50 protein-coding genes and 1 pseudogene (2 of these 51 cut by a window edge) are annotated in these 55,301 nt (G+C 68.5%); 29 read left to right on the plus strand and 22 right to left on the minus strand.

The features are described from left to right. The 4 genes from PcP3B5_RS24645 to PcP3B5_RS24660 all read left to right on the plus strand — a co-directional run. Positions 1–1,131, plus strand: the 3' portion of a protein-coding gene (locus PcP3B5_RS24645) for an MBOAT family O-acyltransferase (RefSeq protein ID WP_061562647.1). 432 nt of this gene lie to the left of the window's left edge; 1,131 of the gene's 1,563 nt are visible here — the last part of the coding sequence; its start codon lies beyond the left edge, outside the window; the stop codon is at positions 1,129–1,131. A gap of 13 nt (positions 1,132–1,144) precedes the next feature. Continuing rightward, entirely contained in the window at positions 1,145–2,335 is a 1,191-nt protein-coding gene (locus tag PcP3B5_RS24650) for an alginate O-acetyltransferase (RefSeq protein ID WP_009616080.1), read from the plus strand. Positions 2,336–2,393: 58 nt separating this feature from the next. Further along, positions 2,394–3,041: an alginate O-acetyltransferase AlgF gene (gene algF / locus PcP3B5_RS24655; RefSeq protein ID WP_009616079.1), complete on the plus strand. Its 648-nt coding sequence runs from the start codon at positions 2,394–2,396 to the stop codon at positions 3,039–3,041. 336 nt (positions 3,042–3,377) lie between these two features. Continuing rightward, positions 3,378–4,823, plus strand: coding sequence for a mannose-1-phosphate guanylyltransferase/mannose-6-phosphate isomerase (locus PcP3B5_RS24660; protein ID WP_061562648.1), 1,446 nt, complete (start codon positions 3,378–3,380; stop codon positions 4,821–4,823). Positions 4,824–5,084: 261 nt separating this feature from the next. On the opposite strand, the gene codA is transcribed toward PcP3B5_RS24660, so the two are convergent. Beyond that, a complete protein-coding gene (gene codA / locus PcP3B5_RS24665; RefSeq protein WP_061562649.1) occupies positions 5,085–6,326 on the minus strand; it encodes a cytosine deaminase in 1,242 nt (413 codons plus the stop codon). A gap of 61 nt (positions 6,327–6,387) precedes the next feature. Next, on the minus strand, positions 6,388–7,647 hold the full coding sequence (codB, locus tag PcP3B5_RS24670; protein WP_009616076.1) for a cytosine permease: 1,260 nt from the start codon (positions 7,645–7,647) through the stop codon (positions 6,388–6,390). A 312-nt stretch (positions 7,648–7,959) separates the two neighbouring features. On the opposite strand from codB, the gene PcP3B5_RS24675 reads away from it, so the two are divergent. The 6 genes from PcP3B5_RS24675 (at position 7,960) to PcP3B5_RS24700 (ending at position 11,705) form a co-directional block, all read left to right on the plus strand. After that, the gene (locus PcP3B5_RS24675) at positions 7,960–8,424 is read left to right on the plus strand and encodes a hypothetical protein (RefSeq protein WP_009616075.1); all 465 of its coding nucleotides are present in this window, start codon (positions 7,960–7,962) and stop codon (positions 8,422–8,424) included. A gap of 71 nt (positions 8,425–8,495) precedes the next feature. Beyond that, positions 8,496–9,326, plus strand: a complete 831-nt coding sequence (locus tag PcP3B5_RS24680) for an SDR family oxidoreductase (protein WP_061562650.1) — start codon at positions 8,496–8,498, stop codon at positions 9,324–9,326. Positions 9,327–9,328: 2 nt separating this feature from the next. Beyond that, entirely contained in the window at positions 9,329–9,706 is a 378-nt protein-coding gene (locus tag PcP3B5_RS24685; protein ID WP_009616073.1) for a hypothetical protein, read from the plus strand. Positions 9,707–9,803: 97 nt separating this feature from the next. Beyond that, on the plus strand, positions 9,804–10,475 hold the full coding sequence (locus PcP3B5_RS24690; RefSeq protein WP_061562651.1) for a tyrosine-protein phosphatase: 672 nt from the start codon (positions 9,804–9,806) through the stop codon (positions 10,473–10,475). Between the two features lie 62 nt (positions 10,476–10,537). Continuing rightward, entirely contained in the window at positions 10,538–11,425 is an 888-nt protein-coding gene (locus tag PcP3B5_RS24695; RefSeq protein WP_061562652.1) for a TIGR01459 family HAD-type hydrolase, read from the plus strand. Between the two features lie 31 nt (positions 11,426–11,456). Further along, a complete protein-coding gene (locus PcP3B5_RS24700; RefSeq protein ID WP_061562653.1) occupies positions 11,457–11,705 on the plus strand; it encodes a hypothetical protein in 249 nt (82 codons plus the stop codon). A 279-nt stretch (positions 11,706–11,984) separates the two neighbouring features. On the opposite strand, the gene PcP3B5_RS24705 is transcribed toward PcP3B5_RS24700, so the two are convergent. The 4 genes from PcP3B5_RS24705 to PcP3B5_RS24720 form a co-directional block, all read right to left on the minus strand. Then, positions 11,985–13,118 (minus strand): ABC transporter permease, encoded by a 1,134-nt coding sequence (locus tag PcP3B5_RS24705; RefSeq protein WP_043312643.1) that lies wholly within the window; start codon positions 13,116–13,118, stop codon positions 11,985–11,987. Positions 13,119–13,127: 9 nt separating this feature from the next. After that, entirely contained in the window at positions 13,128–14,300 is a 1,173-nt protein-coding gene (locus PcP3B5_RS24710) for an ABC transporter permease (protein ID WP_024128467.1), read from the minus strand. Further along, complete coding sequence (locus PcP3B5_RS24715; protein WP_061562654.1) at positions 14,282–15,253, minus strand: HlyD family secretion protein; 972 nt, start codon at positions 15,251–15,253, stop codon at positions 14,282–14,284. The genes PcP3B5_RS24710 and PcP3B5_RS24715 overlap by 19 nt, the downstream gene beginning before the upstream one ends. 86 nt (positions 15,254–15,339) lie before the next feature. Then, positions 15,340–15,813, minus strand: coding sequence for a phosphate-starvation-inducible protein PsiE (locus PcP3B5_RS24720; RefSeq protein WP_009616066.1), 474 nt, complete (start codon positions 15,811–15,813; stop codon positions 15,340–15,342). A 168-nt stretch (positions 15,814–15,981) separates the two neighbouring features. Here PcP3B5_RS24720 and PcP3B5_RS24725 point away from each other — a divergent pair, with 168 nt between their 5' ends. Both PcP3B5_RS24725 and PcP3B5_RS24730 read left to right on the plus strand, forming a co-directional pair. Next, positions 15,982–16,260 (plus strand): DUF3509 domain-containing protein, encoded by a 279-nt coding sequence (locus tag PcP3B5_RS24725; RefSeq protein WP_024128466.1) that lies wholly within the window; start codon positions 15,982–15,984, stop codon positions 16,258–16,260. A gap of 239 nt (positions 16,261–16,499) precedes the next feature. After that, positions 16,500–16,757: a YebG family protein gene (locus tag PcP3B5_RS24730; RefSeq protein WP_009616064.1), complete on the plus strand. Its 258-nt coding sequence runs from the start codon at positions 16,500–16,502 to the stop codon at positions 16,755–16,757. Between the two features lie 280 nt (positions 16,758–17,037). Here PcP3B5_RS24730 and PcP3B5_RS24735 read toward each other — a convergent pair whose 3' ends face one another. Then, positions 17,038–18,066, minus strand: coding sequence for a Glu/Leu/Phe/Val dehydrogenase family protein (locus PcP3B5_RS24735; RefSeq protein ID WP_009616063.1), 1,029 nt, complete (start codon positions 18,064–18,066; stop codon positions 17,038–17,040). Between the two features lie 173 nt (positions 18,067–18,239). On the opposite strand from PcP3B5_RS24735, the gene PcP3B5_RS24740 reads away from it, so the two are divergent. The 3 genes from PcP3B5_RS24740 to PcP3B5_RS24750 all read left to right on the plus strand — a co-directional run bounded on the left by PcP3B5_RS24740 (position 18,240) and on the right by PcP3B5_RS24750 (position 19,948). Continuing rightward, the gene (locus PcP3B5_RS24740; protein ID WP_061562655.1) at positions 18,240–19,049 is read left to right on the plus strand and encodes a SirB1 family protein; all 810 of its coding nucleotides are present in this window, start codon (positions 18,240–18,242) and stop codon (positions 19,047–19,049) included. 67 nt (positions 19,050–19,116) lie between these two features. Then, a complete protein-coding gene (locus tag PcP3B5_RS24745; RefSeq protein ID WP_043273381.1) occupies positions 19,117–19,407 on the plus strand; it encodes a hypothetical protein in 291 nt (96 codons plus the stop codon). Between the two features lie 4 nt (positions 19,408–19,411). Beyond that, positions 19,412–19,948: a helix-turn-helix transcriptional regulator gene (locus PcP3B5_RS24750; protein ID WP_043273136.1), complete on the plus strand. Its 537-nt coding sequence runs from the start codon at positions 19,412–19,414 to the stop codon at positions 19,946–19,948. A 253-nt stretch (positions 19,949–20,201) separates the two neighbouring features. Here PcP3B5_RS24750 and PcP3B5_RS24755 read toward each other — a convergent pair whose 3' ends face one another. The 3 genes from PcP3B5_RS24755 to PcP3B5_RS24765 all read right to left on the minus strand — a co-directional run bounded on the left by PcP3B5_RS24755 (position 20,202) and on the right by PcP3B5_RS24765 (position 26,028). Beyond that, positions 20,202–22,721, minus strand: coding sequence for a LuxR C-terminal-related transcriptional regulator (locus PcP3B5_RS24755; RefSeq protein ID WP_061562656.1), 2,520 nt, complete (start codon positions 22,719–22,721; stop codon positions 20,202–20,204). A gap of 155 nt (positions 22,722–22,876) precedes the next feature. Then, on the minus strand, positions 22,877–24,247 hold the full coding sequence (locus PcP3B5_RS24760) for a DUF1329 domain-containing protein (protein WP_061562657.1): 1,371 nt from the start codon (positions 24,245–24,247) through the stop codon (positions 22,877–22,879). Between the two features lie 23 nt (positions 24,248–24,270). Beyond that, on the minus strand, positions 24,271–26,028 hold the full coding sequence (locus PcP3B5_RS24765; RefSeq protein WP_061562658.1) for a DUF1302 domain-containing protein: 1,758 nt from the start codon (positions 26,026–26,028) through the stop codon (positions 24,271–24,273). 228 nt (positions 26,029–26,256) lie between these two features. Between PcP3B5_RS24765 and PcP3B5_RS24770 the strand changes: the two genes are divergently transcribed. From PcP3B5_RS24770 to PcP3B5_RS24780, 3 genes are all read left to right on the plus strand, one after another. Continuing rightward, a complete protein-coding gene (locus tag PcP3B5_RS24770) occupies positions 26,257–27,063 on the plus strand; it encodes an AraC family transcriptional regulator (RefSeq protein WP_061562659.1) in 807 nt (268 codons plus the stop codon). Positions 27,064–27,349: 286 nt separating this feature from the next. Next, the gene (locus tag PcP3B5_RS24775) at positions 27,350–28,771 is read left to right on the plus strand and encodes an NAD(P)/FAD-dependent oxidoreductase (protein WP_061562660.1); all 1,422 of its coding nucleotides are present in this window, start codon (positions 27,350–27,352) and stop codon (positions 28,769–28,771) included. A 42-nt stretch (positions 28,772–28,813) separates the two neighbouring features. Next, entirely contained in the window at positions 28,814–29,158 is a 345-nt protein-coding gene (locus PcP3B5_RS24780) for a cupin domain-containing protein (protein ID WP_061562661.1), read from the plus strand. A 423-nt stretch (positions 29,159–29,581) separates the two neighbouring features. Here PcP3B5_RS24780 and PcP3B5_RS24785 read toward each other — a convergent pair whose 3' ends face one another. The 6 genes from PcP3B5_RS24785 to PcP3B5_RS24810 form a co-directional block, all read right to left on the minus strand. Further along, on the minus strand, positions 29,582–30,349 hold the full coding sequence (locus tag PcP3B5_RS24785) for a crotonase/enoyl-CoA hydratase family protein (RefSeq protein ID WP_043273383.1): 768 nt from the start codon (positions 30,347–30,349) through the stop codon (positions 29,582–29,584). Positions 30,350–30,464: 115 nt separating this feature from the next. Further along, positions 30,465–31,376 carry an SDR family oxidoreductase gene (locus PcP3B5_RS24790; RefSeq protein WP_009616054.1) on the minus strand — a complete coding sequence of 304 codons (912 nt, stop codon included), beginning with the start codon at positions 31,374–31,376 and terminating at the stop codon, positions 30,465–30,467. A gap of 121 nt (positions 31,377–31,497) precedes the next feature. Next, positions 31,498–32,394 (minus strand): alpha/beta fold hydrolase, encoded by an 897-nt coding sequence (locus tag PcP3B5_RS24795; RefSeq protein ID WP_061562662.1) that lies wholly within the window; start codon positions 32,392–32,394, stop codon positions 31,498–31,500. Then, the gene (locus tag PcP3B5_RS24800) at positions 32,394–33,170 is read right to left on the minus strand and encodes a class II aldolase/adducin family protein (protein ID WP_061562663.1); all 777 of its coding nucleotides are present in this window, start codon (positions 33,168–33,170) and stop codon (positions 32,394–32,396) included. The genes PcP3B5_RS24795 and PcP3B5_RS24800 overlap by 1 nt, the downstream gene beginning before the upstream one ends. A 207-nt stretch (positions 33,171–33,377) precedes the next feature. Then, a complete protein-coding gene (locus PcP3B5_RS24805) occupies positions 33,378–34,064 on the minus strand; it encodes an LrgB family protein (protein ID WP_061562664.1) in 687 nt (228 codons plus the stop codon). Next, positions 34,051–34,428 (minus strand): CidA/LrgA family protein, encoded by a 378-nt coding sequence (locus PcP3B5_RS24810; RefSeq protein WP_009616050.1) that lies wholly within the window; start codon positions 34,426–34,428, stop codon positions 34,051–34,053. Before PcP3B5_RS24810 ends, PcP3B5_RS24805 begins: the two co-directional genes overlap by 14 nt. 98 nt (positions 34,429–34,526) lie before the next feature. On the opposite strand from PcP3B5_RS24810, the gene PcP3B5_RS24815 reads away from it, so the two are divergent. Continuing rightward, positions 34,527–35,417 carry a LysR family transcriptional regulator gene (locus PcP3B5_RS24815; RefSeq protein WP_061562665.1) on the plus strand — a complete coding sequence of 297 codons (891 nt, stop codon included), beginning with the start codon at positions 34,527–34,529 and terminating at the stop codon, positions 35,415–35,417. A gap of 255 nt (positions 35,418–35,672) precedes the next feature. Here the strand turns inward: PcP3B5_RS24815 and PcP3B5_RS24820 are convergent, their stop codons facing one another. Next, entirely contained in the window at positions 35,673–36,125 is a 453-nt protein-coding gene (locus tag PcP3B5_RS24820; RefSeq protein ID WP_009616048.1) for a flavodoxin, read from the minus strand. A gap of 148 nt (positions 36,126–36,273) precedes the next feature. Between PcP3B5_RS24820 and folM the strand changes: the two genes are divergently transcribed. From folM to PcP3B5_RS24845, 5 genes are all read left to right on the plus strand, one after another. Then, complete coding sequence (gene folM / locus PcP3B5_RS24825) at positions 36,274–36,984, plus strand: dihydromonapterin reductase (protein WP_061562666.1); 711 nt, start codon at positions 36,274–36,276, stop codon at positions 36,982–36,984. A gap of 29 nt (positions 36,985–37,013) precedes the next feature. Next, positions 37,014–37,574: a GTP cyclohydrolase I FolE gene (gene folE, locus PcP3B5_RS24830; RefSeq protein WP_009616046.1), complete on the plus strand. Its 561-nt coding sequence runs from the start codon at positions 37,014–37,016 to the stop codon at positions 37,572–37,574. A gap of 2 nt (positions 37,575–37,576) precedes the next feature. Further along, positions 37,577–37,948 carry a dihydroneopterin triphosphate 2'-epimerase gene (gene folX, locus PcP3B5_RS24835; RefSeq protein WP_009616045.1) on the plus strand — a complete coding sequence of 124 codons (372 nt, stop codon included), beginning with the start codon at positions 37,577–37,579 and terminating at the stop codon, positions 37,946–37,948. A gap of 118 nt (positions 37,949–38,066) precedes the next feature. Next, entirely contained in the window at positions 38,067–38,390 is a 324-nt protein-coding gene (locus tag PcP3B5_RS24840; RefSeq protein ID WP_009616044.1) for a DUF1244 domain-containing protein, read from the plus strand. Positions 38,391–38,403: 13 nt separating this feature from the next. After that, positions 38,404–38,742 (plus strand): HopJ type III effector protein, encoded by a 339-nt coding sequence (locus tag PcP3B5_RS24845; RefSeq protein WP_009616043.1) that lies wholly within the window; start codon positions 38,404–38,406, stop codon positions 38,740–38,742. A gap of 982 nt (positions 38,743–39,724) precedes the next feature. Here the strand turns inward: PcP3B5_RS24845 and trxB are convergent. Further along, on the minus strand, positions 39,725–40,672 hold the full coding sequence (gene trxB, locus PcP3B5_RS24850) for a thioredoxin-disulfide reductase (protein WP_061562667.1): 948 nt from the start codon (positions 40,670–40,672) through the stop codon (positions 39,725–39,727). A gap of 375 nt (positions 40,673–41,047) precedes the next feature. On the opposite strand from trxB, the gene PcP3B5_RS24855 reads away from it, so the two are divergent. Together PcP3B5_RS24855 and cysZ are read left to right on the plus strand one after the other, a co-directional pair. Beyond that, positions 41,048–42,988, plus strand: coding sequence for a sensor domain-containing diguanylate cyclase (locus tag PcP3B5_RS24855; RefSeq protein ID WP_061563336.1), 1,941 nt, complete (start codon positions 41,048–41,050; stop codon positions 42,986–42,988). An 86-nt stretch (positions 42,989–43,074) separates the two neighbouring features. After that, a complete protein-coding gene (gene cysZ / locus PcP3B5_RS24860) occupies positions 43,075–43,815 on the plus strand; it encodes a sulfate transporter CysZ (RefSeq protein ID WP_043312688.1) in 741 nt (246 codons plus the stop codon). A 297-nt stretch (positions 43,816–44,112) separates the two neighbouring features. On the opposite strand, the gene PcP3B5_RS24865 is transcribed toward cysZ, so the two are convergent. Beyond that, positions 44,113–44,697, minus strand: coding sequence for a hypothetical protein (locus PcP3B5_RS24865; protein ID WP_061562668.1), 585 nt, complete (start codon positions 44,695–44,697; stop codon positions 44,113–44,115). Positions 44,698–44,871: 174 nt separating this feature from the next. Between PcP3B5_RS24865 and PcP3B5_RS31150 the strand changes: the two are divergent. Then, a pseudogene (locus tag PcP3B5_RS31150) lies at positions 44,872–45,065 on the plus strand (EI24 domain-containing protein); the annotation flags it as partial. A 74-nt stretch (positions 45,066–45,139) separates the two neighbouring features. Here PcP3B5_RS31150 and PcP3B5_RS24870 read toward each other — a convergent pair. Further along, complete coding sequence (locus tag PcP3B5_RS24870; protein ID WP_160336944.1) at positions 45,140–48,301, minus strand: autotransporter family protein; 3,162 nt, start codon at positions 48,299–48,301, stop codon at positions 45,140–45,142. Positions 48,302–48,863: 562 nt separating this feature from the next. Between PcP3B5_RS24870 and PcP3B5_RS24875 the strand changes: the two genes are divergently transcribed. Further along, positions 48,864–51,467, plus strand: a complete 2,604-nt coding sequence (locus tag PcP3B5_RS24875; RefSeq protein WP_061562670.1) for an autotransporter outer membrane beta-barrel domain-containing protein — start codon at positions 48,864–48,866, stop codon at positions 51,465–51,467. A 39-nt stretch (positions 51,468–51,506) separates the two neighbouring features. On the opposite strand, the gene PcP3B5_RS24880 is transcribed toward PcP3B5_RS24875, so the two are convergent. Continuing rightward, positions 51,507–53,201: an acid phosphatase gene (locus PcP3B5_RS24880; protein ID WP_061562671.1), complete on the minus strand. Its 1,695-nt coding sequence runs from the start codon at positions 53,199–53,201 to the stop codon at positions 51,507–51,509. Between the two features lie 175 nt (positions 53,202–53,376). On the opposite strand from PcP3B5_RS24880, the gene PcP3B5_RS24885 reads away from it, so the two are divergent. Further along, complete coding sequence (locus PcP3B5_RS24885) at positions 53,377–54,579, plus strand: glycosyltransferase family 4 protein (protein ID WP_043273158.1); 1,203 nt, start codon at positions 53,377–53,379, stop codon at positions 54,577–54,579. Here PcP3B5_RS24885 and PcP3B5_RS24890 read toward each other — a convergent pair whose 3' ends face one another. Next, a protein-coding gene (locus tag PcP3B5_RS24890; RefSeq protein ID WP_061562672.1) for a DegV family protein crosses the window boundary here: on the minus strand, positions 54,580–55,301 show its 3' portion. Its footprint extends 238 nt past the window's final position; only the last 722 of its 960 coding nucleotides appear in the window; its start codon lies beyond the right edge, outside the window — the gene reads right to left on this strand; the stop codon is at positions 54,580–54,582.

Consider the following 55,301-nt stretch of genomic DNA (forward strand, 5'->3'; position numbering starts at 1 on the left):
ACCCCGGCCACGCGCAACCTCATCGACTTCGCGGCCTTCGTGGCGATCTTCCCGCACCTGATCGCCGGCCCCGTGCTGCGCTTCAAGGACCTGGTGGACCAGTTCAACCACCGCACCCACACCCTCGACAAGTTCTCCGAAGGCTGCACCCGCTTCATGCAGGGCTTCGTCAAGAAGGTGTTCATCGCCGACACCCTGGCGGCCCTGGCCGACCACTGCTTCGCCCTGCAGGACCCGACCACCGGCGACGCCTGGCTGGGCGCCCTGGCCTACACCGCGCAGCTGTACTTCGACTTCTCCGGCTACAGCGACATGGCCATCGGCCTGGGCCTGATGATGGGCTTCCGCTTCATGGAGAATTTCAACCAGCCCTACATCAGCCAGTCCATCACCGAGTTCTGGCGGCGCTGGCACATCAGCCTGTCCACCTGGCTGCGCGACTACCTGTACATCAGCCTGGGCGGCAACCGCGGCACTACCTTCCAGACCTACCGCAACCTGATCCTGACCATGCTCCTGGGCGGCCTGTGGCACGGCGCCAACGTCACCTACATCATCTGGGGCGCCTGGCACGGCGTATGGCTGGCCATCGAGCGCGCCCTGGGCGTGAACGCCGCGCCGCGGGTGCTCAACCCGCTGAAATGGGCCTTCACTTTCCTGCTGGTGATCGTCGGCTGGGTGATCTTCCGCGCCGAGAACCTGCACGTGGCCTGGCGCATGTACGAAGCCATGTTCAGCTTCGGCGACTGGAGCCTGTCCGAGCAGAGCCGCGCCAGCCTCACCGGCCTGCAGGTGGGCACCCTGGTGGTGGCCTACGTGGTGCTGGCCGTCTTCGGCCTGCGCCAGTTCTACAACCAGCCGCTGCAGAGCAAGGCGCCCAAGGCCGCGGCCAAGACCGACGAAGTCGCCGCCGACGGCCCGGCCAGCGCCCAGCCGCGCAGCCCGCAGGACGCCGAGAACGACCCGGCGGCCATCGCCTACTCGCGCAGCGGCGCGGCGGTGTACCGCCCGCACTGGCTCACCCAGCTGCCCGTGCTGGCCACCCGCGTGGCCCTGCTGGCGCTGTTCGCCGCCTCGGTGCTGAAGCTCTCGGCGCAGAGCTACTCGCCCTTCCTCTACTTCCAGTTCTGAGCGAGGCCGGACCATGCAACCGACTCCTTACGTTTCCAAGATCAGCAAACCCCTGCAATACGCCTACGTCGCCGCCTTCGGCGGGATACTGCTGGGCCTGGCCGGCTGGTCGCTGAAGGCCTTCCCCAGCTTCGCCGCCGCCGAGGGCACCACGGTGCTCAACGGCAAGCTGGCCCACGCCTTCGAAGGCCACTACGACGACCAGTTCCCCATCAAGCGCCTGGGCACCAACCTCTGGGCCGCGCTGGACTATGCCCTGTTCGACGAAGGCCGCCCCGGCGTGGTGATCGGCAAGGACGGCTGGCTGTACACCGACGAAGAATTCAAGCCGGCGCCCAGCCAGACCCAGCTGGACGACAACTGGGCCCTGGTGCGCGGCGTGCAGCAGGAGCTGGAGCGCCGCGGCGTGAAGCTGGTGCTGGCGATCATCCCGGCCAAGGCGCGCATCTACCCCGAGTACATCGGCAAGGAACAGCCGGCGCAGCTGCACGTCGGCCTCTACGACGAGTTCCTGCAGCGCGCGCGCCAGGCCGGCATGGCCGCGCCCAAGCTGCTGGACACCCTGGAGCAGGCCAAGAACAACGGCCAGGTGTTCCTGCGCACCGACACCCACTGGACGCCGCTGGGCGCCGAGGCCGTGGCCCAGCGCCTGGCCCAGAGCATCCGCGAGGGGCAGAACCTCGACCTGCCGCAGCAGACCTTCATCACCGACGCCAGCAAGGCCACGCCGCACAAGGGCGACCTGCTGACCTTCCTGCCCCTGGACCCGCTGTTCAGCGAACTGCTGCCGGCGCCGGACCAGTTGCAGGCGCGCCAGACCCACCCGGCCGAGGACAACGCCGCGGCCGGCGGCGACCTGTTCGGCGACAGCGCCGAGCCGCAGGTGGCCCTGGTGGGAACCAGCTACAGCGCCAACCCGCACTGGAACTTCGCCGGCGCCCTCAAGCAGGCGCTGTCCACCGACCTGATCAACTACGCCAAGGAAGGCAAGGGCCCCCTCGAACCCATGCTCGAACTGCTCAAGGACCCGGGCTTCCAGCAGAAGCCGCCGCGCCTGCTGGTGTGGGAATTCCCCGAACGCTACCTGCCGATGCACAGCGACCTCAGCCAGTTCGATGCCGACTGGCTGGCCCAGCTGCGCGCGGCCGGCAACCGTGACGAACGCCTGGCGGCCAACCCGCCGGGCCTGACCGCGGCGCACTGAGCGCCACGCCAAGGGCGCCAGCGCGCCCCATGAAAAAGTGAAGACGGAGGTACACCCCATGACTCGTTCCAAGACCCTCGGCTGGAAATCCCCCGCCCTGGCACTGGCCCTGGGCCTGGCCGCCTTCGGCGCCCACGCCGGCGAAGCCGCGCTCTACGGCCCGCAGGCGCCCAAGGGTTCGGCCTTCGTGCGGGCCTACAACGCCGGCAACAGCGAACTCTCGGTGAGCGTCGGCAACGCCCAACTCAACGACGTATCGCCCCTGGGCTCCAGCGACTTCAAGTTCCTCCCGCCGGGCAACTACACCGCCAAGGTCGGCAGCCAGAGCCTGCCGGTGAAACTCGACCCGGACGCCTACTACACCCTGGTCAGCCAGCCCGGCGGCCAGCCCAGGCTGGTGCCCGAGCCGCCCTTCAAGAACAAGCAGAAGGCCCTGGTGCGGGTGCAGAACCTCAGCGGCCAGGCGCTGACCCTGAAGACCGCCGACGGCAAGACCGAAGTGGTCGGCAACGTCGCCCCGCAAAGCCACGGCGACCGCGAGATCAACCCGGTGAAGGTGAACCTGGCGCTGTTCGAGGGCGGCAAGAAGGTCAGCGACCTCAAGCCCGTCACCCTGGAACGCGGCGAGGTGGTGTGCCTGTACGTCACCGGCGAGGGCGGCAAGCTGTCGCCGGTGTGGGTCAAGCGGCCGGTGAAGGCGGATTGAGGCTCACTTCATGACACCCCGGCGCGAAGCCCTAGCCCTCTCCCCCCGCCCTCTCCCTGAAGGGAGAGGGAGCTATCCGTGCAAGCGGAAAGCTCCGCGCAAGCCGGCGAGCGAGGTGGCGCCCCTTCACGCCGAACAGCCCCCTCTCCCTTCAGGGAGAGGGCTGGGGAGAGGGGCTCTTGTCTCCCCCCACACAAAATCACCAGAACGAACACCACAACAAGAACAGAAAAAATCAGCGAGCTGCCAAGACGGCCCGCACGGAGAGGTCACCCGAAACGGTAACGGCGCCCGGCGCCCTACAGAACGCATGAACGCTTTAAGGAGAAACCCCACATGATTCCCGTCATTCTTTCCGGTGGTAGCGGCTCGCGACTCTGGCCCCTTTCCCGCAAGCTGTATCCCAAGCAGTTCCTGGCCCTGGCCGGCGAGCACACGCTGTTCCAGCAGACCCTCGAGCGCCTGGCCTTCGAAGGCATGGAGCCGCCGCTGGTGGTGAGCAACAAGGAACACCGCTTCATCCTCCAGGAACAGCTGGAACAACTGAAACTCAAGACCCAGGGCATCCTGCTCGAACCCTTCGGCCGCAACACCGCCCCGGCCGTGGCCATCGCCGCCATGAAGCTGGTCGCCGAGGGCCGCGACGAACTGCTGCTGGTGCTGCCGGCCGACCACGTGCTGGAAGACCCGCGCGCCTTCCAGCGCGCCCTGGCCCTGGCCACCGTGGCTGCCGAGAAGGGCGAGATGGTGCTCTTCGGCGTGCCCGCCAGCCGCCCGGAAACCGGCTACGGCTACATCCGCGCCGGCGCCGACGACAAGCTGCCCGGTGGCGTCGCGCGGGTCGAGCGCTTCATCGAGAAGCCCGACGAGGTCCGCGCCCGCCAGTTCGTCGAGGAAGGCGGGCACTACTGGAACAGCGGCATGTTCCTGTTCCGCGCCAGCCGCTTCCTGGAAGAACTCAAGCGCCACGACGCCGACATCTACGACACCTGCCTGCTGGCCCTGGAACGCAGCCAGCACGAAGGCGACCTGATCAACATCGACCCGGCCACCTTCGAGTGCTGCCCGGACAACTCCATCGACTACGCGGTGATGGAAAAGACCCAGCGCGCCTGCGTGGTGCCCCTGGCCGCCGGCTGGAACGACGTCGGCAGCTGGTCGTCGATCTGGGAAGTGCACGACAAGGACGCCAACGGCAACGTCACCAAGGGCGACGTGCTGGTGCACGACAGCCGCAACTGCCTGGTGCACGGCAACGGCAAGCTGGTCTCGGTGGTCGGCCTGGACGACATCGTCGTGGTGGAAACCAAGGACGCCATGATGATCGCCCACCGCGACCGCGTGCAGGACGTGAAGAAGGTGGTCAACGAACTGGACGCCGCCGGCCGCAGCGAAACCCAGAACCACTGCGCCGTGTACCGCCCCTGGGGCAGCTACGACTCGGTGGACATGGGCGGCCGCTTCCAGGTCAAGCACATCACCGTCAAGCCCGGCGCGCAGCTCTCGCTGCAGATGCACCACCACCGCGCCGAGCACTGGATCGTGGTCAGCGGCACCGCCCAGGTGACCTGCGACGACAAGGTGTTCCTGCTCACCGAGAACCAGTCCACCTACATCCCCATCGCCTCGGTGCACCGCCTGGCCAACCCCGGCAAGATCCCGCTGGAGATCATCGAAGTGCAGTCCGGCAGCTACCTGGGCGAAGACGACATCGAACGTCTGGAGGATGTCTACGGTCGAACCGAAGAGAACGGCATCCGCGCGCAGGTAGCCGCTCGCTAGTTGAAGGACGGCGTCTCCCCCATCGATGCCAATCGCCCCCAGGCCTTGTGCCTGGGGGTTTTTCTTTGTGCGCGGGGCCCCCCGGAGGGTATAACGCCAACGGTTCCCGGGAAGCACGGTCGTAGGAGCGGACCTTGTCCGCGATAGCCGGGCGTATCGGCGCGGATCGCGGATAAGATCCTACGCCGCCCCACCCGCGCCATTCCCCTGTAGGAGCGCGCCCTGCGCGCGAATCGCGGGCAGGGCCCGCGCCTACAGGCATCAGCCTTCGAGCAGTTCCACGCTCTCCGGCGCGCGGCGCATCAGTACACGGCCGTGGCGGATGGAATACAGCGCCTTGGTCTGCTGGCGCACCGCTTCGTAGTCGCTGTCCACGCCCAGCACCAGCAGGTTGGCCGGGCGGCCGGCGGCGATGCCGTAGCGCTCGCCCAGGTTCAGCGCGCGGGCGCTGTTGTCGGTGACCAGGTCGAGGCTGCGCTGCAGGTCTTCGAAGCCCATCATGTGGCAGATGTGCAGGCCGGCGTCGAGCACGCGCAGGATGTTGCCGTTGCCCAGCGGGTACCACGGGTCCTTGATCGAATCCTGGCCGAAGCACACGTTCATCCCGGCGCGGTCGATCTCCGCCACGCGGGTCACGCCGCGGCGTTTCGGGAAACTGTCGAAGCGGCCCTGCAGGTGGATGCTCTCGGTCGGGCAGGAGACGAAGCTGATGCCCGAACGCTTGAGCAGGCGGAACAGCTTCGAGCAATAGGCATTGTCGTAGGAACCCATGGCCGTGGTATGGCTGGCAGTCACCCGCGCCCCCATGCCACGCACCCGCGCCTCTTCGGCCAGCACTTCGAGGAAGCGCGAATTGGGATCGTCGGTCTCGTCGCAGTGCACGTCCACCAGGCAGCCGCTGCGCTCGGCCAGGTCCATGAGGAACTTGATCGAACTGACGCCCTGCTCGCGGGTGTTCTCGAAATGCGGGATGCCGCCGACCACGTCCGCGCCCAGGCGGATCGCCTCTTCCATCAGCCCGCGGCCGCCGTCGTAGGACTCGATGCCCTCCTGCGGGAAGGCGACGATCTGCAGGTCCACCAGGTGCTTCGCCTCCTCCTTCACTTCCAGCATCGCCTTGAGCGCGGCCAGCGTGGGATCGGTGACGTCCACGTGGGTGCGCACGTGCTGGATGCCGTGGGCGGCCAGCATGCGGATGGTGGTGTGGGCGCGGGCCTTGGTGTCTTCGTGCGTGATGGTTTCCTTGCGCTGCGCCCAGCGCTCGATGCCCTCGAACAGGGTGCCGCTCATGTTCCACTGCGGCTCGCCGGCGGTGAGGGTGGCGTCGAGGTGGATATGCGGCTCCACCAGCGGCGCGATCACCAGTTGCCCGGCGGCGTCGAGGTCATCGCCGGTGGCGGCTACGCTGGCCGCCTGGGGCAGCACCTCGGCGATGCGCTCGCCCGCGCAGCGGATGGTGAACAGGCCTTCCTGCTTGCGCAGCTTGGCATTGACGATCTTCATTGGGTTGGCTCCTCAGGCTGGGCGCTGCGCGGATGCCGAATGCGCAGCGCCATGAATGGGTTCAGGCGCGCGGCTCCGCCACGCCGGCGCGGGCGCGGGCGATCTCGCCGAGCACGATGTAGCAGGCCGCCGAGGCGCCGATGCCCACCAGCGGGGCTATCCACGGCGAGGCATAGGCCAGCGCCGCGCCCACGGCGTAGGACAGCAGCCCGGCGACATTGAACGCCGGGATGTGCGGGCCGACCAGCGCCGGGTAGTTGCCGCGGTGGCGGTGCCAGAAGTCGGCCATGATCACCCCGCCCAGCGGCGGGATGATCGAGCCCAGCAGCACCAGGAAGGGAATCAGCCACTCGTACATGCCGCCGATGGCCAGGACGATGCCCACGCCCGCGGCGAGCAGCGTCATGCTGCGCCGGCGTTCGCTGCGCACCAGGTGGCAGGCGGCGGCGGAGACGTTGTAGATGGTCGGACCCTGGATGGTCCACAGGTTCAGGCAGAGCATGATCACCGCGGCGAACGACAGGCCCTGCAGGACCATAACTTCGACGATGTCGGCGTTCTGGTAGACGATGGCGCACCAGGCCCCGGCGACGATCATCAGGCCGTTGCCGACGAGGAAGCTGATGACGCTGGCGGCCACGGCGATGCGCCCGCTGCGCGCCATGCGCGTCCAGTTGGTGGCCTGGGTGGCGCCGCTGGCGAAGGTGCCGAAGACCATGGTCACGGCGGCCGAGAAGGTCATGCCGGTGCTCGGCTGCACCGCCAGCAGCCCGGCCCAGCCGCCGGCCTGGCGGGTGGCGATGACCATGGAGGCCACCAGCAGCACGAACATCAGCGGCACCGACACCCGCGACAGCAGGTCCAGGCCCTTGAAGCCGATGATCGCGGTGATGCTGAAGCCCAGGCCGAACAGCACCATCAGCGGGATGGTCAGCCAGCCCGGCAGGGCCAGCATCTTCACCAGCACGATGGCCACGGTGGCGGTGCCCCAGGCGTACCAGCCCAGCTCGGCGAAACCGAGGAGGAAGTCCGACAGCTTGCTGCCGCGCTCGCCGAAGCAGAAGCGCCCCATGAGCACGGTGTTCAGCCCGCTGCGCGAGGCGATCAGCCCCAGGGCGGCGGCGTAGACGGCCAGCAGCGTGTTGCCGACGACGGCGACCCAGAGCATGTCGACGAAGTCGAAGGCCATGCCGATCTTGCCGCCGGCGAACATGGTGCCGGTGAAGAAGGTGAAGCTGAACAGGACCATGGCGATGGGCAGCAGCCCTTTGCGCCCTTCCCTGGGCGTGGCGCTCAGGGGGAATTCACTGGGGGAACTCATGGATGTCTCCGCGAGGTGGGTTGGATGTCTGTCGGCCTGGAGCAAGGAGCGGGCCGGAAAAGCCGACGGGAAACGACGCGGAAACCTTTGAGCATGACGAACATCGATGAATGTTCAGAATGCACACTTCCCAGGGGAAATATGCCGCCGCGTGCCTGCTCAAATGTGCATTATGCGGATTCCGCAGATGCAGCGCAGCGTCCGACGCACCAGATTCGCGCACAATCTTGACCCAGGTCGTGGCCATCCGTCGAAGTCGTTGCAGAAGCGACGGATTTGCTAGGCTGCTGCCCCAAGCCCATCCCGGCATCCATGTTCTTCGGCATCCTCCTCATCGTCACCTGGATCATCCTGCTGCTGCGCTACCCCGCCCGCGCGCTGCCGATCTCGGCCGCGGCCCTGGTCGGCCTGGGCCTGGTGGTGGCCCTGGCGATCTGGCAGGACAGCCTCGACCAGCGCCGCCTGGAGCGCCTGGAACTGCGCATCCGCTACGCGCCGACGCTGTGCCCGGCCGACCGCCCGCTGCGCGTCGACCTGAAGAACGGCAGCGACGCGCCGCTGCTGGAACTGCGCTGGAAGGTCGCCGCCTACCGCCCCGGCGACACCACCGACCTCGCCGAGAACCTCTACGAGGCGCCGCGCTACCGCGGCCCCGGCGCGCTGCTCGGCGGCGACGCCTGGAGCGACTGCCTGCCGCTGCCGGCGCTGCGCCCGGGCTACCGCGCCAGCACCCTGGAGTTCCGCGCCGAGCGCATCGAAGGGCGCTTCGGCGACTGAGTTCACCCGCGCGGCGCAATCGGCTAGGGTAGGCGCCGAACACCCACGCGCCCACGCCAAGGAAAGCCGCCATGCCCCAACCCGTCGCCCTCATCACCGGCTGCTCCAGCGGCATCGGCCGCGCCCTGGCCGAGGCCTTCCAGGGCGCCGGCTACAGTGTCTGGGCCACGGCCCGGCGCGACGAAGACGTGGCCGCCCTGGGCCAGGCCGGTTTCCGCGGCGTGCGACTGGACGTCGACGACGGCGCCGCCATCGCCCGCCTGGCCGAGCAGCTGCAGCGCGAGGCCGGCGGCCTGGACGTGCTGGTCAACAACGCCGGCTACGGCGCCATGGGCCCGCTGCTGGACGGCGGCGCCGAAGCCCTGCGCCGGCAGTTCGAGACCAACGTCTTCGCCGTGGTCGAGCTGACCCGTGCCTGCTTCGGGCTGCTGCGCGAACGCCGTGGGCTGGTGGTGAACATCGGCAGCGTCTCCGGCGTGCTGGTCACCCCCTTCGCCGGCGCCTACTGCGCCTCCAAGGCCGCGCTGCACGCGCTCAACGAGGCGCTGCGCCTGGAACTGGCGCCCTTCGGCATCGGGGTGCTGGAGGTGCAGCCCGGCGCCATCGCCTCCAGCTTCGGCGCCAACGCCGGGCGCACCTGGCAGGAACTGGTGGACGACCGCTCGCCCTGGTGGCCGCTGCGCGAGTTCATCCGCGCCCGCGCCGGCGCCTCCCAGGACAAACCCACCCCGGCCGCCGAACTGGCCCGCCAGTTGCTCGCCGCCGTGCAGCGCCAGCCTCGCCCGCGCCTGCTGCGCGTCGGCCACGGCAGCCGCGCCCTGCCGCTGCTGGCCCGCTGGCTGCCCACCGGCCTGCTGGACAAGGCCCTGAAGAAACGCTTCGGCCTGGACGGGAGCCTCTAGCCATGCCCATTCGCACCCGCTACTACGCCCTCGCCGGCATCCTCGTCGCCATGGTCCTCAACGTGCTGCTGCGCACCCTGCTGCGCTACGGCCTGGTGCCGGTGAACCTGCTGGTGGCGCTGGCCATCGGCGCCGGCATGGCGTTCTTCTTCGCCCGCCGCGTGGGGCGCCTGCCCAGCGTCGGCGAGCGCTGGCGCCTGCTCGGCTTCTACGCCGCCGGCCTGGCCCTGCTGTACCTGGCGCTGGTGGCCCTGGCCGCCTGGCGCAACCCGCCGAGCCACGCCGCGCTGCTGCTGTACCTGGTGAACTACCTGGTCTACCCGCTGGCCGCCTGGTGGTTCTTCCGCCCGCCGGTGCAGGCGCGCTTCCTGCCCCGCTGATCGCCGCGGGGCGTCTTCACGCTTTTTTCACAATCTTTTCATCCGGGCTTTATCGCCCGCCGCCTACTGTCTGCGCTCCGCCAGCCAGGAGGCCCCCATGCGCCCCGCCCTGCCCTTTTCCTTCCTGCGCCATTGTCTGCTCGCCCTCGCCCTGGTCACCGCAGCGGCCCATGCCGACGAGCGCCCCGCCGCATGGGCGCAGCCGGTGGACAAGTCGTTCAACCTCTATCGCATGTCGCCCAGCCTCTACCGCAGCGCCCTGCCCGACGGCCAGGACCTGGCGCTGCTGCAGCAGCTCGGCGTACACACGGTGCTGAGCTTCATCAAGGACGACGACAAGGCCTGGACCGGCGCCGCACCGCTGCAGATCCTCAGCTTCCCGATCCACGCCGACCGCGTCGACGACGCCGACGTCATCCGCGTGCTCAACCTGCTGCAGGCCGCCCAGCAACAGGGCCCAGTGCTGATGCACTGCAAGCACGGCAGCGACCGCACCGGGCTGTTCTCCGCCATGTACCGCACGGTGGTCCAGGGCTGGAGCAAGGAAGACGCGCTCAAGGAAATGCGCGAGGGCGGCTTCGGCAGCGCCGACGACATGGCCGACGCCATCCACTACGTGCAGAACGCCGACGTCGACGCCATCCGCCAGGCCATGGCCGAGGGGCGCTGCAGCCCCAGCCCGTTCAGCCTGTGCCACCTGCGCGGTCTGGTGGAGGTGCCGGTGGCCCCGGCGCCGGAGAGCGTCGCCCAGGCCCGCCCGGCCAGCTGAAAGCATTCACCCGCCTGCCCGCGGTGCGCTAGGCTGGGGCTTTTCCCCGCGACAGGCTTGCCATGACCTCCCCACGCTTCAGCGCCGTCACCCACACCCGCCTCATCGACCACGCCGGCCTGGATGACTTCTGCGCCGGCTACGACGGCTTCCTCCTCGACCTCTGGGGCGTGCTGATCGACGGCGCCGAAGTGTTCCCCGGCGCCCTCGCCTGGCTCCGCCGCCGCGCCGCCGAGGGCCGCCCGGTGTGGTTTCTCAGCAACGCCTCGCGCAGCGTCGTGGAAATGGCCGACACCCTGGAAAGCCTGGGCGTGCCGCGGGAGCTGTACGCGGGCATCACCACCTCCGGGCAGTTGGCCATCGACGCCATCGAGCACGACGCCCAGCTGCAGCGCGGCGGCATCTGCATCGCCGGCGTGGCCGACGCCCTGGGCACCTGGCCTGCGCACATCCGCGAGCGTTTCGGCACGGATATCCACAAGGCCACGCTGATCCTCGGCGTCGGCAGCTTCCCCCAGGACGAGCTGGAGGCGCGTTTCGAACCACTGCGCCAGGGCCTGGACCTGCCCTTCCTCTGCGCCAACCCGGACCGCGTGGTGGTCTCCGCCGGGCGCACGGTGTTCGGCGCCGGCCGCCTGGCCGAAGCCTTCGCCGAGGAAGGCGGCCAGGTGCGCTGGTTCGGCAAGCCGGACCCGGCGGCCTTCCGCATCGCCGAGCGGCAGCTGCAGGCGCGCGGGGCGCAGAACATCCTGTTCGTCGGCGACTCCCTGGTGACCGACGTGCCCGGCGCCCTGGCCGCGCGCATCGACACCCTCTGGCTGGCCGCCACCGGCATCCACCGCCAGGCCCTGGGCGTGCCCTTCAACGGCGAGCTGGACGCCGACAAGGTGCAGGCGCTGCTCGACGGCTACGCAGTCCGACCGCACTTCGCGGCGCCCGGGTTGGTCTGAAGTCAGGACGACAGCCGCGGGAAACCGCCCCATGCACGAATTCCTCGACCTGCTGCAATGGCCGGCGATGCTGGTCACGGTACTGGCCGCCTGGCTGGTCGGCTCCCGCGAGCGCCGGCGGCGCAAGCTCGGCTTCTGGACCTTCCTGGCCAGCAACGCCCTGTGGATAGCCTGGGGCCTGCCGGCCAAGGCCTACGCCCTGGTGCTGCTGCAACTGTGCCTGGCGGCGATGAACATCCGCGGCAGCTACAAGAACCGGCGCAAGGGGCGCGATGCCTGAGCTCCGGGTTCGAATCCGCAGCGGCCGGGGACCAAGGTCAAACGGCGGATAACGCCGTAGGCGTTATGCGCCCTACGCAACACCCAGCCATGGCGTAGGGCGAATAACCGTTCGCGGTTATCCGCCGATACACCCAAGCCCATGCCCGGCTTCACGGTCAGGATCGGAGCCCCGTAGGATGGGTCGAGCGAAGCGATACCCATCGCCATGGCCACAGCGAGATCCGCTCCCGCGGGCAGGCAGGGCTTCTCGTAGGAGCGAGCAAGAGCGCTTCGGGGCTCACCAACCCTTGAGCTGGTCCCAGCGCCAGTTGCGGAATTGGTAGATCAGCGTGCCCAGCAGGCCGTAGGCGGCGGCCATGCCCAGCAGCACCAGGATGCGGTCGGAAACCGCCGAGAGCGGCAGGTTCATCTGGTTCATCTCCACCACCGCGCGGATCGCCCAGGTGGAGGGGATGCCGTTGGCCAGCCACTGCACCCACTGCGGCATGGCCTGGGGCGGCCAGGTGAAGCCGGCCATGTAGAACAGCGGCAGGGTGATGAAGGTCATGGTCAGGTACACCGCCTCTTCCGAGGGCAGCAGCTCGGCGAGGAATTCGCTCAGGGCGATCACCGCCAGCAGGAAGGGCAGCACCAGGCCCATGAGCATGAAGAACGAGGCGGTCTGCCGGTAGCCCATGATCCACGGCCAGATCACGTAGAAGAGCATGGCCAGCACCGTCCAGATCAGCAGCTGCGCGGCGTAGCGACCGAAGCGCGTGGACGGCGGCTGGCGCAGCGAGCGCGGGGTGCCGCCGCGCAGGTTGAGGTTCACCCGGGTGCAGGACAGCAGCAGGCTGTGCTGCAGGATCAGCGTCACCAGCCCCGGCAGGACGATGGCGGCGAAGCTGGTGCCGGGGTTGAACAGGTCGGTCAGCTGGCCCACCACCGGGCTCAGCAGCACCTCGGCCTGGCTCGCGCTGAAGCCGTTGTGCAGCAGCAGGTGGGCGTTGTAGCGCAGCGTCAGCTCGTTGTAGGTGGCGCTGATGTCCTGCTGGATCTGCCCGTTGGCCATGCGGTTGGTGGCGTCGCCGAAGATCGGCACGCTCACCGCCTCGCCGCGCAGCACGCGCTTTTCGAAGTCCACCGGGAGGATGACGATGCCGAACAGCCGGCGCCAGGCCAGGTCGTGCTGCGCCGTGGGCAACTCGCTGTAGCTGCGCACGGCGATCTTGGGCGCGGCGTCGAGCAGGCGGATCAACTCGCGGGAGGCGGCGCTGTGGTCCATGTCGATCACCGCCACCGGCAGGTCGTCCATGGTGCGGTGGGCGTAGGGCAAGGTGGTCAGCGCCACCGACAGCACGGTCAGCAGCCACAGCGGTTTGCCCAGCATGTTCTTCAGGGTCTGCCTGAGGACGCTCCAGAAGTTCTCCATGGCGCCTCCTCAGGCCGGGCTCAGGTCGAGGCGCCGGCGCAGGCGCAGCTTGGCGATCATGTAGGCCAGCAGCGGGTAGACCAGCAGCCGGCAGCAGGCGTACAGCCCGGATTCCGGCGGGGCCTGGCGCAGGAACTGGTCGAACAGGCCGTGCAGGGTGTGCGTCAGCGGCTCGGCCAGGCTGATGAAGCGGGCGATCTCGGGCATCGCCAGGTCCGGCAGCAGCACCCCGGAATAGGTCTGCGCCACGCCGATCAGCAGGCCGATCAGCGAGTAGGCGCTGAAGCGGTTGGCGGTGAAGATGAACAGCACCAGGCCGACGCTCTGCGCGGCCATCACGTAGCACACGGTGATCGCCAGCATCCACAGCGGGCTGCCGTTGATCTTCGCGCCGTTGAGCGTCACCAGCAGGAACAGCTCCAGCATCAGCAGCGCGCTGAACAGCAGGGTGTAGGGCGCCAGCTTGCCCAGCAGGCGCACGCCCAGGGCCCGGGCGCGCAGGATGTGCGGCGAGGAGGCGCGCAGCTCCGGGGCCTCGCGGGCCAGCACGTGGACGGTGGCGACTATCACGAACAGCTGCAGCAGGTGCACGATGGCGGCGAACTGCTGGTAGTAGATGTAGTTGCCGCTGGCGTTGAACAGGCTCTCGTAGGCCACGCTGATGCTCGCCAGCTTCGGCAGCGGGGCGCCCGCGCCGGCGGCCAGGTAGGGGCGCAGGTCCTGGTTGACGCCGGCGACCAGGCCGCTGAAGTCCTGGGTGGAATAGAAGCCGGCGGAATAGAACAGCGAGTTGTAGTAGAGCACCGCGCGCGGCTGGCGCCCGGCCAGGGCATCGGCCTCGAAGTCGCGGGGGATGTACAGCAGCGCGTAGTCGTCGGCCGCGCGCAAGCGCCGCAGGCCTTCCTGCAGGCCGCCGCCGAGCACCTCGACCTGGGCGTGGGAACCGGCGTCCAGCTCGCGCACCACGCGCCGCGACAGGTGGCTGTGGTCGGCGTCGACCACCGCCACCGGCATGTCCAGCAGGGTGCCGGCCTGGTAGATGCCGCTGATCAGGGTGAACAGCAGCAGCGGCCACAGCCAGCCGAGCCAGTGGATGGTCCAGCTGCGCACGGCGATGCGCGTCTCGGTGTTGAACGCCTGGGCGAAGCGCAGCAGGTTGCGCCTTATTGCTGCCATTGCCACAGCGCGCTCATCCCCGGACGCAGGCCCTGCACCGCTTGCAGCGGGTACAGGCGGACCTCGAAGGTCTTCAGGTCGAAGTCGCCGGTGGCGCGGGTGGCGCGCTTGGTGGCGAAGTCGCCCAGCGGGGCGATGTAGCGCACCTCGGCCTCCACCTCGGCGTCTCCCAGCGCCGGGATGCGCAGCTTCACCTTGTCGCCCTTGCGCACCTTGGCGAGGATGTCCTCGCGCAGGTTGAACACCAGGTAGCTGTCGGACAGCCGCACCAGGGTCAGCAGCGGGCTGTAGGCGTTGATCAGCTCGCCCTCCTCCGCCGGGATGGGCCCGACCTCGCCGTCCACCGGGGCGAGCACCGCCAGGTCGTCGGTCTGCGCCTGCAACTCGGCGATCTGCGCGTCGGCGCGGCGCACCGCGGCCTGCAGCGCCTGGCGCACTTCCTCGCGGTCGCCGCGCTGGCCCTGGTCGAGGTTGGCCTGGGCCTCGGCCACCTGGTTGCGCGCCACGTCGCGGGCGCGCCGGGTGGTGTCGAGCTGGGCCTGGGAGACGAAGCCGCGGCCGGCCAGTTCCTCGTTGCGCTGGAAGTCCAGCTCGGCGTTGCGCAGCTCGGCCTGGGCCTGCTGCAGGCTGGCCTGGAGGGCGCGCAGGGTTTCCTCGCGGGTGCCGTGCAGGGATTCGTCGAGCTGCGCCTGGGCCTGGCTGCGCCCGGCGCGCAGGGAATCCAGCTGGGCCTGCAGCTCCGGGCTGCTCAGGCTTATCAACAGCTGGCCCTTCCGCACGTCGTCGCCACGCCGCACGTGCAGCGTCTCGACGCGGCCCTTGGCCTTGGAGGCGACTATGACTTCGGTGGCGTCCGCCTCGCCTTGCAGCAGCAAGGGCTGGGTGTGCAGACGCAGGTACAGGGTGATGGAGATGATTACCAGGAGCAGCAGGGGTGCGAACAGCTTCCAGCCCTTCATCGTGCGGGTCTTCCCTCGGCGGCGCGAATTATTCCGATGTTAGTGCATCGCGGCCGCCAAGGGGGCCATTGCTGCTCGAAGCGCCGTCAGCGCTCGTCGTCCTGCAGCAGCGCCTGCTCGCCCTTGCCCGAGGGCGCCGAGGGGAAGCGCGAGGAGGCGTAGCGTACCACCAGGATCGCCAGGGCCAGCAGCAACAGGGCCACCGAGACCAGGATGATGCCGTCGTCGGGCACGTGGTTGTGCTGGATGTCGGCGATCATCAGGCGCGTCAGCGCGGTCATCGCCACGTAGATCAGGAAGCGCACCGGCATGTGGTTGGTCTTGAAGTAGATGCCGACCATGGCGCCCAGTTCGAGGTAGATGAACAGCAGCAGGATGTCGTCGATGCTAGCGTGGCCCTTCTCGAACATCTCGACGAAGGCCACCGCCGCCGACCAGAACACGGTGCCGCCGATGGCGAACAGCGCCAGGTAGTGGAACCCTTCCACCAGCAGGTTGCCCAGCGACTCGGCCATTCCGTGCATCTGTTGGCGCATGCGTTCGGCCCATTGCAGTTTCATCCGTCGACTCCCGGTTCGATAAAGCGATTGTTGGCTTGGTACGTGCAAGACACACGCCATTGACCCTGGGCAGCAATAGCCTGCCGAGGCTGCGGCAATATGAATGCGAACTTTGCTGACGCCTTCCAGTCCATGAAGGGTCACGCCACCACGCAGGCAGGATCGAAGATGGAAAGCCCCTTCCAGGTACTCACCGATGCATTCCAGGCCCAGTTCCGGGTCAATTTCAGCCTCGAACGGCCGGACGGCAGCATCGTGCTGACGCTTTCCACCGAAGCCGGCGTGGCGGCCAAGCGGCTCATCCGCAACGCCCAGCTGCAGGACGCCGAACAGCTGCAACGCCTGATCCAGAGCATCCGCTTCGGCATCGCCATCGAGCAGGGCGACAGCGCCCCGCGCCTGCTGGCGGACATGACCGCCGGCCGCGCCCTGCGCATCGCCTCCTGAGCCTTCCTCCCGCGTGCCCGGCCAGTCTGCCGGGCGCCGCCGCCGCGCGCCATCCACCAGCCCCGCGCCAACTTGTCGCATGCCCTGCCATGGCCCCGCGTGCCCCGAAGCGGTTCGCCGGCCATACTGGCCTTCTGCGATTTCCCTCTTCCCAGGGGCCGGGCGATTGCCTTATGCTTAACTGTATAAATAAACAGTATTTACTCCCCCAGACAGCAAGAAGGCATACGAGGTGATGAATGGCCGTCGAAGTGGTGTACCGCAGCAGCCGCGATCCGGAGCGCCTGTTCATGGATAAGGCAGAAGCCGACCGGCACGACAAGATGCTCGAACTGGCGGAGAACCTCGCCGCCGTCCTGCACAAGGCGGTGCCCTCGCTGAACGAGGAGCAGGTGGAGGAAGTGGGCATCTTCATGGCCCGCCACCGCGACACCTTCGCCCGCGCCTTCAAGAACCAGCCCGACGCCCTCGGCGAGTTGTTTGCGGAAGGGGAATAAGAGGAATGGCGCCTTCCGGCAGTTATGGTGTTTCGGGGTGACTCCGCACCCTCTCCCCAGCCCTCTCCCTGAAGGGAGAGGGGGCTTGTCCGTGCCGAGAGGAGGAATGGTTTCAGCCGGTAATTTCTGTGCTAGCCGGCTAACGCCGAAACATCAACATCTGCCCAACGGTCCCCTCTCCCTTCAGGGAGAGGGTTAGGGAGAGGGAAAGGCGCTTCCCTCATGCAGCAGCGTCCCAGGGAAACTCCATTCGCGACCCAATAGCCCCCGCTGCAGCCTGTCATCCCCCATGTCCATAGAGAATCCGCTCGGCAAGCATGTCCGCCACCCGCGCCGGCGAGCGGTGGTCGGCCTGGGCGTGGGCGAACACCTCGGTGAGGCGGTTGCCGATCTGCGCCAGGTGCGCGGTGATCGCCGGCAGCTCCTGGCCCTGGTGCTGCAGGGCGACGTAGATCAGCCCGCCGGAATTGATCACGTAGTCCGGCGCATAGAGGATGCCGCGGGCTTCCAACTCGTCGGCCACGTCCGGGTGCGCCAGTTGGTTGTTCGCCGCGCCGGCCACCACCGCGCAACGCAGCTGCGCCACCACCGGCGAGCTGAGCACCCCGCCCAGGCCGCAGGGCGCGAGGATGTCGCAGGGCGTGGTCAGCAGCGCCTCGTTGGCGATGGGCTGGGCGCCGAACTGGTCGACGGCCAGCTGCACCTTGCCCGGGTCCAGGTCGCTGACCAGCAGTTCGGCGCCGGCGGCGTGCAGGTGTTCGCACAGGGCGTAGCCCACGTGGCCCAGCCCCTGCACGGCGATGCGCAGGTCTTCCAGGTCGTCGCTGCCCAGGCGCGCCTGGGCGCTGGCGCGGATGCCGGCGAACACGCCCAGCGCGGTATGCGGCGAGGGATCGCCGCCGCGGGTGGTGCTGGTGACGTGCTCGGTGTGCTGGGCGATGCAGTCCATGTCGGCGCTGGAGGTGCCGCTGTCCACCGCCGTGACGTAGGCCCCGCCGAGGCTTTCGATGAAGCGGCCGAAGGCCTCGAACAGCGCGCCGCGGTTGTCCACATGGGGCGCGCGCAGGATCACCGCCTTGCCGCCGCCCTGGCGCAGGCCGGCCAGGGCGGCCTTGTAGCTCATGCCCTGGGCCAGGCGCGCGGCGTCGCGCAGGGCCGCCTCGTCGTTGGGATAAGGCAGGTAGCGGCAGCCGCCCAGGGCCGGGCCCAGGCGGGTGCTGTGGATGGCGATGACGGCCCGCAGCCCGGTGGCCGGGTCGTAGGCGAGGTGCAGTTTCTCTAGCCGGGTGGCTTCCATCATGTCGAACATGGCGGCGCTCCCTTGCTGGCGCGTGAGGGTCGGCCGGCGGCGCCTGCCGCGGCCGGCCCCTTCAGTATAGGCAGAGGCGCCGCGGGCCAGCGGCGGCGCCGACGACCAGCCACGGCGGCTCTGGACGGCGCCCCGGCGCTGCGGGTAAAACGCAGTATCAGCCGGAGAACGCCATGGACCCGCGCCAAGCCTGCCTCGCCTGCCTAGCCCAGGAGCCACCAGCGCTGTTCGAGGCGGCCCTGTGGATAGCCGCCGAGCACGAGCCGCACCTGCCGCCCGAGCAGGCCCTGCGCGTGCTCGACGACCTGCAGCGGCAACTGCAGGCGACGCTGCCCGTGGCCGCCGGCGACATCGAACGGGCCCAGCTGCTGCTGCGCCGGCTGAACGAGCTGGGCTTCGCCGAGGACGACGACGTGCCCCTGCTGGCCCGCGCCGCCCTGCTGCCCCAGGTGCTGCAGCGCCGCCGCGGGCAACCGCTGTCGCTGGCGCTGATCGCCCTGGAGCTGGCGCGCCGCCAGGGCATCGCCCTGCAGGGGGTGAGTTTCCCCGCGCGCTTCCTGCTGCGCGTGCCCGGCGCCGACCACCTGCTCGACCCCGCCACCGGCCGCCGCCTCTACCCCCGCGACTGCCGCGACCTGCTGGCCCGCCACCTGGGCCCGAACGTGGAACTGAGCGCCGCCTTCCTGCGCAGCGCCGAGCCGCGCGAGATGCTCCAGCGCCTGTCGCGCAACCTGCGCCAGTTGCACCAGACCGCCGGCGACCACCTGGCGGCCCTGAAGGACGCCCAGCGCGTGCTGGACCTGGGCGCCGCCAGCGCCGCCGACCACCTGGCCCGCGCCGACCTCTACCACCAACTGGAATGCCCCCAGGCCGAACGCTACGACCTGGAGCGCGCCCTGCTGCTCAGCGACGACCCGGCCGAGCAACTGCGCCTGGGCCAGCGCATCGAGGCGATCGCGGTGCAGAAGAAGGCGTTGCATTGAGAAAACGAGCGCCCGAAAAGGTTGTCAGTTGACAACCCACATGTTCTTTCCTAGGCTGGAGAAGTCAATGCCTCGCAAGAAGCATCCCGACAAGGAAGTGGAAAAGGCGCTGCAATATGCGGAAAGCGCAGGCTGGACGATCATCGAGGGCGGCGGCCATGCCTGGGGCAAGTTGCGCTGCCCCTTCAACTCCAACGATTGCCGCTGCGGCATTCATTGCACGACGAGCATCTGGAGCACGCCCAAAAACCCCGGCAACCATGCCAGGCAGGTCCGCCGGGTGGTGGACAACTGCAGCGGCGGGATGACGGAAACAGCGAAAGAGGCCGAATCGGCAACAGATTCTTCCGAGACCTGAAGCGATGGATTTCGAATTCACCCTCAAGTTCAAGATCGACGCACAGACCGACGAGCAGTTCGACGAGATCGTCGAGCGCCTGGGGGCCGAAGGTTGCACCGACGCGCTCGTGGGCACGGGCATCCCAGGCCTGCTCGGCCTGGACTTCATCCGTGAAGCGAGCAGCGCAGAAGTCGCCATCGTTTCCGCCATCAAGGATGTGCAGCGGGCCATCCCGGGCGCCTCGCTGGTGGAGGTCTCCCCCGACTACGTGGGCCTGAGCGATGTCGCCAGCAAGCTCAGCGTTTCCCGGCAATACATGCTCAAGCTCAGGAACAAGTACCAGGGCACTTTCCCGGTCCCGGCCCATGGCGGCTCGACGCTCATCTGGCACCTGGCCGACATACTCAAGTTCCTTTCCAGCAGCAGCATCATGCGCATCGCCCCGGAAGAAATCGAACTGGCCACCGTGGCCGAGGCCATCAACGCCGCGCTGCTCGCCAACAAGGTTTTCGGCAGGCAGGCGTTGAGCCACGGTCTGCCGGGCTCGCTCGACCTCTAGCCCGAGATAACGGCGGATAACGCTTCGCGTTATTCGCCCTACGACATTTGGGCGTACCAGCGCGATGGGTATCGCTTCGCTCCACCCATCCTACGAAAACACGCCTGAGCCCCCCCTACCCTCCGGCATACACGACGCCCCGTAGGATGGCGTTGAGCGAAGCGATACCCATCAGGGCAACCGCATGGGTTTCGCAAGCTCAACCCATCCTACGAAAAGCACCTCGGCTCAGCCGGCAAGGGCCTCCAGGGCATCAGGCTTTGAGCAGCCCCAGCTCCTTGGCCCGGGCCACGGCCTGGGTGCGGCGTTCGACGCCGAGCTTGCCGTTGATGCGCCGGGCGTGGGTTTTCACGGTGTGCAGGGAGATGAACAGCCGCTCGCCGATCTCCAGGTTGGAGCAGCCGCGGGCGATCAGTTCCAGCACCGACAGTTCGCGCAGGCTGAGCAGCGGCGCCGGGCGTTCGCCGGCCTGTTCGGCCAAGCGTTCCGGCAGGCGCTGGCGGGCGTCTTCCAGTATCGCTTCCAGGCCGTGGCGGCGGGCCAGTTCCAGGCCTTCCTGCCAGCAGTCGCGGGCCTGTTCGTCGGCGCCGGCGGCGGCATGGGCCAGCGCCAGCCCCAGCAGGACCTCGCAGACCAAGGCCATGCGCCCCTGCCGCTGCATTTCCGCCAGCAGGTTCGACAAGCGCTCCAGCGCCCGTTGCGCCTGGCCGTCCTGGATATCCGCCATGGCCAGCTGGCATTCCACCCGCAGCAGCAGGTCGACCGCCGAGGCCGGCGCGCTGCGGCCTTCCTCGCGGTAGCGGCCGAGCACCCGGGTGAAGATTTCCCGGGCCTGGGCGGTCCGCCCCTGGCGCAGGCCGAGGGTGCCGCCGGCCAGCAGCAGCGGGCCGCGGTAGACCGCTTCGGGGATGTGCTGCAGTTGCATCTGCCGCTCGGCTTCGAGCAGGCGGTTGAACGCCACGTCGAACTGGCCCTGGCGCGCATCCAGCATCGCCAGGCCGATGTAGCCGTACAGGGCGCAGGGGTCAAGGTTGCGCTGCGCGCCGCGCAGGCCATCCTGCATCAGCTGGCGCGCCTCGGCCGGGCGGCCCTGGTGGTAGCACGCCCAGCCCAGGCGCAACTGCGCGCGGCAGGCCACCGGGCAGCCGCTCTGGTGCCGTTCGGCCAGGGTGTCGAGCATGCGCCGCAGCAGGGCTTCGGCGCGCGGCAGCTCGCCGCGCTGGGCCAGCAGGTAGGCGTGGTCGATCTCCAGGTAGGCCTCGAAGATGGCGCTGCCGCGGGCGCGGGCCAGCTTCAGGGCGTCGCGGTTGAGCAGGCGGGCCTCGTCCAGGCGGCCGTCGATCAGCGCCAGTTGGCTGAGCGCGGACAGGCTGATCAGGCGCTGCGCCCAGGCTTCGTCCGGCAGGTCGTCCAGGGCGGCCTGCAGCAGCGGCGCGGCCTCGCGGCGGCCACGGGCGTGGGCGAGCATGCCGGCCAGGCCCAGCCACTGTGCCACCAGTGCCCGCTGGCGCGCCTCGCCGGGCAGCGGCAGGAAGCGCGAGAAGGCCGCCAGCTGCGCCTCGACTTCGTCCAGGCGCCCGCCGAAGAGCAGCGCCCAGGCATTGAGGATCAGCAGGCGCGGCGTGCTCGCCAGCAGCTCTTCCGGCAGTTCCTCGCGCAAGCGCAGCACCCGCGCCACGTTGTGTCCTTGCAGCAGTTGTTCTTCGGTCAGGCGCTGCAGCAGGCTGGCGGCGACGTCGGGTTGCTCGGCGCGCACTGAGTGTTCGAAGGCGGCGTGAATGTCGCCCTGCTGGCTGTACCACTGGCAGGCCCGGCGGTGCAGGCTGCAGGGCGAGCCGTGGCCCATGTCGGCGAGTTCGTCGGCCAGCAGCGGCGGCAGGCGGTACCAGGCGCCGGCGCCCTCCTCGCGCTGCAGGCCGACGCCGCGTTCGAGCAGGGCCTCGAGAACGCCGGGCTGCTCCTCGAAGAGGTATTCGGCCAGGGAGGTGCAGCAGCGGGTGAGCCGCGCCAGGTCGCAGAGCACCTCCGCCAGCGGCGCCGGCAGGGCGTCGAGGATTTCCCGCTGCAGGTATTCGCGCAGCAGCGGGCGGCCGGCCTCGGCCAGTTGCCCGGGCGAGGGCGTGCCCGCCTCGGCCGGCCAGCCGAGCAGGCGCAGGCGGATGCCGGCGCACCAGCCGTCGGTCTGCTCCAGCAGCGCCAGGCGCAGTTCCTCCGGCCAGTCGCGGCCGTTGCGCAGCAGGAAGGCTTCCAGCTCGGCGGCGTCGAAGCCCAGTTCCGCCGCGCCCAGCTCCAGCAGTTCGCCCTCCAGCAGCAGGCGCGCCAGGTTGCACGCCGGGCGCCGCCGACTGGCCAGCCACCAGGACACCCAGGGCGAAGCCTGGGCCAGCAGACGGTCGAGGCAGGCGTCCAGCGCGGCATCGGGTTCGCGGGGGTAGTCGTCGAGCATGATCCACAGCGGCTCGCTACAGTCGCGCAGGCGGCCGAGCACCTCGGCCTCGCCGACCGGCCCCAGGCCCAGGGCCTCGCCCAGGCGCCGGCACAGGGCCGCGGCGTCGAGGGCCTCGCCGCCCAGCGCCAGCCAGGCGATGCGGGTGCCCGCCGGGGCGGCGCGCGCGCACTCGCCCAGCAGCACGGTCTTGCCGTGCCCCAGGGGCGCGAGCAGCAGGCGCAGGCGGTGTTCCTCGTGCAGCAGGGCCTGGCGCAGGCGTGCGCGCGGCAGATGCTGCGGTGGCAGGCGGGGCAGCGAAGCGAGGGTGGCGACAGCGTCGATCATGGGCGGGGTCCGACCGATTCTGACGTTCGAGACTAGTCAGCAGTCGGGCCCCAGGGAAGGGCTATCAGCCGGATGTATGTAGCGACATATCACCCTTTGGCATTACAGGAAGGTACATGGCCGGCGGCAACCCCCGCCGCCGGCCATGGCCCGGCTCAGCGCACGCCTTCGTTGCGCAGCGCCGCCGGGGTGTAGTCGGCCATGCTGGCCTTGATGCCGAAGCGGTAGCCGCTCTTCTCTTCGTTGAACAGGCCCAGGGCCAGGTAGCGGCCGGCGATCACGTCGTAGATCACCTCCGGCACGTAGCCGCCGGCCTGGTGCACGTAGTTGAACATCTGGTGGCCTTCGGAAACGCGCCACAGCTGGCCGCGGCCGTCGTAGTGGTCGACTTCGGCGATCTGCCAGCTGTCCTCGTCTATGTACATGTGGCGCTTGGCGTAGATGTGCCGCTCGCCCGGCTTCACGGTGCCCACCACTTCCCACACGCGGTGCAGCTCGTAGCGCGTCAGGTCCTGGTTGAGGTGGCCGGCCTTGACGATGTCGTCGTACTTGTAGGTCGGCAGGCCCAGCTTGTAGCTGTTGTAGGGGATGTACAGCTCCTTCTTGCCCACCAGTTTCCAGTCGTAACGGTCCGGCGCGCCGGAGAACATGTCGAAGTTGTCCGAGGTGCGCAGGCCGTCGGCGGCGGTGCCGGGGCCGTCGTAGGCCACCTGCGGGGCGCGCCGCACGCGGCGTTGGCCAGCGTTGTAGATCCACGCCAGGCGCGGCTCCCTGACCTGGTCGAGGGTCTCGTGCACCAGCAGCACGTTACCGGCCAGGCGCGCCGGCGCCGTTACCGACTGCTTGAAGTACAGCAGGATGTTACTGACCTTGGCGAGGTCCACGTCGCCCATGTTCTGCGGGAAGGCCACGGTCTCCTCGAAGCGGATCGGCGTGTAGCTGCCGTTGGTCTGCGGGGTGACCTGGACCACGGTGCGCGCCAGGTTGCCGCCGCGGTAGCGGGTGATATGGTTCCACAGCACCTCGACGCCGTTCTTCGGCAGCGGGAAGGCGTAGTAGCGGCTCTTGTCGAAGTTGGCCAGGCCGTTGCCGTCGTTGATCGGCTGCACGTTCACCGCGCTGGTCTTGACCGCCTGGTAGATCTCCGCCGGCTGCGAGAAGGTGCGGTGGGTCTTGTACACCGGGATGCGGTAGGTGTCCGGGTAGCGCTTGAACAGCGCCACCTGGCCGTCGGTGAGCTTGTCCCGGTACTGGTCGACGTTCTGCGCGGTGATGGTGAACAGCGGCTTCTCGCCGGCGAAGGGGTCGCTGAGGAAGCCGCGGGCGTCCTCGCTGCCGGCGCTCTTGTCGATGCCGCCGGTCCAGGCCGGGATGCTGTCGTCGGCGTTGCCTTCCTTCTGCGCGCCCATGGGCGTGAGGCTGGTGCCGAGCTTGGCCGCCTCGTCCGCGGACACCGCCGCCATCACGGCGCCGGAGAGCAGGCTCAGGGCCAGGGCGCCGCATTGCAGGATTCGTATCTTGTTCATCTTTCCTGTCCTTGACTGACCGATCAGAAGTTCACACCGAAGCTGACGGCGATGAAGTCGCGATCGTTGATCGGGTTGTAATCGCCACCGAAGAAATCGGTATAGCTGATGCTGGCGGTATAGGTGTTCTGGTAGTCCGCATCCAGGCCGACGCTGACCGCCTTGGCGCCTTCGCTGAAGTTCGGGCCGTAGCCGTGCACGTCGTGGGACCAGGCCAGGTTCGGCTTGAAGTTGATGCCGGCGATGACGTTGGGGTAGTCGAGGATGCCGCGCACGCGGTAACCCCAGCTGCTGCTGGTGTAGAAGCCCTTGTTGTTGCACTCGCCGGGATTGGCGGTGTTCAGCAGGCCCTGGCACAGGGAGTTGTTGGGCAGCTCGCCGATGCCCCAGATGGAGTCGCGGCCGAAGCGCAGCTCGCTGTCGTCGATGCCGCTGATGTGGTTGTAGCCCACCTCGCCGACCACGGTCAGGCGTTCGGCGGCCAGCACCTGGTCGAAGAACTGCGTCACCGTCACCTGGGCCTGGGTCACCGGCTTGCGTTCGTAGCCGTGGATCACCTCGCCGGCGGTGGGGGTGGCGGCGCCGCTGGCATAGATGGGGTTGCCGAACAGGGTGGTCGGGTAGAGCGCGGCCACGGTCAGGTCGGTGCTGTTGAGCTGCAGCGGCATGTTCGGCCGGTAGCTGACCTCGCCGGCCACCGAGGTGCCGCCGATGTTGGTCTGGAAGCTCAGGCCGTAGAGGCGGATGTCCTCCGGGTACTCGATCAGGTACTGCGCGCTGGCCTCGCCGGTGGCGGCGTTGGCGGTGGCCAGGCCTTGTCCGGCGATGGTGCTGAAGACCGGGTTGCGGCTGTGGTAGTTCATCACGTAGGCGCCGAACTCGGTGTCGTTCAGCTCCGCCGCGTACCAGCGCAGGGCCAGGCCCCACTGGCCGCCGTCGCGGGCGGTGTTGTCGCCGGAGCGCGCCAGGTAGCGGTAGCCGCTGGCCGGGTCGGTGTCGAAGTCGCTGCCGGCGTAGACCAGGCGGTTGCAGCCGTTGGCCGCCACGTCGGTGGTGGAGAAGAAGGTGCCGCAGTTGTCGACCACGGTCTTCTCCCACTTCAGCTGGTAGAAGCCCTCGGCGGTGAGGCTGTCGGTCAGGCCCTGGGACATGTAGAACATGCTCACCGGGATCAGGCCTTCCTTGATCTCCGCGCCGGGGCGGCGGAAGGCGGCGACGTCGACCGGGTTGATGCTGTTGATGGAGTTCTGGATGAAGGTGCTCTCGCCCCAGCTCACCACCTGCTTGCCCAGGCGCACGGTGCCGGGCAGGTCGCCGATGCTGTACTTGTGGTAGATGAAGGCGTCCAGCAGTTCGGCGCCGGAGGAGCGCGCGCCCATGCTGCGGCCCTGGTCGCTGATGTCGTACAGCTCGCGGTGCTCGTCCTTCAGCTCGAAGTCGTACCAGTACTTGCCGCGGACGAAGACGCCGGTGTCGCCGTACTTCAGCTCCAGGTCGTGGATGCCCTTGAAGATCTTCGAGAAGGTCTCGCCCTTCTTGAAGTTCAGGCGGCCGTCGTCGGAGGTCTGCGACGAGGCGCGGCCGCCGTTGCGGGCGCCGACGTATTCCGAGTCGGCGTCGCGCAGCCCCCAGCTGGCCCCCACGGACAGCGTCGAATCCAGCTGCCCCTCGATTTCCCCGATGTTGAACGAGACGGCCCCGGCCTGGGTGGCGCAACCCAGGGCTACAGCAGCGGCCAGCAGTTTCGGTTGGAACGATACGCGCCTTGTTTTTGTTGTCATTCGGCACTCCTGACGGTGTCTAGGCGGCTACACGCTACTCAGCCGGCCCGGTCGCGACCAAGCGCACCAAGGAGGTATTTGCACTGTCAGCCGAAAGAGTGAATCCCCCCTCTGCGACGGCCCCGGGCGGCCACCATTGACGCCGGGCATGGCCCATCATGCAGTGCCTGGATGATAGCGGGGCCTCCCCCCTACCCGAGCGCGCCGCTCTGCGGCATCCTGTGCGCCATGCAAGCGACCCACCCGACCCCGGCCGACAGCCACCTCACCCCGAGCACCCGCGACGTGGTGCAGCGCTACCACGACAGCTGGAAGCGCCGCGACCTGGACGCGGCGCTGGCGCTCTACCATCCCGAGGTGGAATACAACGACTACTTCCAGAACCGCCGCATGGGCCTGGCGGACCTGCGCGAGTACGTCACCCAGACCATGCCCAGCCGCCCGGACGAATTCCTCGACCACATCGACCGCATCCGCGTCGACGGCGACACGGCCTTCATCCAGTACCGCACCGCCATCACCCTCAGCGGGCGCCTGGCGGTGTTCCACTCCAGCGAAGCCATCAGCGTGCGCGACGGGCTGATCTGGCGCATCAACGAATACGCCACCCTGGTCCGCGAGGACGCCCCGGGCGCCGCACGCGCCTCCGGCGACAGCCGCCCGCCGGCCAGCCGCCTGGGCCTGTCGCCGCGCCAGCTCAGCCAGCTGGCCGCGGACCTGGAGGAATACTTCCACAAGGCCCAGCCGTACCTCGCGCCGGACCTGGACCTGTCGCAGGTGGCCGGCGCTACCGGCTACACACGCAACCAGATTTCCTACCTGCTCAACCAGGTGATGGGCCTGAGCTTCTACCAGTACGTCAACCAGAAGCGCCTGCAGCACCTGCTGAAACAGTTGCGCCCGGCCACCTCGGCGCGCATCGACGAGCTGGCCTTCTCCGCCGGCTTCAACTCGCTGTCGGCCTTCTACCGCTGCTTCCGCCAGCAGACCGGGCTGTCGCCGCGGGAATACCTCAAGCGGATGGAAAACCCGTAACGCCGAGGCGCTCTTCGTAGGATGGGTTGAGCTTACGAAACCCATGCAGTCGCGGTGATGGGTATCGCTTCGCTCAACCCATCCTACGACGGCGTTTCTGCTGCACCTCCTAGGAGCGGACCTTGTCCGCGATAGCCGGGCGTCCCGGCGCGTTTCGCGGATGAGATCCGCTCCTACAATTGCCGTCAGCCGGCTTTTCCCCGCGTACCCGCGCACACGACAGGAAGCCCCGGCGCTTCTAGGCTTGCGCACATTCCCCATCACCCTTCTGCCCGGAGTCGCCCCTATGTCGGCATGGCGCCATATCAGCCTGTGGATGAACCAACTGGACGACGACTTCATCGCCCGCCCGGCCCTGGAAGGCGCCCTGGAGGTCGACGTGGCCATCGTCGGCGCCGGCTATACCGGGCTGTGGACGGCCTATTACCTGAAGACCCGCGCGCCGCAATTGAAGGTCGCCATCCTCGAAGCCGAGACCGCCGGCTTCGGCGCCTCCGGGCGCAACGGCGGCTGGCTGATGGGCGCGCTGCTGGGCGAGGACCGCCTGGTGGGCCGCATGCCCGAGCCGCGCCGCCGCGAGACCTGGGACCTGCTGCACGGCATCCCCGACGAGGTGGCCAGGGTGCTGGAACACGAAGGCATCGACTGCGACTACCGCAAGGGCGGCGTGCTCTATTGCGCGGCGCGCTACCCGGAACAGGAACGCCGCCTGCGCCAGTACCTGGCCGACCTGCGCCACGAGGGCCTGGGCGAGGACGACTACCGCTGGCTGTCGAAGGCCGAACTGGACGGACAGCTGCGCATCCCCAGCGCCCTGGGCGCGCTCTACACCCCGCACTGCGCCACCATCGACCCGGCCAAGCTGGCCCGCGGCCTGGCCCGCGCGGTGGAGCGCCTGGGCGTGCAAGTGTTCGAGAAGAGCCGCGTCAGCCACTGGCAGCCCGGCCTGCTGCGCACCGACAAGGGCAGCGTGAAGGCCCACTGGATAGTGCCGGCGGTGGAAGGCTACGCCGCCGCCCTGCCACCCCTGGGCAACTACCAGCTGCCGGTGCAGAGCCTGCTGGTGGCCACCGAGCCGCTGCCCGAGTCGGTATGGGCGGAGATCGGCCTGGAGCACGGCCAGGCCTTCAGCGAGTTCAGCCGCCAGGTCACCTACGGCCAGCGCACCCGGGACAACCGCCTGGCCTTCGGCGCCCGCGGCGGCTACCGCTTCGGCGGCAAGCTGCGCAGCGATTTCAGCCTCGACGACGACGAGGTCGGCCTGCGCCGCTACCTGTTCGGCGAGCTGTTCCCGCAGCTCAAGGACGTGAAGATCACCCACACCTGGGGCGGCAACCTGGGCATGTCGCGGCGCTTCCACCCGCACATGCTGATCGACCGCCGCAACGGCATCGCCCTGTCCGGCGGCTACGGCGGCGAAGGCGTGGGCGCCACCAACCTGGGCGGGCGCACCCTGGCCGACCTGATCCTCGGCAACGACAGCCTGGAGACCCGGCAGAACTGGGTGATCCACGACCGCGCCATGACCGACGCCCTGCGCGCCTGGGAACCCGAGCCGTGCCGCTGGCTGGGCTACAACGCGATCATCCGCAGCTTCGTCCACGAGGACGAGGTGCTGGCCAACCCCAACACCCCGGCCTGGCGCCGGCAACTGGCGGAAAGACTCGCCGCCGGCATGGAAGGCCTGATGACCTGGAAGGTCGGCTGAAGCCGGCCGCCCCCTTTGCACCGACAACCCACTGGAGCCCCGATGAAGATCACCCACCTCAAGGACACCCCCAACGCGCCCCTGGGCGAAGCCAGCCCGGTCGGCGTGCCGCTGGGCGAGCCGGTCTCGCACACCCGCATGGCCGAAGTGGAACGCCCCGACCAGGTCGACACCGGCATCTGGGAATGCACCCCGGGCCGCTGGCGCCGGCAGATCGTCGAGCAGGAGTTCTGCCACTTCATCAGCGGCCGCGGCACCTTCACCCCGGACGACGGCGAGCCCATCGCCTTCCAGGCCGGCGACGCCTTCCTGTTGCCGCAGAACAGCCTGGGGGTGTGGGACATCCAGGAGACGGTGCGCAAGACTTACGTGATCATCAAGCGCTGAGGCGCTCTTCGTAGGATGGGTTGAGCTTGCGATACCCATCAGGCCATGGCGATGGGTATCGCTTCGCTCAACACCATCCTACGACGGGGTTCGTCCTGCCATGTAGGAAGCGAGCTTGCTCGCGAATGGAGTTTCCCTGGGACGCCGCTGCATGAGGGAAGCGCCTTTCCCTCTCCCTAACCCTCTCCCTGAAGGGAGAGGGGACCGTTGGGCAGATGCTGATATCTCGGCGTTAGCCGGCTAGCACAATGATTACCGGCTGAAACCATTCCTCCTCTCGGCACGGACAAGCCCCCTCTCCCTTCAGGGCGGGGCGCGCAGCCGAGGGCTGGGGAGAGGGGACGGAGTCAACCCGAAACACTGCAATCACCGGGAAACTCCATTCGCGAGCAAGCTCGCTCCTACGAAAAGCAACCCTGCCCCTCAGAACTTCCCATGCCGCCCCTCCCCCCGCGCGAAGCGTTGCGCCCCGGCCTGGGTCTCGCCGCTGAGAATCACCATCAGCCCACCCTGGAATTCATTCGCCATGGCCACGTCGAACGACTGGTTCCACTGCGCATAGACGCTGTCGCGGTCGGCCAGCATGCAGGCCTGGGGGAAGTCGGCGATCTGCCGGGCCAGGTCCTCGGCGGCGGCGCGGGCTTCGCCCTTGGCCACCACGCGGTTGGCCAGGCCCATGCCCAGGGCTTCCTGGGCGGCGACCGGGCGGCCGGTGAGGATCAGGTCCAGCGCCCGGCCCTGGCCGATGATGCGCGGCAGGCGCACGGTGCCGCCGTCGATCAGCGGCACGCCGAAGCGCCGGCAGAACACCCCGCACACCGCGTCCTCGGCCATCACCCGCAGGTCGGCCAGCAGCGCCAGCTCCAGGCCGCCGGCCACGGCGTAGCCCTCGATGGCGGCGATCAGCGGCTTGTTCAGGTGCATGCGGCTGGGGCCCATGGGGGCGTCGCCTTCCATTTCCAGGCGGTTGCGCCGCTCGCTGCCCTCGGCCACCGCGGCGAGGTCGGCGCCGGCGCAGAAGGTGCCGCCGGCGCCGGTGAGCACCGCCACCTTCGCCTGCTCGTCGGCCTCGAAGGCGCGCAGGGCCTCGGCCAGGGCGTCGGCGGTGGGCCGGTCGACCGCGTTGCGCGCCGCGGGGCGGTCGATGATCAGGGTGGTTACCGGGCCGTTGTGCTCGACGATCACGCTCATGCTGGACTCCAGGCTGACGGAAAGGACGAAGGCCGGCTTGCGCCGGCCTTCCACCTTACTGCGTCATGGCGCGCGGAGCAGCACCCCGGCCGTTCCGCCCGTCTGCCTGTCGCGATCAGCCGACGTATTTCTGCAGGTTGGCCATCATCTCGCGCAGGGCCTCGACGTTGTCCGCCGGGTGCACGGCGTTCTCGAAGCTGCTGATCTGCTGCCAGTGCGCCGCCACGTCCTCGGCGTCGAAGCCTTCGCGCGGGTCGAAGCCGAAGCCCAGGCTGCGCTCCCAGCGCACCTTGCCCATCCAGCCGCCGCCCACTTCATACAGGCCGGAGGTGTCCTGGCAGGCCTCGCTGCCCAGGTAGACCACCAGCGGGCTGACCAACTCGGGCTTGAGCTGCTCGAACACCTGCGGCGGGATCAGCCCCTCGGTCATGCGGGTGCCGCCGGTGGGGGCGATGGCGTTGACCAGGATGTTGCTCTTGCGGCCCTCCAGGGCCAGGGTGCGGGTCAGGCCGTAGAGGCCGAGCTTGGCCATGCCGTAGTTGCTCTGCCCGAAGTTGCCGTAGATGCCCGAGGTGGAGGCGGTGAAGATAACCCGCCCGTAGCCCTGCTCGCGCATCAGCGGCCAGGCGGCGCGGGTCACCTTGTAGGCGCCCTCGACGTGGACCTTGTAGACCAGGTCCCAGTCGGCGTCTTCCATCTTGTGGAAGGTCTTGTCGCGCAGGATGCCGGCGTTGTTCACCACCACGTCGACGCGGCCGAAGGCTTCCACGGCCTCGCGCACGATATTCTCGCCGTCGGTCACCGAGTCGTGGTTGGCGATGGCGGTGCCGCCGGCGGCGCGGATCTCCGCCACCACGCGGTCGGCGGCCGAAGCGTTGGCGCCCTCGCCATGGGTACTGCCGCCCAGGTCATTCACCACCACCTTGGCGCCATGTTTGGCGAACAGCAGGGCGTGGGCACGGCCAAGGCCGCCGCCGGCACCGGTGACGATCACGACCTTGTCGTCGAAACGAACGGCATCACTCATGGTTGGTACTCCCAGGCAGGTTGATGGCTACGGAGTGTCAAACAGACGTTTGACGGTCACAACCAAGACGCCGGGCCTGAATATGCCGCGATAAGGTCCGGGGATGATGCCGGCGGCCCCTTCAGGCCGCCGGCTGCACCTGCCCCGCCAGGCGCGTGCGGAACGCCAGGTAGTGCGCCAGCACCTGCTCCGGCGCCTCGGTCTGCGGGTAGTGGCCGATACCGTCGAGCATCACCGTGTCCGGCCGCGGGATCAACTGGCGGTAGCGCTCGACCATGTGCGCGCCGGAGATCGGGTCCACGGGCCCGTCGATCAGCCGCAGCGGCACGGAGGTGCGCTGCATGGCGCCCACCCAGCGCTCGCGGTGTTCGCGGCGGTCGAGGATGTAGTGGACCAGCCGGTGCATCACCTTCGGCCCGTCGTTGCAGGCGATCAGGCTCCAGAACGCGTCCAGCTCCTCCTCGCTCGGCCGGGTGCGCGGGCCGAACACCTTGGCGAAGTTGGCGGCCAGCTTGCCACGGTCGAAGAAGCGCCCGAAGAAGCCGCCCAGCGGGCTGAGCAGCAGCTTCTGCGAGAGCACCGGGCGGTGCGTCTCGGGGAACAGCCCGCCATTGAGGAACACCAGCGAGGCCAGTTGGATTTGTCCTTCCAGGTGCCGCGCCAGCAGTTCCTGGCCGACGCTGTTGCCGTAGTCGTGGACCAGCAGGTGCACGGGCTGGCGCACGTCCAGATGGGCCAGCAGCGCCTGCTGCAGGTCGGCCTGTTCATGGATGCGGTAGGCGTGGTTGCGCGGCTTGGCAGAATCGCCGAAGCCGAGCATGTCGCAGGCGATCACCCGGTAGCGCCCGGCCAGCGGCTGCCACAGCTTGTTCCAGTCCCAGGAGGCGCTGGGGAAGCCGTGGATCAGCAGCAGCGGCTCGCCCGCGCCGGCCTCCCAGTAGCGGATGGCGTGGCCGTTGAAGTCGAAGGTGCGCCCCTGCGCGCGCCAGTCGCGCAGGGGGATGGCGATGCCGGCCATCAGTCGCGGTAGCCGGGGTTCTGCAGGTCGAGCTTGCGCAGCAGCGCCGGCCAGGCCAGGCCCCCGCCCATGCCCTGGGAGGTCTTCATCACCCCGGCGACCATGGCCCGGGCGCCGTCGAGGATCTGCTGCGGGATGCGGATCAACTCGCCACCGCCGCTCTGCGCCATCACCTGCGCCTCGCAGGCGCGCTGCAGGGTGAACATGCCGAGGAAGGCGTCGGCCACGGTGCCGAAGGCGGTGAGCAGGCCGTGGTTGGGCAGGATCATGAAGTGCTTGTCGCCCAGGTCGACCTGCAGGCGGGCCTTCTCGTCGTGGTTCAGGGCCACGCCCTCGTAGCCGTGGTAGGCCAGGCTGGAGAGCACGAACAGCGACTGCTGCGACAACGGCAGCAGGCCGTTCTTCTGCGCCGACACGGCGATGCCGGCGGGGGTGTGGATGTGCAGCACGCAACCGACGTCGTGGCGCACCTCGTGCACGGCGCTGTGGATGGTGTAGCCGGCGGGGTTGATGTCGTAGGGGCTGTCCATCAGCTTCTTGCCGGCCAGGTCCACCTTCACCAGGCTGGAGGCGGTAATCTCGTGGAACATCATGCCGTAGGGGTTGATGAGGAAGTCCTCGGTGCCGGGGACCTTGGCCGAGATGTGGGTGAAGATCAGGTCGTCCCAGCCGTACAGGGCGATCAGCCGGTAGCAGGCGGCGAGGTCGACGCGGGTCTGCCATTCGGCCTCGGAGACCTGGTCTTTCACGGAAGGTGCGGGAGCGGCGGCGTTCATGGGGCGGTCCTCATCGTTGTTGTTGTTCGATGGGGCCAGTCTAGTCAGGCGAAGGCCGCGGGACTGTCGGGGGTCTGACAGTCCTATCCCACACAGCAAATGACGGCCCCGTAGGATGGGTTGAGCGAAGCGATACCCATCACCGCGACCGCATGGGTTTCGCAAGCTCAACCCATCCTACGAAAGGCACCTCGGCGCGGCTCGCGCCTACAGTACCAGCGCGACGGCGGGCGCCAGCATCAGGTTGAACAGCCCGGTGAGGACCATCAGCAGCCCCGCCGTGGAGCCCTCCTCGCCGCCGAACTCGTAGGCCCGGCTGGTACCCGCGCCGTGGGCGCCGACACCCAGAAGGGCGCCGCGGGCGAGGGTCGAGCGCAGCGGCAGCAGCTTCATCAGCAGGCCGCCGGCCAGGGCGCCGAACACCCCGGTGATCATCACGAAGGCGGCGGTCAGCTCCGGCACGCCGCCCAGGTCTTGGGACATCTCCATGGCCAGCGGCGTGGTGATCGAACGCGGCACCAGCGACAGCGCCACCTGGCCGTCCAGCGCCAGGGCGTTGGCCAGCATCCAGGAACTGCCGATGGCCACCGCGGAGCCGGCGCACATGCCCACCAGCAGCGCCGGCCAGTGCCGCGCCAGCAGCGCGCGCTGCTGCCAGATGGGCACGGCGAAGGCCACGGTGGCCGGGCCGAGCAGCGCCACCAACCAGTTGGTGTCGCGCGAGTAGTCGGCGTAATGGGCGTGCAGCGGGATGGCCACGGCGAACAGCAGCACCGGGACGAACACGATGGGCGCGAAGCCGTACCAGCGCACGCGCTTGTACAACTGGCGGCTGAACAGGTAGCCGCCGAGGGTCAGGGCCAGCCAGAACAGGGCTTGCTTATCGAGACTCATGGCGCGACCTCCAGCGGTACATGCCTTCCACCGACAGCGCGGTGACCAGCATCACCAGCAGGGTGCTGCACATGATCACCAGCAATATCTTCCAGCCCTCGCTGCGCAGCAGCGGGCCATAGTCCAGCAGGCTCATCAGCGCGGGGATGAAGAACAGTAGCATCTCCGCCAGCAGCAGCCCGGCGCCGCCCTGCAGCAGGGCCGGGCGGATCGCCCCGCTGGCGAACAGCGCCAGCAGCAGGCCGAGCCCCACCACCCCGCCGGGCAGCGGCAGGCCGGTGGCTTGCGCCAGCCAGCCGCCGAACCACCAGAAGGCGATGAGGACGGCGAGTTCGAAGCCCAGTCGGGCGATGCGGCGGATCATTTCGGGTGCCTGCGTGGCGGTGTGCTGTGGATGGCGCTCAGGTTAAGCCCGGGGCTACTATCCCCAAAGCGAATTGTTCGAATCGAGGCCATTCCAAAATGGAATTCAAGCAACTGCGCAGCTTCGTCGAGGTGGTGCGCCAGGGCAGCTTCACCCAGGCCGCGCAGCGCCTGCACGCCAGCCAGTCGGCCATCAGCAAGCAGGTGGCCCAGCTGGAGCAGAGCCTGCACGTGCAACTGCTGGAACGCAGCGGCCCCCACGTGCGCCTGACCGCCGCCGGCGAAGTGGTGCTGCGCCGCGCCGAGGACATGCTGCGCCTGCGCCGCGAACTGCTGATCGAACTGGACGACCTCAGCCAGATGAAGCGCGGCGAACTGCGCCTGGGCCTGCCGCTGCTGGGCGCCGACGCCCTGTTCGCCTGGCGCTTCGCCGAATACCGCAAGCGCTACCCGCACATCCAGGTGCACCTGGTGGAAGGCGGCAGCAAGAGCCTGGAGCAGGCGCTGCACGCCGGCGAACTGGAACTGGCCGGCGCGCTCACGCCGAACGACCCGGCCTTCGACTGGCAGCCGTTCTGCAACGAGCCGCTGGACGCCCTACTGCCGGCCGCGCACCCGCTGGCCGGGCGCGAAAGCATCGCCCTGGCCGAACTGGCCGACACGCCCTTCCTGCTCTACCAGCAGAGCTTCACCCTCAACGACCGCCTGCTGCGCGCCTGCCGCGAGGCCGGCTTCGAGCCCCGTGAAGGCGGGCGCAGCGGCCAGGCCGACTTCCTCGGCGCGCTGGTGGCCGCCGGGCAAGGCGTGGTGCTGCTGCCGCGGGCGGTGGCGCAGGAAGTGGAACGGCCGGGGGTGGCGCGGGTGCTGCTGAGCGAGCCGGACCTGCGCTGGGACATCTGCTTCATCTGGCGCCGCGACGCCTACCTGTCTCACGCGGCCAAGGCGTGGCTGGCGCTGCTGGAGGAGTTTCCGCTGCACCCCATGGGCTGAGCGGGCATCGCGGACGGAGTCCGCTCCTACGGTTCCAAGAAGCACGGCTTTTCGTAGGACAGCGTTGAGCGAAGCGATACCCATCAGCGCCACCGCATGGGTTTCGCAAGCTCAACCCATCCTACGAAGAGCACCTCGGCGCAAGACAGTTGCTCCTACGTTGCAGGCGAGCACAGTTTCTCGTAGGAGCAGGCCCTGCCTGCGATTCGCGCGCAGGGCGCGCTCCTACAGGTGGGGCACGCTGCAGGTCGTGCATCAACCCTTCAACGCAGCGATGAACTCGGCGATCCAGGGCTCGGCGTCGGTCTCCGGGGTGACCGTCTCGCTGGCGTCCAGGCGCAGCATCGGCAGCACCTCGCGCAGGCCCAGTTCGGCGTACAGCTCGCGCACCTGCTCGCCGCCGCCGCAGTAGGTGTCGCCGTAGCTGGAGTCGCCCAGGCCGATCACCGCGCCGGGCAGGCCGCGCCAGTTCGGCAGGCGGTCGCGCAGGGCGTAGTACAGCGGCTGGATGTTGTCCGGCAGCTCGCCCAGGCCGGTGGTCGAGGTGACCGTCAGGAAGGCGTCGGGCGCGGCTTCGATCAGCGCGTCCAGGGTGGCGCGCGGCTCGAACCAGGTCTCCAGGCCCGCGGCCTCCAGCAGGCGTCTGGCATGGCGCGCGACCTCTTCGGCGGTGCCGTAGACCGACCCGGACAGAATGGCGACTTTCATGGAAACTCCCGGTTCATGCGACAAACGCCCATTATGCCGCAAGCCGGCCACGGGTGTTCGCCGGCGCCGCCGGGCTGGTATAGTTTTTTCCCACCGCGCCGCTCGGATATGCCTCCGCCGGCGGTTTTCCACCAGCCACGAGGCTCGCATGAGCGCATCCCCGGCCCCCATCCTGATCACCGGCGCCAGCCAGCGCGTCGGCCTGCACTGCGCGCTGCGCCTGCTCGACGCGGGCCAGCCGGTGATCGTCAGCTACCGCAGCGACAAGCCCGGGCTGCAGCAACTGCGCGAGCGCGGCGCGACCTGCCTGTACGGCGACTTCGCCGAGGAGGCCGGCATCCTCGCCTTCATCGACGAACTCAAGGCGCACACCGACAGCCTGCGCGCCATCGTCCACAATGCCTCGGCGTGGCTCGCCGAAACGCCCGGCCACGAGGCCGAGGCCTTCCGCGCGCTGTTCAGCGTGCACATGCTCGCCCCCTACCTGATCAACCTGCACTGCGCGCCGCTGCTGGAACGCTCGCAGCCGGCCGACATCATCCACGTCAGCGACGACGTGGTGCGCAAGGGCAGCGCCAAGCACGTCGCCTATTGCGCCAGCAAGGCCGGGCTGGACAGCCTGACGCTGTCCTTCGCCGCGCGCCTGGCGCCGAAGATCAAGGTCAACACCATCGCCCCGGCGCTGGTCATGTTCAACGCCGGGGACGACGCCGACTACCGCGCGCGCACCCTGGCGAAATCCGCCCTGGGCATCGAGCCCGGGCCGGACGTCGTCTACCAGGCCATCCGCTACCTGCTGGACACCCCCTACGTCACCGGCACCACCTTGACCGTCAACGGCGGCCGGCACCTCAAATGACCGCCCGGCGTGGCGCGAGGAACCCTGCAATGACCGATTCCCTGTCCGCGAACTACCGCGAGATACTCCTGGGCCTGGGCGAGAACCCCGAGCGCGAGGGCCTGCTCGACACCCCCAAGCGCGCCGCCAAGGCCATGCGCTACCTGTGCCACGGCTACGAGCTGAGCCTGGAAGAGGTGGTCAACGGCGCGCTGTTCGCCTCGGATAACGACGAGATGGTGATCGTTCGCGACATCGAGCTGTATTCGCTGTGCGAACACCACCTGCTGCCCTTCATCGGCAAGGCCCATGTGGCGTACATTCCCACCGGACGGGTGCTGGGCCTGTCGAAGGTGGCGCGCATCGTCGACATGTTCGCCCGCCGCCTGCAGATCCAGGAGAACCTGACGCGGCAGATCGCCGAGGCGGTCGAGCGCATCACCGGCGCCGCCGGCGTGGCGGTGGTGATCGAGGCCCAGCACATGTGCATGATGATGCGCGGGGTGGAGAAGCAGAACTCGCAGATGTTCACCTCGGTGATGCTCGGCGCCTTCCGCGACTCCAGCAACACCCGCCAGGAATTCCTCCAACTGATCGGACGGAGCAAGTGACAATGACGCAATTGCAGCCGGGCATGGCGCGGATCCGCGTGAAGGATCTGCGCGTGCGCACCTACATCGGCATCAAGGAAGAGGAAATCCTCAACAAGCAGGACGTGCTGATCAACCTGACCATCCTCTACCCCTCGCAGGAGGCGGTGCAGGTCAACGACATCGAGCACGCGCTGAACTACCGCACCATCACCAAGGCGATCATCGCCCACGTCGAGGAAAACCGCTTCGCCCTGCTGGAGCGCCTGACCCAGGAAATCCTCGACCTGGTCATGGCCCACCCGGCGGTGCGCTACGCCGAGGTGGAGGTGGACAAGCCCCACGCCCTGCGCTTCGCCGAATCGGTGTCGATCGCCCTCGCCGCGCAGCGCTGAGCCGCGCGGCGCCGCCTGGCCAACGGCCATTGCTGGCGCCCGCCCCCGCTCTTATCATCTGCGCAGCCCCGAAGAGCCCCGACGTCCCACGACGACGCGCCACGCGAGAGCCCGACCCATGAGCAAGCCCGAACACAGCATCCTCGACCTCAGCCAGGAACAACGCACGGAACTGGAAGCCGCGGCGTTCCGCACCCTGGTGCAGCACCTGCGCAACCGCAAGGACGTGCAGAACATCGACCTGATGAACCTCGCCGGCTTCTGCCGCAACTGCCTGTCCAAGTGGTACAAGGCCGCGGCCGACGACATGGGCCTGGAGCTGAGCCCGGAACAGGCCCGCGAGGAGATCTACGGCATGCCTTACGCCGAATGGAAGGCGAAATACCAGAAGGAGGCCTCGCCCGAGCAGCAGGCCGCCTTCGACACCGCCAAGAAACACTGACGAGCCCGCCTTGATGACCCTCACCGATTTCCGCGCGCGCCTGCGCAGCGAGCAGCACCTGTTCACCGATACCCTGGCGTTCATCGCCGAGCACTACAGCTACAGCCCCAGCGCCTTCAGCAACGGCCCGGTGGAAAACCCGGCCGGGCAGAACGAGGGGTCCTGCAAGACGCTCGGCTTCGCCATCCTCGAGGGCCTGAGCCTGGAGGAAACCCTGCTGGCCTTCGGTGAGCATTACCGCGCGGTGCGTGATACGCCCGAGGGTACTGATCACGCCAATATCCGGGCGCTGCAGAATACCGGCCTGGCCGGCGTGCGATTCGAGCGTCAGCCGTTGTCGCGGCGCGGTTGAGGCCTCGGATACAGAAAAGCCCCGCTGATGCGGTAATGCTGTTCACTTAAGAAAGGATGCCGTTTCTCTGCCTGGGGGAAACGGTATTTTTCATTTGGGGTTATGGCCTGGCTCGCGAAGCTTGCCCCACTCCGGCCTTAAGCTCGTCATTGCCGCGAACAATACTAATAACCCAGTTGCCTTGGCTTGGGTGTTTCTGCGCCGCACCGAGTCTGCCCGACCGTCTTGTTTCGCCCCCTCGGGCGAGTCCCTTTTGTCAAACGCCACAAAAGGAACCAAAAAGGCTTGCCCCGCATACGGGCCCGATGGAGCCGGGCTACCCTCGCGAATTCCCCCGCCACGGAGGCCCGCCCCGAGGGTACGTCCCTGTAGCCCATCGGGGCTCTCGCGACATCCATGTCGCATGACCTCCTGAGCGCCGGTTTCGCTCGGCCTTCTGAAGGGGCGTTTCGGTGCGCGCGGATGTTTCTCTGGAAGTCCTTACGGCGTTATCCGCCGAATCGCGGACAGAGTCCTACGGTTCAGAGAGGCACGGGCGTAGGAGCGGACCTTGTCCGCGATTGAACTCAACGCCCCCGCCGGACACCCCGGTGGCACGAACAGCCCCCTCTCCCTTTGGGAGAGGGCTGGGGTGAGGGAGCGAAGCCAGGCTGGCGCACCTTCGCTGAACCACCACATATCGCTTAAGTGAACAGCATTACCGCGATGCGGGGCTTTTTCTTGGGGGCGCACAGGAGGGCCTGGGGCTCATTGGTCAACAGTCTGTGCCGAAACGCTTTTCGTAGGATGGGTTGAGCGAAGCGATACCCATCACCGCCACCGCATGGGTTTCGCAGGCTCAACCCATCCTACGAAGAGCACCTCGGTGCAGCCGGCAAGACAGTTGCTCCTACAGTTCCAGGAAAGCTCGGGCCTCCCCCTCCCAAAAAGGAAAAAGCCCCGACCAGCGGGGCTCCGTCCTGCACGCCGGCTCTTGGGGCCGTTACAGCGAATCCAGGTAGCGCTCCACGTCCAGCGCCGCCATGCAGCCGGCGCCGGCCGAGGTGATGGCCTGGCGATAGACGTGATCAGCCACATCACCCGCGGCGAACACGCCGGGGATGCTGGTAGCGGTAGCGTTGCCATCACGGCCGCCGTTGACCACCAGGTAGCCGTCCTTCAGCTGCAGCTGGTTCTCGAACAGCGAAGTGTTCGGCGTATGCCCGATGGCCACGAACAGCCCGTCCACCTTCAATTCCTCGGCGCTGCCATCGTTGTTGCGCAGACGCACGCCGGTGACGCCCATGTCGTCACCCAGCACCTCTTCCACCCGGGCGTTCAGCTTCAGGGCGATTTTCCCCTCGGCTATACGGGCGCGCAGCTTGTCCTGCAGGATCTTCTCGGCGCGGAAGGTCTCGCGGCGGTGCACCAGGGTCACCTTGCTGGCGATGTTGGCCAGATACAGCGCCTCTTCCACCGCCGTGTTGCCGCCACCGACCACCGCCACTTCGCGGTTGCGGTAGAAGAAGCCGTCGCAGGTGGCGCAGGCGGAGACGCCCTTGCCCATGAATGCCTCTTCCGAAGGCAGGCCCAGGTAGCGGGCGCTGGCGCCGGTGGCGATGATCAGCGCATCGGCCGTGTAGGTGCCGCTGTCGCCCTTGAGCACGAACGGCTTGCCGGCCAGGTCCACGGCGTTGATGTGGTCGAAGACGATCTCGGTCTCGAAGCGCTCGGCGTGCTCCTGCATGCGCTGCATCAGCGCCGGGCCGGTGAGGCCGTGGGGGTCGCCGGGCCAGTTGTCCACCTCGGTGGTGGTGGTCAGTTGGCCGCCGGCCTGCAGGCCGGTGATCAGCAGCGGCCTGAGGTTGGCGCGGGCGGCATAGACGGCAGCCGAGTAACCGGCGGGGCCGGAGCCCAGGATGATGACGCGGGCGTGACGAACTTCAGGCATGACTGACTCCTCGTCGAACAAGAAAAGGGAGCTGCCAAGGTACCTGGGGGAAGGCTGGGAGGAGCGGCAGCTCCCGCTAAACGCACAGATCGCGAGGAAGGCAGGGCCGTCAGGAGCGGGCGGCGCTGCCGTGGACTCATCCACGGCCTGAAGTCTGTCAGACGTTTCCCAATACCACCTTGAGATAAGTCAGGGACATCCCGCTTCGCCGGCCCACCGCTTCGCGACTGGAGATTGCCGCGCAGCGTATAGCCCGCGCGGGCCCAGGCGAAATGCCCAATCTCAATGCCTCCGATAGAGCCCCCCTATCTCCCGCGGCGGGCCAACTAGACTCAGGAGGTCCGCCCCTCTCCACCCGCCACCTGCGTGCCCGGCATGACCCTGAGAAACCGCCTGCTCCTGCTGTTCCTGCCGCTGCTCGCCCTCATCCTGCTGGGCATCTGGCAGCTGTCGGAACACATCCTCCTCGCGCGCTTCGACCGCGACGACCGCCAGCGCCTGTACGACGAGGTGCGCGTGCTCGACAACCGCCTGGCCTTCGAGAAGAAGCGCCACCTGGACCTGCTGCGCAGCTATGCCTGGTGGGATGCCAGCTACCGCTTCGTGGCGCACCCCACGCCGGGGTTCGTGCGGGAGAACCTGGACATCGACATGCTCGGCAACCTGGGCTTCGACTTCGCGCTCTACCTCGACCGCCAGGGCCGCGTCGTCGCCCAGCGCTGGGAGGAGGCGCGGCTCACAGCGCCCCAGGCGATAACCGGCGCGCCCAGCCCCGAGCGGCTGCGCCAGGCCCTGCTGCGCAGCGCCCTGGACCTGGGCGTGCTGGACCTGCAGGGCGACCCGTCACGCAGCCTGGCGCAATGGCTGCTGGTGGACGGCACCCCGCTGCTGCTGCTCAGCCAGCCGATCAGCGATAACCTGGGCCAGGCCGAACCGGTCGGCGCCATCGTTGCCGGCTACCTGCTCGACCAGCGCCGGGTGAACGCCCTGCAGGAGCAGATGGACGCGCGCCTGCAGGTGCAAGCCGGGGTGACGCCCGGCGACGGCTGGCGCGCCCTGCACGTGCCGGGGCGCAACGGCGGCGCGTTGCTGAGCCCGCGGCGGGTGCTGGACGCCGACACCCAGCAGGCCACCCTGCTGTTCCTCGATTCCGCCGATGCGCCGCAGTTCAGCCTGGCCATCAACAAGTCGCGGGTCGCCTACCGCCAGGGCCAGGAGGCCATCCGCCTGTTCCTCGGCATGACCTTGCTGATCACCCTCGCCGGCCTGCTGCTGGCCTACCTGGTCCTGGAATTCTGGGTGATCCGCCGCGTGCAGCGGCTCAACCGCGGGGTGGCGAACATCGGCGCCGACACCGCCGGCCCCGCCCGCCTGGCCGACATGGGCCGCGACGAAGTCGGCCAGCTGGCCTGCGAGGTCAACCAGATGCTCGAACGCCTGGAACGCAGCGAGGCCCGCGACCGCGCCATCCTCGACAGCATCCGCGATGGCTATTTCGAAATGGACGACAGCGGCGTGGTGCTCACGGTGAACGCCGCCTTCTGCCGCCTGCTCGGCTACGCCGCCGAGGAAGTGGAAGGCCACTCCTACCGGGAGCTGCTCGACGAACAGGACGTGGCGCGCGCCCGCGGGCTCTACCAGCAGGTGCGCGACGGCGAGCAGGAAACCACCTTCGCCGCGCCCTTCAAGCGCCGCGACGGCCAGCGCATGGTCTTCGAGACGAAGGTCTCGCCGATCGTCGACGCCCAGGGGCAGTTCTGCGGTTTCCGCGGCATCCTCCGCGACATCAGCCTGCAGGTGGCCTACCAGCAGCGCCTGCTGGACCTCGCCTACCGCGACGCGCTGACCGGCCTGGGCAACCGCAAGGCCTTCGGCGAACAGCTGCCCCTGGCCCTGCAGCGCTGCGCCGAAGGCACCGGCCTGGCCCTGCTGTACATCGACCTGGACCACTTCAAGCCGGTCAACGACCGCTACGGCCACGCCGCCGGCGACGCCGTGCTGGTCGCCGTGGGCGAGCGCCTGCGCGGCAACCTGCGCCAGCCGGACATGGCCTTCCGCCTGGGCGGCGACGAGTTCGCCGTGATCCTCGAAGGCGTCGACTGCAGCACCGCCGAAGCCCTGGCCGGGCGCCTGCTGGCCAGCCTCAACCAGGACTACCACGCCGGCGAGCAGCGCCTGGAATTCCTCTCCGCCAGCATCGGCATCGCCCTCTACCCGGCCGACGCCGGCGACACCGACGGCCTGCTCCAGGCCGCCGACAGCGCCATGTACCGCGCCAAGCAGCAGCGCAACCACTACAGCCGCTACCGCGCCTGACCGCCACACAACAGGCAAAACAGACGGCTCGCGGCCCCGCGCCGGCCCTGCTAAGGTCGCAAGCTGGTTTCCTACGGAGATGTTCCATGCCCACCCTGAGCGGCCCGCAATACCTCGGCGAAGGCCTGAAACTCATGATGCGCCCGGGGCTGCGCCTGTTCGTGCTGCTGCCCCTGACGGTCAACCTGCTGCTGTTCGTCGGCCTGATCGGCTTCGCGGTGAACCAGTTCAGCCACTGGGTCGACTGGCTGATGCCCAGCCTGCCGCAGTGGCTGGACTTCCTGCAGTACATCCTCTGGCCGCTGTTCGTCCTGCTGGTGCTGCTGATCCTGTTCTTCAGCTTCACGCTGGTGGCCAACCTGATCGCCTCGCCGTTCAACGGCTTCCTCGCCGAGAAGGTCGAGGTGGTGGTGCGCGGCCAGGACGACTTCCCGGCCTTCAGCTGGGCCGAACTGGCGGCCATGGTGCCGCGCACCGTCGCCCGCGAACTGCGCAAGCTCGGCTACTTCCTGCCGCGGGCCATCGCCCTGTTCGTCCTCAGCCTGATCCCCGGCCTGAACATCATCGCCGCCCCGCTATGGCTGGTGTTCGGCGTGTGGATGATGGCCGTGCAGTACATCGACTACCCGGCCGACAACCACAAGCTCGGCTGGAACGAAATGCTCGCCTGGCTGCGCAGCAAGCGCTGGGCCTGCATGGGCTTCGGCGGCATCACCTACCTGGCGCTGCTGATCCCGCTGGTCAACCTGGTCGCCATGCCCGCCGCCGTGGCCGGCGCGGTGCTGTTCTGGGTGCGCGAGGACGGCGACAAGGCGCTGGTGAAGTAGACCGGCGTCCTCGCTCTGGATGCCTGACGGTTGAGCCATAAGCAGCCGGATTCCTGCTGATTGATGCAGAAGGCAGGTACAGAACATGGCCCTCATCGCTCAGCCGTTCCGGCATTCGGACTAGGGCATCTACTACCTCAGGCGAGCCATCCCGGAAGACCTCCGTCCCATCCCAGGCAAAACCGGGAGACCCCGCCCAGTGCGAACCCGCGACCCCAGGGGACCAAGATAGTGTTCACAACGGCCCGCACCAGATAGGAGAGCTACTCCGGCAAGCATGTCCGGATGGCCCCAGCGTCACTGTTGGCAGGGGTTATACGCCTCACGGTACCCAACCTCGGTCGCGTACGGCAGATTCGTTCCCGGGATCATTCCCGCAATCACTTTGTTCCGTTCGCTGGGTCGCGTGAAGGCGCCCGCGTTGCCAATCAACAGCGGTTGCCCCTTCGATAGCAGGTAATCATTGATCTGTCCGTGCATCGGCCCGTTGAACTGGCCTTTGTCATCAAGCGGGATGATCATCGCAGCATAGTTGCGGGTGAACATCACGAACGATTCAGGGGCGTCCCGCGCGGTGTCAGTCCTGCCACAGAGCACGTCATCGGGGCGTAGGGTCAGCCAAGTCTTGTACTGGCCGAAGCTGTAGGTGGCAAGGATCAGCCCTTTGTGGGTCAAAACGCCCAGCCCGATTTCGGCGCGACAGAAAGCTTCCTGGCCATAGTTGAATGCGCAGAAGTTGGTTTCGGCCATGCTGACGATATCGCCGTGGGCGATGTTCAGGTCATGTTCGATCCGGGCTTGGGCATCGGGGGTCTTGTAGGGGATCGAGCAAGCGGTGAGAGCGACACAGGTGAGCAGGCACAACAGTCGGAGCGAGAGCATCAGCATTCCTTGGCGAAATCAGATATGGCATCCGTAGCCTTGGGACAGGTTGGGTAGCGTTGCCCCACCGGTACTGGCTAGTGGCACAGCATAATAGCGCCGCCAGGAGTGAGATCCGCTAATTTCTCGATATTCAGGCGCGTCGCTCACCCGACATTGAATGTCGCCGCCCCCGATAACCACAAACCGGGCTGGAACGAAATGCTCGCCTGGCTGCGCAGCAAGCGCTGGGCTGCATGGGCTTCGGCGGCGTGACCTACCTGGCGCTGCTGATTCCGCTGGTCAACCTGGTCGCCATGCCCGCCGCCGTGGCCGGCGCGGTGCTGTTCTGGGTGCGCGAGGAAGGCGACAAGGCATTGGTGAAATAGCGTCGCGACCCAGGTGCCCTTTCCGGCATCCCGTTGGGGCTCGGGATGCCGGTCGTTACACCCCATCGGCCCTGTCAGAACAACACCCTGAACCCCAGATTGCCGCTGTAGCTGTGGGCGTCGCCGTCGAAGGCCTGCTGGTAGCCGCCGGTGGCGAAGAAGCTGGTGCGCTTGTCGGCCTGCACGTCCACCCCGAAGGTCAGTTCGCCGCTGCTGCCGCCGATGTCGGACTTGAACGGCACGTCGCCATCGGCCGAGGAGAAGCGCGTCTTCGATTCGCCCTGGAAGTCATGCAGCACGCTGGGGCGCAGCCACAGGCTGACGCGGCGGCTGGACTGGCCCGCCGGGGCCAGCCAGTCCTTGGCCAGGCGCACGCCGGCGCGGGTCACCAGCGACTCGCTGTCGTCGAAGCGCACGCTGGCGGCGCTGTCGCGGCTGTCGCTCAGGTCGAGGCGGGTGTAGGTCGCCTGCAGCTGCGGCTCGACGTACAGGTCCTGGCCAACCTCGAACGGATAGCCGCCCTCCAGCGAGGCGGTGTAGGCCTGGCCATGGCTGTCCAGGTCGTAGGTCTGCCTGGAGTTGGCGTCGATGTCCAGGTAGGTGTATTGCAGCACGCCATCCAGGTACCAGCCGCTGGCGCCGAAGTGCGTCCAGTAGCCGCCCAGGCTGTAGCCGCGCAGGGTGTCGTCGCCAGCGTCGCGGCGGTCGTAGTGGTCGACACCGCCCTTGATGTTGCCGAAGGCCAGGGACAGGCCCGCCCGGTCGCTGCTGCCATCGTCCATCTGGCGCTGGAACAGGTCGAGGCCGACCTGGAAGGCGCTGATCTGGTAGTCGTACTTGGGCATCTCGCCGTACTGGCCGTAGTGCTCGCGATCCTGTTGGCCGTTGCGGTAGATCATCCGCCCCCAGCCCAGCGGGCCGTCGCCCGCCGGCCGTTGCTGAAGGGTGCCTTCCAGGCTGCGGTTCTCCTCGCCGACGCGCTCGTGCAGGCTGTCGACCATGGCCTGGGCGTAGGTCAGGCCCAGGGACGGGATGGCCGCGTACAACGAGGTTTCCGGACGATAGTCGGGCGTGGTGGGCGTGACGGGGCCGCCCGTCGGCGGCGGCGTGGCGCTGTCGTCCTCGCGTTGCGAACGCAGGAACCAGGAGTCCGGCGCGGAGTCGTCGCGCGAGCCGCGGTACAGGCTATAGCGGTAGGGCCCGGCCTCCAGCGAGTTGCCCAGGGAAAACGCCGAGGCCTCGCTGGTGGCGCCGTTCACCGCGTTGACCAGGAGAATGCCGTTGCCCGGCGTGGCGGCGCCGAGGCCGCCGACGTTGGTGACCTGGAGGCTGGTCTGCCCGCTGGCGCTGCCACCGTCGATGACGAGCTGGTCCGTGGGCGAGGCGTCGCCGCCGAGCACGGTGTTCAGGTTGATCCGGCCGCCCTGGCCGGCGTAGCTCCCCACCGTCAGCTTGTTGCCCACGCCGGTGCCGGCGAGCTGCACCAGCCCGGCGTTGCTCAATGCGCCGCCGATGACGAAGGCGCCCGTACCCTGCCCCGGCAAGGCCGCGTCGGCCACCGCCAGGGTCCCGGCATTGCTCACCGGGCCCTGCACGCTGCCATAGCCGCCCAGGGTCGCGCCGGCCGCCACCTGCACGGCGCCCCCGCCGCTGAGGGCCGCGGACGCATGGGCCGCATCGCCCACCAGCAAGGTGCCGCTGCTGACGGTAGTGGCGCCGCTGTAGGGGTTGTCGCCGGTCAGCAGGGTGGTGCCGGTGCCGATCTGGTTGACCGCGCCGGTCCCCGAGATGCTGCCGTCGAAGGTCAAGGCGTCGGCTCGGTTGAATGCCAGCGTGGCGTCGTTCAGCACGTCGCCCACGATCGACCCGGAGGTGCCGCCGTCGCCCAGTTGCAGGGTGCCGGCGGAAATCGTGGTGCCGCCGGCATAGCTGTTGTTGCCGGTGAGGACAGTGGTGCCGGCGCCGACCTGCTCCAGCGTACCCGTCCCGGAAATGTCGCCGGCGAGCGTCAGGCTATCCGAGCGATTGACCACCAGCCGGGCGTCGTCCTGCACGTTGCCGACGATGGAGCCCGAGGTACCGCCATCGCCCAGCTGCAGGGTGCCGGCGGAAATCGTGGTGCCGCCGGCATAGCTGTTGTTGCCGGTGAGGACAGTGGTGCCGGCGCCGACCTGCTCCAGCGTACCCGTCCCGGAAATGACGCCGGCGAGCGTCAGGTTGTCCGAGCGGTTGACCACCAGCCGGGCGTCGTCCTGCACGTTGCCGACGATGGAGCCCGAGGTGCCGCCGTCGCCCAGCTGCAGGGTGCCGGCGGAAATCGTTGTGCCGCCGGTATAGGTGTTATCGCCGGTGAGCACGAGGGTGCCCGTGCCGGCCTTGACCAGGCTTCCTCCGGTCCTGTTGGTGGGCTGCTGGCCGAGGTATTGGCGGTAGGCGTTGATGGCCGCCGAGGTGCCGTCCTGGATGACGCCTGAAATGACGTCGTCGCGGTTCAGCGCCCCCAGCGTCAGCGCCGAATTGGACAGGTAGACCGAGCCCACGCCGCTCAGCGAGCCAATGGACAGCGCCATGCCGCTGGCCAGGTTCACCACGCCGCCGGCATCGTTGACGAGGGTGGCGCCAGCGGCGCTGGACGAGCCGCTGAACGAAGTCACGCCGCCGTCGCGGTTGGTGATGGTTGCCGAACCGGCGCTCGACGTCTGGGTGAAGGAGGTCAGGCCACGGTCGTCGTTGACGATGGTCGCGCTGCCGGCGCTGGAGGCGCCGGCGAAGTTGATCTGGCCTTCGCCCTCGACCGACAGGTTGGCGTTGCCTGCCGTCGAATTCTCGACGAACTGCACCAGCGAACCGCTGAACAGGTCGCCCGGAGTATTGCCGACGACGGTGATGGTGGCGTTCGCCGCCGTGGACGAACCGGCGAAATGCATGGCGTTGTAGGGGTTGCCCGGCGCGGCCGGCGTTGTCCCCTCGAGACTGTAGCTACCGCCGCCGGCCGAGGCCGTGCCATTGAGGTTCAGGCCGGCGCGGCCGGTCAGCTCCAGCGAGCCGGCGTCGATGGTGATGTCGGTGGCGGTGGCGAGCTGCGAACCGGGGATGCCGAAGATATGCGCGTCGTCCGCGGCGCCCGGCACCACGCCGAGGTCCCAGTTGCCGGGGGTATTCCAGTTTCCCCCGTCATTGGCGCCCCCGGTCCAGGTGATGGTCTGGGCCGACAGCGTCCCCGAAAACGAAATCAAGGCACAGGTCAACAACGGAATCCTGAACGCCACGGAACTGCCCTCCATAGTCAAATGCACTCGGAAAGCGTAGACGCCGGGAGCGTTTCAGAAAGCGTCGGTCGCCCCTCCTGGCGTGGCGGAGACCATCAAGATCGCGATTTTCAGCTCGGCCACAGCCTGCATGGCTTATCGCCACCTCCCCTGAAGGCGTTGTGGGAAGCGGCATTGCGGGAGGCAATTGTCACTGAATATTTTCTGACGCCATAAATCTGACAACCATCAAAAAAATACGAAAATTCCTACATCAAGGCGAATAGTCAAAAAAACCGCCTGACCTATATCAAGCGATTCCCCTCCTCCCGCCCCCAAGAATGTCCCCGCACCCCGATGCCGCGAAGGCACCGGAGCGGCGCGGCCCAGCCGCGCATCCACCAGCGCCTGGCGAGGCCAGGCCACATCGTCCAACGACCGCGGATCGGCATCGGCAGCCCGCGTCTGCCGCGCAGTTTCCCCTCGTGCCCTCACGCCCGTTGGCTCACGCCCCGCCCTTCCACGAAACGGCGGTGCAAGGAGGTGAATCATGCGTTTCCAGAAGACGGCCCTGGCGCTTCACATCGCTCTGGCCACGGCCCTGACTTTGTCCACGCAGGCGGCCAGCGCCGCTTGCAGTGGCGACTCTGCCAGCAGCACGCTGACCTGCGACGTGCCCCTGTACTACGGCAACCCGAACGGTTACGACAACATCGTGATCAACACCACCGCCACCGGCGGCACCTCGCCGCTGGCGGGCTTCGGCATCTACGGCAACGGTTCGACCTACAACCTGAACAACGTGGCGATCACCACCAGCGGCAGCAAGGCGGACGCCATCCAGGCCAACAACGGCACCAACAACATCCGTATCGAGACGTTCAGCGTCGTCACCACGGGCTCCTCGGCCGACGGCATCAACGTCACCGAGAACGCGGTCAATTCGACGGTCAACATCGGCGACAACGCCTCCATCAGCGCCGAGGGCGGCGGCATGGGCGTCCGTGCCAACACCTCGAAGAACGGCGGCAAGAACCAGATCGTGCTCGGCAAGAACGCGCACATCACCACCGCCGGCGGCGGCGGCAACTGGCTCGACGGCACCGGCTACGCCGTCTACGCCGGGAACCGCGACCTGAGCAACACCACCTACAAGGGCGACGCCGAAGTCACCCTCGGCGATGGCAGCGTGATCCTCACCAAGGGCAACTCGGCCCACGCCGTCTACGCCAACCGCGGCGGCGTGATCAACCTCGGCGACACCCGCATCACCACGGAGAAGACCAACGCCTACGGCATCTATGCCCAGACCCTGAGCGACGCCAATGGCCCGCGCGGCGGCCAGGTCAACCTGGGCGGCGACACCCAGGTGACGGTGACCGACGGCAACCGCGCCCTCTACGCCAGCGGCGCCGGCTCGCACATCAGCAGCAGCGACGGCGCCGCCGTCTACCGGCTGGACAGCAGCGCCGCGGCCGACCAGCCCGGCCGCCTGGGTGCCGCGCTGCTGGCCGACCAGGGCGGCGTCATCGACCTGAAGATGGCCGCCGGCTCCTACTTCAACGGCAGCACCGCCACCGCCAGCGACGGCCAGGTGCACCTGGCCCTGGACGGCGCCAGCAGCTGGGTCATGACCGCCGACTCCAACCTCAGCAGCCTGGCGCTGGGCAGCGGCGCCACCCTGGAGTACGCCCGCAGCGGCGAGGCCGCCGACTACAGCCACAAGACGCTCACCGTGGACGGCGACTTCAGCGGCGGCGGCCGCCTGATCATGAACACCCACCTGGGCGACGACGGTTCGGCCACCGACCAGTTGCTGGTCAAGGGCAGCACCTCCGGGCAGACGCAGGTCACGGTGAACAACACCACCGGCGTCGGCGCCGAGACCTGGGAAGGCATCCGCATGATCGAGGTCGCCGGCCTGTCCGAGGGCGAGTTCCGCTCCGACCGGGTCACCGAGGGCGGCTACGAATACGTGCTGCGCCGCGGCGGGACCTTCGTCGGCTCCAGCGGTTCGGAGAAGGACTGGTACCTCACGTCCTACAAACCCACCGTCGATCCCGACCCGGAACCGGAACCCGAGCCGGAACCCGGCCCCGGTCCGACGCCCGAGCCGCAGCCGGACCCCGATCCCGAACAACCGCCGGTACCACCGGTAACGCCGCCGCCGTCCGGCGACAGGGACCGTGTCCGCCAGCCGGAAGGCGGCGCCTACACCGCCAACCTGGCGGCGGCCAACACGCTGTTCCTGCACCGCCTGCACGACCGCACCGGCAACCTGACCTACGTCGACCCGGATACCGGCGAGGCCCGTACCTCGATGCTGTGGATGCGCAACGTCGACGGCGCCGGCCGCTGGAACGACAGCACCGGGCAGTTGAAGACCGAAAGCAACCGCTACGTACTGCAGCTCGGCAGCGACCTGCTGCGCTACAGCAATGACAAGGGCGACTGGGTGCTCGGGGTGATGGGCGGCTACGCCAACGGCAACTCCAGCAGCCGCTCGCGGATCACCGGTTTCAGCGCCAAGGGCGAGATCGACGGCTACAGCCTGGGCCTCTACGGCACCTGGTACGAGGACCGCGAGGACGAGAACGGCGCCTACGTCGACACCTGGGTGCTGTACAACCGCTTCGACAACGAGGTGCGCGGCGAGCAACTGGCCAAGGAGCACTACGACTCCGACGGCATCACCGCCTCCATCGAGACCGGCAAGACCTTCCGCGTGGCGCAGACCGGGAAGGCCAGCGTCTACCTGCAACCCCAGGCGCAGGTGGTCTACATGGGCGTCAAGGCCGACAGCCACCGCGAGGCCAACGGCACCCGCGTCACCGGCAAAGGCGACGGCAACCTCATGACCCGCCTGGGCGCCCGCGCCGCGCTGCGCAGCAACGACGAGGCCGGCTTCGCCAAGCGTTACGCCGTGGAGCCCTACTTGGAAACCAACTGGATCCACAACTCGGACGACTTCGGCGCGAAGATGGGCAGCTCGCGCTTCGAGATGGACGGCGCCAGCGACATCCTCGAGGTCAAGCTGGGCGCCACCAGCAAGGTCAACAGCCGGGTCAACGTATGGGGCGAGGTAGCCCGCCAGCACGGCGACAACGGCTACCGCGACCAGGCCCTCACCCTCGGCCTGAAGATCGACTTCTGAGCCCTGCCCGCGCCCCGGCCTCTGCCGGGGCGCGCTTTCTCAGCCGACGAAACGCAGCGCCGCGGTCAGGTCGCCCATGGGCTGCTGGCCGCGGGCGCGCATGGCGTCGTCGCGCAGTTTCAGGCCGTCGAGCTTCTCCAGGTCGAACACCCGGGTGATCAGGCGCAGGATCGAGCCGGTGTCGTAGACGGTGTGGTCCACCGTGCCGTGGCGGGCGAAGGGCGAGACCACCAGCGCCGGGATGCGCGAGCCGGGGCCCCAGCGGTCGCCCCTGGGCGGAGCCACGTGGTCCCACCAGCCGCCGTTCTCGTCCACCGTGATGACGATCACCATGTTCTGCCACTGCGGGCTTTCCATCAGGTGCTTCACCGCGCGCACGATGTGCCGGTCGCCGCTGGCCACGTCGGCGTAGCCGGCGTGCATGTTGAGGTTGCCCTGGGGCTTGTAGAAGCTCACCGCCGGCAGCTTGCCGGCGCGGGCGTCGGCGAAGAAGCGGTTGCTCGACGGGTCGTCGCCCAGGCCGCCGTCGCGCAGGCGTTTCGCGCGTTCCTCCGGGTGTTCCGGGCCCTGCTGGACGAAGTAGTTGAACGGCTGGTGGTGGTACTGGAAGTTGGGAATCTTCGGGATGCCGGCGGAGTTCCTGTACTGCTCGAGAGTGGCTTCCCAGGCGCCGGCGTACCAGGCCCAGTCCACGCCCTTCCTGCTCAGCTTGTCGCCGATGTGCTCGTGGCGCTGCGGCACCATCACGTTGGGTTGGTCCGGCAGCGCGTAGTCCAGGCGCTCGGGGTCGCGCTGCACGGTCGGCCAGTAGGGCGGGAGCATGGTGTTCACGCCGTAGCCGTCGGGGGTCAGGGCGCTGGGGCCGAACTTCGGTGCGCCGCCAGTGACGCTGGCGGGCGAGTCGTCCAGCGGTTTCAGCCGTGGGTCGGCGGGATTGTCGCTCATCAGTTGGGCGATCTGCGTGCGGGCCGGCGAGTTGCGCACGTCCGGGTACACCGGCGGGGTCGCCGCCACCAGGTACTGGTGGTTGAGGAAGGAACCGCCGAAGGCGCCCTGGAAGAAGTTGTCGCACAGCACGAAGTCCCGGGCCAGGTCCCACAGGCGCAGGCTGTACGGGCTCTGCGCGTAGTAGCCCATGGGCAGCGCGCCGGAGTCGGCCCAGGCGACGAACATGTCGTTGCGCCCGCCGTTGATCTGCATCTGGTTCTGGTAGAACACGTGCCACAGGTCGCGGGTCACCAGGCCCAGGGGCAGGTCCTCGCCCTGCGGGCCCTTGAGCGCGAAGGGCGCGTTGGGCAGGTTCTGCTGGTACTGCACGCCCTCGGCGTAGTTCACGCCTTCCAGGGTCTGGCCGACCTGCAGCACGCCGCCGTACACCGGCGGCAGCTTGTCCAGCAGGCGGCCGTCGCGGTCGCGCTGCTGGTAGTCGGCCGGCTGCAGCGACGACAGCGGTTTCTCCACGCCGGGGAAGTCGCCGAACAGGTTGTTGAAGCTGCGGTTCTCGGCGTAGATCACCACGATGTTCTGCACCTGCTCGCGCAGCGCCCGGTCCAGCTCGGCGCCCTCCAGTTCGCGCACGGCCTCGGCGGCCTGCGCCGTGCCCTCGCCCACCAGGCCGGCCAGCGCGGCGCCGGCGCCCAGGGCCGCGGCGCCGCCAAGGAAGCGGCGGCGGCCGGCGTCCGCCAGTGGCTGGGCATCGTCCTGCCCGGGATTCTGATTGCGCTTGTCGCTCATCGACGGCTCCACCATGTCGGAAATCGCGGCACTCTAGCAGCCCCATGTGACAGGCGGACGAAGGCTCTATGACAGGCCTTTCCAAAAGCCTTGCGAGAATCCCCTGAATCCCCCGTCACATTTGTGCAACCCGGGCGTCACACGAGCTACACCGGCCGGGCGGAGACTGCCGTTCATGAGCACGACTCCCCTGCGCATCGCGCTGATCAGCGAAACCTTCCCGCCGGAAATCAACGGCGTGGCCAACACCCTCGGGCGCCTCGCCGCCGGGCTGCTGCAGCTCGGCCACCGGGTGCAGGTGGTGCGCCCGCGGCAGCACGTCGACGACGGCCGCCACAGCGACGACGAACTGCTGCTCACCCGCGGCTGGCCGCTGCCCGGCTACCCCGGCCTGCAATGGGGCCAGTCGTGCCTGCACAAGCTGCTGCGGCACTGGCGGCGGCTGCGCCCGGACGTGCTCTACATCGCCACCGAGGGCCCGCTCGGGCTGGCCGCCCTGCGCGCCGCGCGGCGCCTGCGGATTCCCGCGCTGAGCGGCTTCCACACCAATTTCCAGCAGTACAGCGCGCACTACGGCCTGGGCCCGCTGACGCGCCTGGTGACGGCCTACCTGCGCTGGTTCCACAACCGCACCCAGCGCACCCTGGTGCCCAGCGCCAGCCAGGCGCTGGAGCTGGAGCGCCGCGGCTTCGCCCACCTCGCCCAGTTGGCGCGCGGCGTGGATGGCCAGCTGTTCCAGCCCGGCCGCCGCGACGATGCCTTGCGCCGCGAGTGGGGCCTGGGCGAGCAGGACATCGCCGTGCTGCACGTCGGCCGCCTGGCCGCGGAGAAGAACCTCGGCCTGCTCGGCCGCGCTTTCAACCAACTGCGCGCCGCCCACCCGCAGTTGAAGCTGCGCCTGGTGATCGTCGGCGACGGCCCGCAGCGCGCGCAGCTCGCCCGCGAACTGCCGGATGCGATCTTCTGCGGCCTGCAACGCGGCGAGGAACTGGCCCGGCACTACGCCAGCGGCGACCTGTTCCTCTTCCCCAGCCTGTCGGAAACCTTCGGCAACGTGGTGCTGGAAGCGCTGGCCTCGGGCCTGGCGGTGGTCGCTTACGACCAGGCCGCCGCGGCCCAGCACATCCGCCACGGCCACGACGGCGCGCTGGCGATACCCGGCGACGAGGCCGATTTCATCGATGCCGCCAGCTGGCTGCTGGAAGACCGCGAGCACCTGCGCCGGGTGCGCCTGAACGCACGCCGGCACGCCGGGCGCCTGGAATGGCGGAGCATCGTCGAACGCTTCGAGGGCTACCTGCTGGAGGCCATCCGCCAGCCGCTGCCGGCGCCGGCCAACGGCACCGGCGCGCTGGGCGCCGATACCGTGCGCAAGTGATCAGGCGAAGGGCTTGGGCTCGGCGGCGAACGACAGGCTCATGGCTCCGGCGCCGAGGTTGATGCCCCCGGTCGGGCTGAGCATGCCCAGGTGCATGGCGATGCCGCGCTCGCCGCAGGCCTGCTCCAGCGCCTCGAAGCCCGGCAGGTCGCGCAGCGCCGAAGGGTCGCCGGCGTAGCTCAGGCCGACGTGCGGGGCCAGCAGTTCGCCGGCCTCTACCCGCGCGCGGGCGAAGTTGAGCAGGCGCTCGGCGGACTTCTCGTAGTTCGGCGACACCGACACCGGCTTGTCCTCGCCCTGCACCAGGCTCAGCACCGGCTTCATGTCGAGCATCGAGCCGATGCCGAGGAAGGCGCCGCGCAGGCGGTCGCCGATGCTGCTGCGGTCGCCCTTCTGGAAGCCGCGGCGACGCACGTGGCCCAGGTCGTTGGCGACCAGGAAAGTGTTCATCTGCTGGCTCAGCTGTTCCAGGCGCGTGCGGATGGCGTTGGGGTGCTGGTCCTCGCCGAGCAGGCGCGCGCCTTCGGCGGCCAGCACCGCCAGGCCGGCGAACACCGTCTGGCTGTCCACCACGCGCAGCGCGAAGGGGCCGTTGATGCCGGCCGCGGCGCGTTTCTCGCGGTAGTTCTGCAGCAGGCCGAAGGAGGCCTGGGTGGCGTTGTCGAAGATCGGACTGCGCGCACTGCTGACGGTCAGGCAGATGACGTAGTCGAAGTCGGTGA

Origin of the sequence: Pseudomonas citronellolis, assembly GCF_001586155.1 — a bacterium.
GTDB classification, from domain to species: Bacteria; Pseudomonadota; Gammaproteobacteria; order Pseudomonadales; family Pseudomonadaceae; genus Pseudomonas; species Pseudomonas citronellolis.

Excerpts from the sequence above, each read along its gene's own strand:
- PcP3B5_RS24760 (WP_061562657.1), bottom strand. The coding sequence starts at position 24,247 with ATGAACAAGATACGAATCCTGCAATGCGGCGCCCTGGCCCTGAGCCTG.
- PcP3B5_RS24735 (WP_009616063.1), bottom strand. The coding sequence starts at position 18,066 with ATGTTCGACATGATGGAAGCCACCCGGCTAGAGAAACTGCACCTCGCC.
- folM (WP_061562666.1), top strand. The coding sequence starts at position 36,274 with ATGAGCGCATCCCCGGCCCCCATCCTGATCACCGGCGCCAGCCAGCGC.
- PcP3B5_RS24675 (WP_009616075.1), top strand. The coding sequence starts at position 7,960 with ATGTTCTTCGGCATCCTCCTCATCGTCACCTGGATCATCCTGCTGCTG.
- PcP3B5_RS24700 (WP_061562653.1), top strand. The coding sequence starts at position 11,457 with ATGCACGAATTCCTCGACCTGCTGCAATGGCCGGCGATGCTGGTCACG.
- PcP3B5_RS24810 (WP_009616050.1), bottom strand. The coding sequence starts at position 34,428 with ATGATCCGCCGCATCGCCCGACTGGGCTTCGAACTCGCCGTCCTCATC.
- PcP3B5_RS24750 (WP_043273136.1), top strand. The coding sequence starts at position 19,412 with ATGGATTTCGAATTCACCCTCAAGTTCAAGATCGACGCACAGACCGAC.
- PcP3B5_RS24885 (WP_043273158.1), top strand. The coding sequence starts at position 53,377 with ATGAGCACGACTCCCCTGCGCATCGCGCTGATCAGCGAAACCTTCCCG.
- folE (WP_009616046.1), top strand. The coding sequence starts at position 37,014 with ATGACCGATTCCCTGTCCGCGAACTACCGCGAGATACTCCTGGGCCTG.
- PcP3B5_RS24820 (WP_009616048.1), bottom strand. The coding sequence starts at position 36,125 with ATGAAAGTCGCCATTCTGTCCGGGTCGGTCTACGGCACCGCCGAAGAG.
- PcP3B5_RS24880 (WP_061562671.1), bottom strand. The coding sequence starts at position 53,201 with ATGAGCGACAAGCGCAATCAGAATCCCGGGCAGGACGATGCCCAGCCA.
- PcP3B5_RS24805 (WP_061562664.1), bottom strand. The coding sequence starts at position 34,064 with ATGAGTCTCGATAAGCAAGCCCTGTTCTGGCTGGCCCTGACCCTCGGC.
- PcP3B5_RS24730 (WP_009616064.1), top strand. The coding sequence starts at position 16,500 with ATGGCCGTCGAAGTGGTGTACCGCAGCAGCCGCGATCCGGAGCGCCTG.
- PcP3B5_RS24745 (WP_043273381.1), top strand. The coding sequence starts at position 19,117 with ATGCCTCGCAAGAAGCATCCCGACAAGGAAGTGGAAAAGGCGCTGCAA.
- PcP3B5_RS24875 (WP_061562670.1), top strand. The coding sequence starts at position 48,864 with ATGCGTTTCCAGAAGACGGCCCTGGCGCTTCACATCGCTCTGGCCACG.
- PcP3B5_RS24840 (WP_009616044.1), top strand. The coding sequence starts at position 38,067 with ATGAGCAAGCCCGAACACAGCATCCTCGACCTCAGCCAGGAACAACGC.
- PcP3B5_RS24720 (WP_009616066.1), bottom strand. The coding sequence starts at position 15,813 with ATGAAACTGCAATGGGCCGAACGCATGCGCCAACAGATGCACGGAATG.
- PcP3B5_RS24785 (WP_043273383.1), bottom strand. The coding sequence starts at position 30,349 with ATGAGCGTGATCGTCGAGCACAACGGCCCGGTAACCACCCTGATCATC.
- algF (WP_009616079.1), top strand. The coding sequence starts at position 2,394 with ATGACTCGTTCCAAGACCCTCGGCTGGAAATCCCCCGCCCTGGCACTG.
- PcP3B5_RS24755 (WP_061562656.1), bottom strand. The coding sequence starts at position 22,721 with ATGATCGACGCTGTCGCCACCCTCGCTTCGCTGCCCCGCCTGCCACCG.
- PcP3B5_RS24765 (WP_061562658.1), bottom strand. The coding sequence starts at position 26,028 with ATGACAACAAAAACAAGGCGCGTATCGTTCCAACCGAAACTGCTGGCC.
- trxB (WP_061562667.1), bottom strand. The coding sequence starts at position 40,672 with ATGCCTGAAGTTCGTCACGCCCGCGTCATCATCCTGGGCTCCGGCCCC.
- codB (WP_009616076.1), bottom strand. The coding sequence starts at position 7,647 with ATGAGTTCCCCCAGTGAATTCCCCCTGAGCGCCACGCCCAGGGAAGGG.
- PcP3B5_RS24770 (WP_061562659.1), top strand. The coding sequence starts at position 26,257 with ATGCAAGCGACCCACCCGACCCCGGCCGACAGCCACCTCACCCCGAGC.
- PcP3B5_RS24855 (WP_061563336.1), top strand. The coding sequence starts at position 41,048 with ATGACCCTGAGAAACCGCCTGCTCCTGCTGTTCCTGCCGCTGCTCGCC.
- PcP3B5_RS24775 (WP_061562660.1), top strand. The coding sequence starts at position 27,350 with ATGTCGGCATGGCGCCATATCAGCCTGTGGATGAACCAACTGGACGAC.
- PcP3B5_RS24695 (WP_061562652.1), top strand. The coding sequence starts at position 10,538 with ATGACCTCCCCACGCTTCAGCGCCGTCACCCACACCCGCCTCATCGAC.
- codA (WP_061562649.1), bottom strand. The coding sequence starts at position 6,326 with ATGAAGATCGTCAATGCCAAGCTGCGCAAGCAGGAAGGCCTGTTCACC.
- PcP3B5_RS24815 (WP_061562665.1), top strand. The coding sequence starts at position 34,527 with ATGGAATTCAAGCAACTGCGCAGCTTCGTCGAGGTGGTGCGCCAGGGC.
- PcP3B5_RS24845 (WP_009616043.1), top strand. The coding sequence starts at position 38,404 with ATGACCCTCACCGATTTCCGCGCGCGCCTGCGCAGCGAGCAGCACCTG.
- PcP3B5_RS24740 (WP_061562655.1), top strand. The coding sequence starts at position 18,240 with ATGGACCCGCGCCAAGCCTGCCTCGCCTGCCTAGCCCAGGAGCCACCA.
- folX (WP_009616045.1), top strand. The coding sequence starts at position 37,577 with ATGACGCAATTGCAGCCGGGCATGGCGCGGATCCGCGTGAAGGATCTG.
- PcP3B5_RS24790 (WP_009616054.1), bottom strand. The coding sequence starts at position 31,376 with ATGAGTGATGCCGTTCGTTTCGACGACAAGGTCGTGATCGTCACCGGT.
- PcP3B5_RS24660 (WP_061562648.1), top strand. The coding sequence starts at position 3,378 with ATGATTCCCGTCATTCTTTCCGGTGGTAGCGGCTCGCGACTCTGGCCC.
- PcP3B5_RS24795 (WP_061562662.1), bottom strand. The coding sequence starts at position 32,394 with ATGGCCGGCATCGCCATCCCCCTGCGCGACTGGCGCGCGCAGGGGCGC.
- PcP3B5_RS24715 (WP_061562654.1), bottom strand. The coding sequence starts at position 15,253 with ATGAAGGGCTGGAAGCTGTTCGCACCCCTGCTGCTCCTGGTAATCATC.
- PcP3B5_RS24685 (WP_009616073.1), top strand. The coding sequence starts at position 9,329 with ATGCCCATTCGCACCCGCTACTACGCCCTCGCCGGCATCCTCGTCGCC.
- PcP3B5_RS24705 (WP_043312643.1), bottom strand. The coding sequence starts at position 13,118 with ATGGAGAACTTCTGGAGCGTCCTCAGGCAGACCCTGAAGAACATGCTG.
- PcP3B5_RS24650 (WP_009616080.1), top strand. The coding sequence starts at position 1,145 with ATGCAACCGACTCCTTACGTTTCCAAGATCAGCAAACCCCTGCAATAC.
- PcP3B5_RS24865 (WP_061562668.1), bottom strand. The coding sequence starts at position 44,697 with ATGCTCTCGCTCCGACTGTTGTGCCTGCTCACCTGTGTCGCTCTCACC.
- PcP3B5_RS24780 (WP_061562661.1), top strand. The coding sequence starts at position 28,814 with ATGAAGATCACCCACCTCAAGGACACCCCCAACGCGCCCCTGGGCGAA.
- cysZ (WP_043312688.1), top strand. The coding sequence starts at position 43,075 with ATGCCCACCCTGAGCGGCCCGCAATACCTCGGCGAAGGCCTGAAACTC.
- PcP3B5_RS24690 (WP_061562651.1), top strand. The coding sequence starts at position 9,804 with ATGCGCCCCGCCCTGCCCTTTTCCTTCCTGCGCCATTGTCTGCTCGCC.
- PcP3B5_RS24800 (WP_061562663.1), bottom strand. The coding sequence starts at position 33,170 with ATGAACGCCGCCGCTCCCGCACCTTCCGTGAAAGACCAGGTCTCCGAG.
- PcP3B5_RS24725 (WP_024128466.1), top strand. The coding sequence starts at position 15,982 with ATGGAAAGCCCCTTCCAGGTACTCACCGATGCATTCCAGGCCCAGTTC.
- PcP3B5_RS24680 (WP_061562650.1), top strand. The coding sequence starts at position 8,496 with ATGCCCCAACCCGTCGCCCTCATCACCGGCTGCTCCAGCGGCATCGGC.